Source organism: Pseudomonas sp. IPO3749 (assembly GCF_013386605.1).
Taxonomy (GTDB): Bacteria; Pseudomonadota; Gammaproteobacteria; order Pseudomonadales; family Pseudomonadaceae; genus Aquipseudomonas; species Aquipseudomonas azotoformans_A.
In genome coordinates this window covers 1-57,216 of sequence record NZ_JACARN010000093.1, presented here as the reverse complement: position 1 = coordinate 57,216, position 57,216 = coordinate 1, and the positions used below count along the sequence as shown (strand labels likewise).

At 60.5% G+C, this 57,216-nt stretch carries 51 protein-coding genes (1 of these 51 only partly in view); 28 read left to right on the top strand and 23 right to left on the bottom strand.

Going from position 1 to position 57,216, the window contains the following annotated elements; translation table 11 throughout:
* From HX812_RS28465 to HX812_RS28455, 3 genes are all read left to right on the top strand, one after another.
* On the top strand, positions 1-261 hold the 3' portion of the coding sequence (locus HX812_RS28465) for a DUF2231 domain-containing protein (RefSeq protein ID WP_038849606.1). 153 nt of this gene lie to the left of the window's left edge; 261 of the gene's 414 nt are visible here — the last part of the coding sequence; the start codon falls outside the window, past its left edge; the stop codon is at positions 259-261.
* Positions 258-1,550 carry a sorbosone dehydrogenase family protein gene (locus HX812_RS28460; RefSeq protein ID WP_033896589.1) on the top strand — a complete coding sequence of 431 codons (1,293 nt, stop codon included), beginning with the start codon at positions 258-260 and terminating at the stop codon, positions 1,548-1,550. The genes HX812_RS28465 and HX812_RS28460 overlap by 4 nt, the downstream gene beginning before the upstream one ends.
* Positions 1,551-1,620: 70 nt before the next feature.
* Positions 1,621-2,541 (top strand): helix-turn-helix domain-containing GNAT family N-acetyltransferase, encoded by a 921-nt coding sequence (locus tag HX812_RS28455; RefSeq protein ID WP_038849603.1) that lies wholly within the window; start codon positions 1,621-1,623, stop codon positions 2,539-2,541.
* Between the two features lie 37 nt (positions 2,542-2,578).
* On the opposite strand, the gene HX812_RS28450 is transcribed toward HX812_RS28455, so the two are convergent.
* Both HX812_RS28450 and HX812_RS28445 read right to left on the bottom strand, forming a co-directional pair.
* Positions 2,579-3,982: an MFS transporter gene (locus HX812_RS28450; protein ID WP_033896592.1), complete on the bottom strand. Its 1,404-nt coding sequence runs from the start codon at positions 3,980-3,982 to the stop codon at positions 2,579-2,581.
* 143 nt (positions 3,983-4,125) lie between these two features.
* On the bottom strand, positions 4,126-4,656 hold the full coding sequence (locus HX812_RS28445) for a GNAT family N-acetyltransferase (RefSeq protein ID WP_038849600.1): 531 nt from the start codon (positions 4,654-4,656) through the stop codon (positions 4,126-4,128).
* 153 nt (positions 4,657-4,809) lie between these two features.
* On the opposite strand from HX812_RS28445, the gene proP reads away from it, so the two are divergent.
* The 3 genes from proP (at position 4,810) to HX812_RS28430 (ending at position 9,527) form a co-directional block, all read left to right on the top strand.
* Positions 4,810-6,312, top strand: a complete 1,503-nt coding sequence (proP, locus tag HX812_RS28440; protein ID WP_038849597.1) for a glycine betaine/L-proline transporter ProP — start codon at positions 4,810-4,812, stop codon at positions 6,310-6,312.
* Between the two features lie 52 nt (positions 6,313-6,364).
* Positions 6,365-6,871 carry a GAF domain-containing protein gene (locus HX812_RS28435; RefSeq protein WP_038849594.1) on the top strand — a complete coding sequence of 169 codons (507 nt, stop codon included), beginning with the start codon at positions 6,365-6,367 and terminating at the stop codon, positions 6,869-6,871.
* A gap of 73 nt (positions 6,872-6,944) precedes the next feature.
* Positions 6,945-9,527, top strand: a complete 2,583-nt coding sequence (locus tag HX812_RS28430; protein ID WP_038849592.1) for an EAL domain-containing protein — start codon at positions 6,945-6,947, stop codon at positions 9,525-9,527.
* Here the strand turns inward: HX812_RS28430 and HX812_RS28425 are convergent.
* Entirely contained in the window at positions 9,520-10,341 is an 822-nt protein-coding gene (locus HX812_RS28425) for a helix-turn-helix domain-containing protein (protein ID WP_038849588.1), read from the bottom strand. The genes HX812_RS28430 and HX812_RS28425 overlap by 8 nt on opposite strands.
* Before the next feature lie 98 nt (positions 10,342-10,439).
* Between HX812_RS28425 and HX812_RS28420 the strand changes: the two genes are divergently transcribed.
* From HX812_RS28420 to HX812_RS32505, 4 genes are all read left to right on the top strand, one after another.
* A complete protein-coding gene (locus HX812_RS28420) occupies positions 10,440-11,651 on the top strand; it encodes an MFS transporter (protein ID WP_016979981.1) in 1,212 nt (403 codons plus the stop codon).
* 109 nt (positions 11,652-11,760) lie between these two features.
* Entirely contained in the window at positions 11,761-12,927 is a 1,167-nt protein-coding gene (locus HX812_RS28415; protein WP_038849585.1) for a GGDEF domain-containing protein, read from the top strand.
* A gap of 443 nt (positions 12,928-13,370) precedes the next feature.
* A complete protein-coding gene (locus tag HX812_RS28410) occupies positions 13,371-14,276 on the top strand; it encodes a hypothetical protein (RefSeq protein ID WP_038849582.1) in 906 nt (301 codons plus the stop codon).
* Between the two features lie 90 nt (positions 14,277-14,366).
* Positions 14,367-15,071, top strand: coding sequence for a DUF6602 domain-containing protein (locus tag HX812_RS32505; RefSeq protein ID WP_372849936.1), 705 nt, complete (start codon positions 14,367-14,369; stop codon positions 15,069-15,071).
* A 146-nt stretch (positions 15,072-15,217) separates the two neighbouring features.
* On the opposite strand, the gene iolG is transcribed toward HX812_RS32505, so the two are convergent.
* On the bottom strand, positions 15,218-16,234 hold the full coding sequence (iolG, locus tag HX812_RS28405; RefSeq protein WP_038849579.1) for an inositol 2-dehydrogenase: 1,017 nt from the start codon (positions 16,232-16,234) through the stop codon (positions 15,218-15,220).
* Between the two features lie 34 nt (positions 16,235-16,268).
* The gene (locus tag HX812_RS28400; RefSeq protein WP_038849577.1) at positions 16,269-17,294 is read right to left on the bottom strand and encodes a LacI family DNA-binding transcriptional regulator; all 1,026 of its coding nucleotides are present in this window, start codon (positions 17,292-17,294) and stop codon (positions 16,269-16,271) included.
* A 124-nt stretch (positions 17,295-17,418) separates the two neighbouring features.
* Between HX812_RS28400 and HX812_RS28395 the strand changes: the two genes are divergently transcribed.
* Genes HX812_RS28395 through HX812_RS28385 form a run of 3 tightly spaced genes read left to right on the top strand, consistent with a single transcriptional unit; the run spans position 17,419 to position 20,353 of the window.
* On the top strand, positions 17,419-18,255 hold the full coding sequence (locus HX812_RS28395) for an SDR family oxidoreductase (RefSeq protein WP_038849573.1): 837 nt from the start codon (positions 17,419-17,421) through the stop codon (positions 18,253-18,255).
* Positions 18,255-19,388, top strand: a complete 1,134-nt coding sequence (locus HX812_RS28390) for a phytanoyl-CoA dioxygenase family protein (RefSeq protein WP_038849572.1) — start codon at positions 18,255-18,257, stop codon at positions 19,386-19,388. The genes HX812_RS28395 and HX812_RS28390 overlap by 1 nt, the downstream gene beginning before the upstream one ends.
* Before the next feature lie 41 nt (positions 19,389-19,429).
* Positions 19,430-20,353: a sugar ABC transporter substrate-binding protein gene (locus tag HX812_RS28385; protein ID WP_038849569.1), complete on the top strand. Its 924-nt coding sequence runs from the start codon at positions 19,430-19,432 to the stop codon at positions 20,351-20,353.
* 175 nt (positions 20,354-20,528) lie between these two features.
* On the opposite strand, the gene HX812_RS28380 is transcribed toward HX812_RS28385, so the two are convergent.
* Entirely contained in the window at positions 20,529-20,834 is a 306-nt protein-coding gene (locus HX812_RS28380; protein ID WP_038849566.1) for a DUF2834 domain-containing protein, read from the bottom strand.
* A gap of 84 nt (positions 20,835-20,918) precedes the next feature.
* Between HX812_RS28380 and HX812_RS28375 the strand changes: the two genes are divergently transcribed.
* Complete coding sequence (locus HX812_RS28375; protein ID WP_038849565.1) at positions 20,919-21,707, top strand: helix-turn-helix domain-containing protein; 789 nt, start codon at positions 20,919-20,921, stop codon at positions 21,705-21,707.
* Between the two features lie 54 nt (positions 21,708-21,761).
* Positions 21,762-23,471, top strand: a complete 1,710-nt coding sequence (locus HX812_RS28370) for an amidase (RefSeq protein WP_038849563.1) — start codon at positions 21,762-21,764, stop codon at positions 23,469-23,471.
* 169 nt (positions 23,472-23,640) lie between these two features.
* Here the strand turns inward: HX812_RS28370 and HX812_RS28365 are convergent, their stop codons facing one another.
* The gene (locus HX812_RS28365) at positions 23,641-24,111 is read right to left on the bottom strand and encodes a RidA family protein (protein ID WP_038841835.1); all 471 of its coding nucleotides are present in this window, start codon (positions 24,109-24,111) and stop codon (positions 23,641-23,643) included.
* The gene (locus HX812_RS28360; RefSeq protein WP_038841838.1) at positions 24,108-24,326 is read right to left on the bottom strand and encodes a DUF6434 domain-containing protein; all 219 of its coding nucleotides are present in this window, start codon (positions 24,324-24,326) and stop codon (positions 24,108-24,110) included. Before HX812_RS28360 ends, HX812_RS28365 begins: the two co-directional genes overlap by 4 nt.
* 247 nt (positions 24,327-24,573) lie before the next feature.
* On the opposite strand from HX812_RS28360, the gene HX812_RS28355 reads away from it, so the two are divergent.
* Positions 24,574-25,005 carry a nuclear transport factor 2 family protein gene (locus HX812_RS28355; protein WP_016979456.1) on the top strand — a complete coding sequence of 144 codons (432 nt, stop codon included), beginning with the start codon at positions 24,574-24,576 and terminating at the stop codon, positions 25,003-25,005.
* A gap of 28 nt (positions 25,006-25,033) precedes the next feature.
* Here the strand turns inward: HX812_RS28355 and HX812_RS28350 are convergent, their stop codons facing one another.
* Positions 25,034-26,359: a PLP-dependent aminotransferase family protein gene (locus HX812_RS28350; RefSeq protein ID WP_038841840.1), complete on the bottom strand. Its 1,326-nt coding sequence runs from the start codon at positions 26,357-26,359 to the stop codon at positions 25,034-25,036.
* A 90-nt stretch (positions 26,360-26,449) separates the two neighbouring features.
* Here HX812_RS28350 and HX812_RS28345 point away from each other — a divergent pair, with 90 nt between their 5' ends.
* Complete coding sequence (locus HX812_RS28345) at positions 26,450-27,340, top strand: DMT family transporter (RefSeq protein WP_038841842.1); 891 nt, start codon at positions 26,450-26,452, stop codon at positions 27,338-27,340.
* Here HX812_RS28345 and HX812_RS28340 read toward each other — a convergent pair.
* On the bottom strand, positions 27,337-27,891 hold the full coding sequence (locus HX812_RS28340) for a YceI family protein (protein ID WP_038841845.1): 555 nt from the start codon (positions 27,889-27,891) through the stop codon (positions 27,337-27,339). The two genes, HX812_RS28345 and HX812_RS28340, sit on opposite strands and share 4 nt — an antisense overlap.
* A 134-nt stretch (positions 27,892-28,025) precedes the next feature.
* Between HX812_RS28340 and HX812_RS28335 the strand changes: the two genes are divergently transcribed.
* Together HX812_RS28335 and yghX are read left to right on the top strand one after the other, a co-directional pair.
* Positions 28,026-28,520 (top strand): PaaI family thioesterase, encoded by a 495-nt coding sequence (locus tag HX812_RS28335; RefSeq protein ID WP_038841847.1) that lies wholly within the window; start codon positions 28,026-28,028, stop codon positions 28,518-28,520.
* Positions 28,521-28,563: 43 nt separating this feature from the next.
* Entirely contained in the window at positions 28,564-29,451 is an 888-nt protein-coding gene (yghX, locus tag HX812_RS28330; protein ID WP_038841849.1) for a YghX family hydrolase, read from the top strand.
* Here the strand turns inward: yghX and HX812_RS28325 are convergent.
* Positions 29,448-30,323, bottom strand: a complete 876-nt coding sequence (locus tag HX812_RS28325) for a LysR family transcriptional regulator (protein ID WP_038841851.1) — start codon at positions 30,321-30,323, stop codon at positions 29,448-29,450. The two genes, yghX and HX812_RS28325, sit on opposite strands and share 4 nt — an antisense overlap.
* A 132-nt stretch (positions 30,324-30,455) precedes the next feature.
* Here HX812_RS28325 and ampC point away from each other — a divergent pair, with 132 nt between their 5' ends.
* On the top strand, positions 30,456-31,598 hold the full coding sequence (gene ampC / locus HX812_RS28320; RefSeq protein WP_038841854.1) for a class C beta-lactamase: 1,143 nt from the start codon (positions 30,456-30,458) through the stop codon (positions 31,596-31,598).
* 21 nt (positions 31,599-31,619) lie between these two features.
* Here ampC and dctM read toward each other — a convergent pair whose 3' ends face one another.
* From dctM to HX812_RS28280, 8 genes are all read right to left on the bottom strand, one after another.
* Complete coding sequence (dctM, locus tag HX812_RS28315) at positions 31,620-32,900, bottom strand: C4-dicarboxylate TRAP transporter large permease protein DctM (RefSeq protein ID WP_016979464.1); 1,281 nt, start codon at positions 32,898-32,900, stop codon at positions 31,620-31,622.
* Complete coding sequence (locus HX812_RS28310) at positions 32,900-33,532, bottom strand: TRAP transporter small permease (protein ID WP_033896622.1); 633 nt, start codon at positions 33,530-33,532, stop codon at positions 32,900-32,902. Before HX812_RS28310 ends, dctM begins: the two co-directional genes overlap by 1 nt.
* A gap of 173 nt (positions 33,533-33,705) precedes the next feature.
* Positions 33,706-34,689 (bottom strand): C4-dicarboxylate TRAP substrate-binding protein DctP, encoded by a 984-nt coding sequence (gene dctP, locus HX812_RS28305; protein WP_038841860.1) that lies wholly within the window; start codon positions 34,687-34,689, stop codon positions 33,706-33,708.
* 102 nt (positions 34,690-34,791) lie between these two features.
* The gene (locus HX812_RS28300) at positions 34,792-35,607 is read right to left on the bottom strand and encodes a CoA ester lyase (protein ID WP_038841863.1); all 816 of its coding nucleotides are present in this window, start codon (positions 35,605-35,607) and stop codon (positions 34,792-34,794) included.
* Positions 35,608-35,625: 18 nt separating this feature from the next.
* Positions 35,626-36,819: a CaiB/BaiF CoA-transferase family protein gene (locus HX812_RS28295; protein ID WP_038841866.1), complete on the bottom strand. Its 1,194-nt coding sequence runs from the start codon at positions 36,817-36,819 to the stop codon at positions 35,626-35,628.
* Between the two features lie 9 nt (positions 36,820-36,828).
* Complete coding sequence (locus tag HX812_RS28290) at positions 36,829-38,178, bottom strand: MmgE/PrpD family protein (RefSeq protein ID WP_038841869.1); 1,350 nt, start codon at positions 38,176-38,178, stop codon at positions 36,829-36,831.
* Between the two features lie 10 nt (positions 38,179-38,188).
* Complete coding sequence (locus tag HX812_RS28285; RefSeq protein ID WP_038841872.1) at positions 38,189-39,352, bottom strand: acyl-CoA dehydrogenase family protein; 1,164 nt, start codon at positions 39,350-39,352, stop codon at positions 38,189-38,191.
* A gap of 28 nt (positions 39,353-39,380) precedes the next feature.
* Positions 39,381-40,199, bottom strand: coding sequence for a MaoC family dehydratase N-terminal domain-containing protein (locus tag HX812_RS28280; RefSeq protein WP_038841875.1), 819 nt, complete (start codon positions 40,197-40,199; stop codon positions 39,381-39,383).
* Between the two features lie 131 nt (positions 40,200-40,330).
* On the opposite strand from HX812_RS28280, the gene HX812_RS28275 reads away from it, so the two are divergent.
* The 5 genes from HX812_RS28275 (at position 40,331) to HX812_RS28255 (ending at position 48,652) form a co-directional block, all read left to right on the top strand.
* A complete protein-coding gene (locus tag HX812_RS28275; protein ID WP_038841894.1) occupies positions 40,331-41,221 on the top strand; it encodes a LysR family transcriptional regulator in 891 nt (296 codons plus the stop codon).
* A gap of 33 nt (positions 41,222-41,254) precedes the next feature.
* A complete protein-coding gene (locus HX812_RS28270) occupies positions 41,255-41,743 on the top strand; it encodes a GFA family protein (RefSeq protein WP_038841877.1) in 489 nt (162 codons plus the stop codon).
* Positions 41,744-41,837: 94 nt separating this feature from the next.
* Positions 41,838-43,652: a serine hydrolase gene (locus tag HX812_RS28265; RefSeq protein ID WP_038841880.1), complete on the top strand. Its 1,815-nt coding sequence runs from the start codon at positions 41,838-41,840 to the stop codon at positions 43,650-43,652.
* 17 nt (positions 43,653-43,669) lie between these two features.
* Positions 43,670-44,461 carry a MipA/OmpV family protein gene (locus HX812_RS28260; RefSeq protein ID WP_080642322.1) on the top strand — a complete coding sequence of 264 codons (792 nt, stop codon included), beginning with the start codon at positions 43,670-43,672 and terminating at the stop codon, positions 44,459-44,461.
* Positions 44,462-44,584: 123 nt separating this feature from the next.
* Positions 44,585-48,652 (top strand): hypothetical protein, encoded by a 4,068-nt coding sequence (locus tag HX812_RS28255; protein ID WP_038841884.1) that lies wholly within the window; start codon positions 44,585-44,587, stop codon positions 48,650-48,652.
* Positions 48,653-48,661: 9 nt separating this feature from the next.
* Here the strand turns inward: HX812_RS28255 and HX812_RS28250 are convergent, their stop codons facing one another.
* The gene (locus HX812_RS28250) at positions 48,662-49,939 is read right to left on the bottom strand and encodes an ATP-binding protein (protein WP_038841886.1); all 1,278 of its coding nucleotides are present in this window, start codon (positions 49,937-49,939) and stop codon (positions 48,662-48,664) included.
* Positions 49,940-50,647 carry a winged helix-turn-helix domain-containing protein gene (locus HX812_RS28245; RefSeq protein ID WP_038841887.1) on the bottom strand — a complete coding sequence of 236 codons (708 nt, stop codon included), beginning with the start codon at positions 50,645-50,647 and terminating at the stop codon, positions 49,940-49,942. It lies immediately after the preceding gene.
* 157 nt (positions 50,648-50,804) lie between these two features.
* Between HX812_RS28245 and HX812_RS28240 the strand changes: the two genes are divergently transcribed.
* Positions 50,805-52,004, top strand: a complete 1,200-nt coding sequence (locus tag HX812_RS28240) for an MFS transporter (protein ID WP_038841889.1) — start codon at positions 50,805-50,807, stop codon at positions 52,002-52,004.
* On the opposite strand, the gene HX812_RS28235 is transcribed toward HX812_RS28240, so the two are convergent.
* The gene (locus tag HX812_RS28235; protein WP_038841891.1) at positions 51,960-52,562 is read right to left on the bottom strand and encodes a tRNA-(ms[2]io[6]A)-hydroxylase; all 603 of its coding nucleotides are present in this window, start codon (positions 52,560-52,562) and stop codon (positions 51,960-51,962) included. The genes HX812_RS28240 and HX812_RS28235 overlap by 45 nt on opposite strands.
* Before the next feature lie 151 nt (positions 52,563-52,713).
* Here HX812_RS28235 and HX812_RS28230 point away from each other — a divergent pair, with 151 nt between their 5' ends.
* The gene (locus HX812_RS28230; protein WP_038841892.1) at positions 52,714-53,577 is read left to right on the top strand and encodes a universal stress protein; all 864 of its coding nucleotides are present in this window, start codon (positions 52,714-52,716) and stop codon (positions 53,575-53,577) included.
* A 3-nt stretch (positions 53,578-53,580) separates the two neighbouring features.
* Here HX812_RS28230 and HX812_RS28225 read toward each other — a convergent pair whose 3' ends face one another.
* A complete protein-coding gene (locus HX812_RS28225; protein ID WP_016979484.1) occupies positions 53,581-54,051 on the bottom strand; it encodes a DUF1289 domain-containing protein in 471 nt (156 codons plus the stop codon).
* A gap of 397 nt (positions 54,052-54,448) precedes the next feature.
* Between HX812_RS28225 and acnB the strand changes: the two genes are divergently transcribed.
* Positions 54,449-57,058 (top strand): bifunctional aconitate hydratase 2/2-methylisocitrate dehydratase, encoded by a 2,610-nt coding sequence (acnB, locus tag HX812_RS28220; RefSeq protein WP_033898481.1) that lies wholly within the window; start codon positions 54,449-54,451, stop codon positions 57,056-57,058.
* Positions 57,059-57,216 lie beyond the last annotated feature (158 nt).

The following is a 57,216-nucleotide window of genomic DNA, read 5'->3' as shown; positions in this document are numbered from 1 at the left end:
ATTGCCGGCGCGCTGGTGTTCGCCGGCTTCGCGTTTTTGTTTGCGCTGGTCAACCTGCTCCGTGCCGAGCGCAAGGCCGGGCAACCCACGCGTTATGTCTTACTGCTGTTGGCCACCTGGATACTCGGCCTGGTCAATGCCTTCCAACACGCCAAGGACGCCTATGCGTCGATGCCCGGCGGCCTGATCTTGTCGGCGATTGTCTTGCTGCTGACACTGGCGGCCACTTGGACCGGCCTGCGCGCGAGAGGTGTTAAATGAAAACGTCCAGCACATTGACGCTATTGAGCGCCGCCCTGCTGCTCACCGCTTGCGGCGGTGAAGGCGACAAGACCCAGGCCCGTGGCCCCGACCCCAAACTGCCGGAGCAACAAAGCAGCCTGTTGCCGAGTATGAAGATTGCCGAACCCGCACCCTGGGGCGATCAGAAACCCAAGGTGCCGCAAGGCTACAGCGTCACGGCGATTGCCACTGACCTCGCGATCCCGCGTCAGACCCTGGTGCTGCCCAACGGTGACATCCTCGTCGCCGAAGGCCGTGGCGGCAGCGCGGCCAAGCTCAAACCCAAGGATGTGATCGCCAGCCTGATCAAGGCCGAGGGCAACACCAAGGTCAAGGGCGGCAACCGCCTGACCTTGCTGCGTGACGCCGACGGCGACGGCACCTATGAACTCAAGACGGTGTTCGCCGACAACCTCAACGCGCCGTACGGCCTCGCGTTTGCCAACGGCAAGCTCTACGTGGCCAACCAGGATGCGCTGGTGAGTTTCGACTACGCCGACGGCCAGACCAAGGCCGCTGGCCCGCCCACCAAGGTCACCGACCTGCCGGCGCAGATCAACCACCACTGGACCAAGTCCCTGGCGGTGAGTGCCGACGGCAGCCAGCTTTACGTGGGTATCGGCTCCAACAGCAACGTGACCGAGCGTGGCATGGAAGTGGAGATCGACCGCGCGATGGTCTGGCAGATCGACGCCGCCACCGGCGCGCACAAGCCGTATGCCACAGGCCTGCGTAACCCGACGGCGCTGACCATCCAACCGGACACCGGCCAACTCTGGACCGTGGTCAACGAACGCGACGAACTGGGCCCCGACCTGGTGCCGGACTACCTGACCTCGGTGCGTGAAGGTGCGTTCTACGGCTGGCCGTACAGCTACTGGGGCCAGAATGTCGACCCGCGCGCCCAGCCGCAGAACCCGGCCAAGGTCGCCGCCGCGATCAAGCCGGATTACAGCCTGGGCTCCCATGTGGCAGCGCTCGGCGTGGACTTCTCCATCCCCGAAATGGGCGAGCAGTTCGCTGATGGCGTGTTTGTCGGTGAGCACGGCAGTTGGAACCGCGACAACCCGGTGGGCTACAAGGTGATCTTCGTGCCCTTCAGCAATGGCAAGCCATCCGGTGAGCCGATCGACTTTGCCACCGGCTTTCGGGGTGACGACGGCAAGACCCGTGGGCGCCCGGTCGGTGTGACGGTGGACCCCAAAGGTGCGCTGATCATTGCCGATGACCTGGCCAATACCCTTTGGCGGGTGACGCGTAACCGCTAAGCAAAGTGTTTGACATGGTTGCCTGAAGCAACAATATAATTGCTTCAGGCAACCATTCGAGCATTCCAGCATGTCCACTCCCCTGCTTGTCGAACGCGCCGGCATCGTGCGCGGCTTCAATCGCTTCTATACCCACCAGATCGGCGTGCTGCAGGAACACCTGCTGCAAAGCGACTATTCGCTCACCGAAATCCGCGTGATGTACGAGTTGTCTACCCGTGGCGACCTCACCAGCGCCGACCTGTGCCAGATGCTCAGCCTCGACGCGGGCTACCTGAGCCGATTGACCAGTGGTTTCGAAAAGAAGGGCCTGATCCAGAAAGTCCGCTCCGCCACCGACGCCCGCGCGGTGCAACTGCACCTCACCGACCATGGCCGTGCAGTGCTGGCGCCCCTGGAACAGCAGACCCAAAGCGAAGTCATCGCCCTGCTCGACAGCCTGCCGGAACCCCAACAGCGGCAACTCACCGACGCCATGAAACGCATCCAGGCGCTGCTGCAAGGCACGGCGCCCAGCTACCTGCTGCGCGACCCACAGCCGGGCGACATGGGTGTGGTGGTGCAACAACAAACCGCGTTGTATGCCCGTGAATATGGCTGGAACTGGGAGTTCGAAGCGCTGGTGGCGGAGACGGTCGCCAAGTACTTGAGAGCGTTTGATCCAACCTGCGAGCGTTGCTGGATCGCAGAAAAGGACGGCGACGTGGTGGGCTCGGTGTTCGTGATCCGCCACGGCGACAACACCGCCCAGCTGCGCATGCTCTACGTGGACGCCAGTGCGCGCGGCATGGGCATCGGCCAACGGCTGGTGGATGAGTGCGTACGTTTTGCCCGACAGGTCGGCTACCAACGCATGCAGCTGTGGACAGTGGACATCCTCAGCGATGCGCGCAGGCTTTATCAGAAAGCCGGGTTCGAGTTGATCGAGGAAGAAACGATAGACAGCTTCGGCAAATCCCTGGTCAGCCAGACCTGGGCGCTCACGCTGTGAAGCGGTCCCGCGCCGTTGCGGCGCGGGACGTTGGACCTTACAGGTCAGTGATTTCCTTGTGACGCGGCACCAGCGTCTTCATCACGCTCCAGGCCACCAGGTAGGCCAGCGCGCAGATGGCGAACATGATCATGTAGCCGGTGTGGATGTCGCCCACGGATTTGTAGTAGTCGAACACCCAACCGCCGATCTTGGTCATGACCACGCCACCCAGGCCGCCGGCCATGCCGCCGATACCCACCACCGAGGCCACGGTTTTCTGCGGGAACATGTCCGACACGGTGGTGAAGATGTTGCATGACCACGCCTGGTGCGCCGAGGCGCCCACGCCGATCAGCAATACCGGCACCCAGAAGCTGATGTAGCCCAACGGCTGCGCCAGCAACACCACCAGCGGGAACAGCGCGATCACCAGCATGGCTTTCATGCGGCCATCGTAGGGCGCATCGCCGCGTGCCATGAAGTAGCTGGGGAACCAGCCGCCGCCGATACTGCCGACCATGGTCATGCTGTACAGCACGGCCAGCGGCATGACGATATCGGCGCCTTTCATGCCGTATTGCGCCGACAAGTAAGTGGGCAGCCAGAACAGGAAGAACCACCACACGCCGTCGGTCATGAACTTGCCGAAGGCAAACGCCCAGGTCTGGCGATAAGTGAGCAGCTTGAACCACGAAACTTTCTTCTCCACGGCGCCGGCCGGTGCCGGGGTGAAGGGCTGCACGGTCTGGTCGCTGCGGATATACGCCAGTTCTTCAGGCGACAGGCGTTTTTGCTCATCCGGTTTCTTGTAGAGCGCGATCCACACCGCCACCCACACGAAACCCAACCCGCCAATCACGATAAACGCCGCTTCCCACCCCCACAAACCGGCAATCAACGGCACGCAGATCGGCGCCAGGATCGCACCCACGTTCGCGCCGGAGTTGAAAATACCGGTGGCCAGCGAGCGCTCTTTCTTCGGGAAGTATTCGGCGGTCGCCTTGATCGCAATCGGGAAGTTGCCTGCCTCGCCAATCGCCAGTACCGCACGGGACAGCATGAAACCGGCAATCGACACCGGGATCACCGCCAGGCCAATCGCCCCGCTGATGGCCGCGATGCCCTCGCCCATCGGCACCGAGAACGCATGCATGATGGCGCCCGTGGACCAAATGCCAATCGCCACTACATAGGCCGCCTTGGTGCCGATCTTGTCGACAAAGCGCCCAGCAAACAGCATGGAGATCGCGTAGACAAACTGGAAGACCGCCGCAATGTTCGCGTAGTCGGTGTTGCTCCAGCCAAATTGCGTAGACAGCTGCGGCGCCAGCAAGCTGAGCACCTGGCGATCAAGGTAGTTGACGGTGGTCGCGAAAAACAGCATCGCGCAGATGGTCCAGCGATAGTTGCCTACCGCTTGGCCAACGCGGTGTGCGTTGATGGGCTCGTTCAAGTTCATGGCATCACTTTTTATTTTTGTTAGGTAGGACATATGTAACGTCATATGTCGTCGTACAACTGTCGCTTTTATATCGGGACGCCAGAACGCTGTCAATCTGAAAGATTGCCGTTTATCGAGGTATTGCGCGGGTATGTGAAATGTCAGGCAAAAGCAGTTGTAGGACGACGAACGCGTAGTACCAAGCTGGGTGCCTTACCCGGCACATCGTCGAGCGTACCGAAAGGCTGCATGCCGATTTTTTCCAGCACGCGGATGGATGCCGCGTGATCCGGCCGTACCAATCCGAACACTTCGGGCAAGCCGAGTGTTTCGAAAGCCAGCGTTAATGCATCACGGCCCAACTCGGTGGCGTAGCCCTGCCCCCAAGCTTCCACCGCAAACCGATATCCAAGATTTATGCGCCTGTCGGTCAGGTAGTCCATCGGCGCGATGCCACCAAAGCCGATGATGTGATCCGGCGCTTCGACGCGTGCGATCGCCCACCAGCCGTAGCCTTGGGATGCCCACTGTGCAAGCCAGTGATCGAGCAGGCGTTGCGCAACCTCCAGGCTGGCCATGGGGCCGGCGGGGTTGAACAGATTGGTCTGCGGATCGCCGTAGATCGCGAACAATCGCTGCACGTCACTCGCGTGTGGTCGGCGGTAGGTCAAACGTGAGGCGACGGCGGACATGCGAATTACTCCCCTGTGAATCTGTAAAGTTCAAGCCATCTGCAAAAAAACACAAATAGTGGTGAATTATTTCATGTCCGCTTGTATCTGAACTGACAGAGCGGTGCCATCGCAACGATGGCACCTCCCCTGTTCTGCTTTAGAGTGTCCCGCATGAAATTACGTAAGAAAAGCGTCAAGCCCATCGGATTGAAAGACATCACCATCGTCGACGACACCAAGGTGCGCAAGGCAATCACCGCCGCCGCCCTGGGTAATGCCATGGAGTGGTTCGACTTTGGCGTCTACGGTTTTGTCGCCTATGTGCTGGGCAAGGTGTTCTTCCCCGACGCCTCGCCCAGCGTACAAATGATCGCTGCACTCGGTACGTTCTCGGTGCCGTTCCTGATCCGTCCCCTGGGTGGCCTGTTCTTCGGCGCACTGGGCGATAAATACGGGCGGCAAAAGGTCCTCGCCGCCACCATCGTGATCATGTCCTTGAGCACCTTTGCCATCGGCCTGATCCCCTCCTACGCCTCGATTGGCATCTGGGCGCCGATTTTGTTGTTGCTGTGCAAAATGGCCCAGGGTTTCTCGGTGGGCGGTGAATACACCGGCGCTTCGATCTTCGTCGCCGAATACGCCCCGGACCGCAAACGCGGCTTCCTCGGCAGTTGGCTGGACTTCGGTTCCATCGCCGGCTTCGTGCTGGGCGCGGGCGTGGTGGTGCTGATCTCAAGCATTTTGGGCGAGGCCGACTTTGAGTCATGGGGCTGGCGCCTGCCGTTCTTCCTCGCTCTGCCCTTGGGCATTATCGGCCTGTACCTGCGTCATGCGTTGGAGGAAACCCCAGCCTTCCAGCAGCACATGGACAAAATGGAGCAAGGCGACCGCGAAGGCCTGACCCACGGCCCGAAAGTTTCGTTCAAGGAAGTGGCGACCAAGCACTGGCGCAGCCTGCTGACCTGCATCGGCATCGTCGCGGCGACCAACGTGACCTACTACATGCTGCTCACCTACATGCCGAGCTACCTGTCGCACAACCTGCACTACAAAGAAAACAGCGGCGTGCTGATCATCATCGCGATCATGGTCGGCATGCTGTTCGTGCAGCCGTTCATTGGTTTTATCAGCGATAAGATCGGCCGTAAGCCCTTCATCATCGCCGGTAGTATCGGCCTGCTGTTCCTGTCCATCCCGGCGTTCATGCTGATCACCAGCGGCAAGATCGGCCTGATCTTCGCGGGCTTGCTGATCCTTGCCGTGATCCTCAACTTCTTCATCGGCGTGATGGCTTCGACGTTGCCCGCCATGTTCCCGACGCACCTGCGCTACAGCGCGTTGGCCAGTGCGTTCAACGTGTCGGTGCTGATCGCTGGCGTGACCCCGACCGCCGTGGCCTGGCTGGTAGAAAGCACCAACGACCTGTTTATGCCCGCCTACTACCTGATGGTGTTTGCCGTGGTCGGCCTGATCACCGGCCTGACCATGAAGGAAACCGCCAACAAGCCCCTGCGCGGCGCAGCGCCGGCCGCGTCGGACATGGAAGAAGCCAAGGAGTTGTTGCAGGAACATCACGACAATATCGAGCAGAAGATCGAAGACATCGATGCCGAGATTGCCGAGCTGGAAGCCAAGCGCAAGAACCTGGTCGAGCAGCATCCCCGTATCAACTAAACCCTGACCCTGCGTGGCGGCCGAGGCCGCCACGCCATAGGAGTGTTCACGTATGGTTCCAAGCGTTACCGCAGCCTCGTTACTCAGCGCAGATGAACGCGCCGCCATCGCCGAAATCGAAGCCACCACCAGCATCCTGCAACTGGTCACCCGCCTGACCGGCATGCGCTTCGCCGGGATCGCCAAGTTCACCGACCTGGATTGGGTGGTGTGCTCGGTCTACGACCCGCTGCAAATGGGCATCAACGTCCACGATGTACTCGACCTGGAAACCACGCTGTGCAGCAAGTTCTGCATCAACCCCCAGGCCCTGTTCATCCCCGAGATCAGCAAGAACGGCCGTTTTGCCACGCGCCCGGTGGTCAAGCAGTTCGAGATTGAAAGCTACGCCGGAGCGCCGATCTTCCTGCCCGACGGCCGTTTGTACGGTGCGCTGTGCGCGCTGGACTCGCGCGCCATGCTGTTCGACGACCCCAACCTGCCGGAAACCCTCAGCCTGTTTGCACGGCTGATCGGCTGTATTTTCTATGCAAACTTGACGACGACCGGCGATACATAAGCACTCATTTTCTGACCCGCGCGGCCGATAACACGAGATACCCCTGACTTGCAGTGACGCCCTGCGGGAACCAATGCCGAATACTCTCGCTCCCATCGTCCGCTCGCTCTCCGATCGCACCAGCCTCTCCCTGGCGCGCACCTCGCTTCTGCGCTTCATGGCCTTGCTGGCCGTGGTGTTTGCCGCCGCGGCCTATTCCCTGGTCTACCTGGCTCATGAACTGGACCGCTCCGAGCAGGTTGAAAGTGCGTTCTATACCCGTAAAGCCGTGCAGTCGCTGGAAAAATCCTTGCGCGTGACGGTCAAGGACTACGCCTTCTGGAGCGACGCCTACAAACATTTGCATATGACGGTCGACACCGATTGGGCCTTTGCCCGTGGCAATATCGGCGCCACCTTGTTCGATGACTTTGGCTTTCAAGGCCTGTTCGTGGTCGACGACGCCAACCGCACGGTCTATGCCGTGGTGGACGGCCAGTTGCAGAGCGTCGAACTCACCCAGTGGCTCGGCGGGCCCATCACCGAAATTCTCGAGCAGGCTCGCGCGGGCGCCGAGGATGAAACGCCCACCACGGCCTTTATCAACGTACGTGGCAGCCCTGCACTGGTGGCCGCCGCCGCCATCACCCCCGGTACCGACCCCACGGTGTTGCCCGACGGCCGACCGGCGTCGGTGCTGATCTTCGTCGACATCCTCGACAGCGCCAAACTGGCGGTGATCGGCGATGAGTTCGGCGTGGACAAACTGCACATCGCCACCCCCGATGAAATCGGCAAGACCTTGCTCTTCCCCCTCGGCGACAACGGCGCAGCGGGCAGCCTGCACTGGGAGCCGGCCCGCCCAGGCTTGCGTTTGATGGGGGTCGGCCTGCCCCTGCTGGGCCTGGCGGCATTGCTGGTGTGCTTGATGACCTGGGTCATATCGCGCCGCGCTACCGCCGCGGCGTTGGCCCTGGATGCCAGCCATACGTCGCTGCAGAACAGCCAGACCGCCCTGGCCACCAGCGAAGCGCGCTTTCGCGATGTGGTCGAGGCCAGTTCCGATTGGGTCTGGGAAATCGACTCTGGCTGGCGCTTCACCTACCTGTCGGAACGCTTTGAAGGCGTCACCGGGCTGGTGCGCAATGCCTGGATCGGCGCCGCGATAAACAACTTGCTGGAGACCGAAATCGGCCCGCTGTCCCAGTGGCTGAGCACACCCGGACGTCGCCCGGACATCAGCGTGCAGTGTCGTTACGTCGATGCACTGGGGCTGGAACGCAGCACCCGGCTGTCCGCGCGGCAAATGCCGTGTGGCGGGTTTCGCGGCACCGCCACCGATGTGACGGAAGAGGTCGAGGCCCGTCGACGCATCGAGTTTTTATCCCAACACGACGCCCTGACCGGGCTGCCCAACCGCACACGCCTGCAAGCGTTTCTGGAAGGCAAGTTCAAGGCCATGCCTACCTCGGAGCAGCCGCTGGTGATGCTCAGCCTGGACCTCGACCGATTCAAGCCGGTCAATGACCTGCTCGGGCACGCTGCCGGTGATCGGGTGCTCAACGAAGTGTCGTCCCGATTGGCCGACTGCGTACGCCATGGCGACCTGGTCGCGCGTATCGGCGGTGATGAATTTGTGTTGATCCTGACCGATGCCGGTACGCAGGATGAAGTCGAAGCCCTGTGCAAGCGACTGATCGAATCCATCGAGCGCACCATCAGAATCGACGAACAAGAGGTGTTTGTCAGCGCCAGCATCGGTATCGCCATCGCCCCCAACGATGCCCACGAGGCCGCGGAGCTGCTGCGCTACGCTGACATTGCCCTGTACGAGGCCAAGGCTGCGGGCCGCAATACCTGGCGCTTCTACTCCGGCGACATGAACGCACGGATCATCGAACGTCGACGCCTGGAGAGCGACCTGCGCTATGGGATCAAGCACGGCGAGCTGCGCTTGCATTTCCAGCCGCGCTATCGCATCGCCGACGGGCAGATGGTCGGCGCCGAAGCCCTGGTGCGCTGGCAGCATCCGGTGCGTGGGTTGATCGCGCCAGACACCTTTATCCCGATTGCCGAGGAGTCCGGGCTGATTCTGGCCTTGAGCGACTGGGTACTCGAAACCGCCTGCACGCGTGCCGCCCAATGGCCGGAGCACCTGTTTGTATCGGTGAACCTGTCACCTTCCGAGTTCAAACGCGGCAACCTGGTGGAGCGCACACGCCAGGCGTTGGCGAGCTCCGGTATCGACCCGGCCCGGGTGGAACTGGAAATCACCGAAAGCGTCATGCTCGATGATGCAAGCGGGGCACTTGAGGTCATGCACACGCTCAAGCACTTGGGCCTGCGCATCGCCATGGATGACTTCGGCACCGGCTATTCCTCGCTGAGCTACCTGCGGGCGTTCCCCTTCGATGGCTTGAAGATCGACCGCAGCTTCCTGACCCGCCTGGAAGAAAGCGATGACGACAAGGCGATCATCCAGGCGATTGTCGGCCTGGGCCGTGCATTGGCCCTGACGGTGACCGCCGAAGGCATCGAAACCGCCGAGCACCTTGCATTGCTCAAGAGCGTGGCGTGTGAAGAGGGCCAGGGCTATTTCCTCAGCCGACCGCTGGACGTCGATGGCTTCAACGACCTGCTGGGCCTGCACGCCCCTGCCACGCAGGGCGCTATCTGAAAAAATGACTCGGCGTCTTGCCGAACTGTTTCTTGAACATGCTGGTAAAGGCGCTCGGGCTTTCGTAACCCAGCTCAAGGGCGATGTCGATCACCTTCTCCCCCACCGCAATCCTCTCCAAGGCCAGCAGCAGCCGCGCCTGCTGGCGCCACTGGCCGAAGGTCATGCCGGTTTCCTTGCGGAAAAGACGCTGGATGGTTTTCTGGTCCAGTTTCAGGCGCTCGCTCCAGTGCGCCACTGTGGAGGCGTCGCCGGGTTCTTCCTGCAACGCGAGGCAGATGCGCTGCAAGCGCGGGTCGGAAGGTTGCGGCAAGGACAATGGCAGGGCCGGCAGGATGGCCAGTTCGTCGAGGATCAGGTGCATGATCCGCGCATCCCGTGAATCCTCGGCATACGGCGGTTTCAGGCTCACCGACGCCTTGATCAGTTCACTCAGCAGCGGCGAGATACTCACCGTTTTCGGTTCGCCCGGCATGTTCGGGAAGCGATCCGGGCGTACAAACACGCTGCGCATCTTCAACGTACCCACGCACCGCAGGGAATGCACCTGCCCGGCAGGCATCCAGATCCCGCGATTGGGCGGCACCGTCCATTGGTTGAGCGCCGAGTACACCACCATCACGCCTTCGATGGCGTAGAGCAGTTGGTGCTTTTCGTGGCTGTGGTCGGGGATCACCCAGTTTTCCGGGTAATCCGTGGCGGAACTGATGACCGCCCAGGCACCTTCGTTGATTTCCTGGAGAAATTCGTTGAGTGGTTTGATCATTTCGCCCTTTTTGCGATGGTTGTCGCCCGAATTACGCGAGACAGGCATTCCCGACGAATCTAGCATGAACGCCGAATCATTTTGTAATGGATGGCGACCTTAAGAAGTTGCCGCCTCTGATTAGCTGCCTTGTATGGAATGCCTGCATGTCGACCCTCACCGCGTCACCCGCCGCTGCAACCACCACACCCCAAGCCAGCCCGTTGGTCATGCGCGTCCTCGGCGCCTGCGCCCTGGCGCATTTGATCAATGACCTGATCCAGGCCGTGCTGCCGTCGATCTACCCGATGCTCAAGGCCAACTACGGCCTGTCATTTACCCAGGTAGGCCTGATCACCCTGACCTTCCAGCTGACCGCATCCCTGCTGCAACCGTGGATCGGCTATCACACCGACCGTCATCCCAAGCCGTGGCTGTTGCCGGCCGGCATGGTCTGCACCTTGATCGGCATTCTGATGCTGGCGTTTGTCGGCACCTTCCCGGCGATTCTGCTGGCGGCAGGCCTGGTGGGCGTCGGCTCATCGACCTTCCACCCGGAAACCTCCCGCGTTGCGCGCCTGGCGTCCGGCGGTCGCTACGGCCTGGCGCAATCGACGTTCCAGGTCGGCGGCAACACTGGCAGTGCTTTCGGCCCGTTGCTGGCGGCCGCGATCATCATTCCCTACGGTCAGAGTCACATCGCCTGGTTTGGGCTGTTTGCCGTGTTTGCCATTCTGGTGCTCTACGGTCTGAGCCGCTGGTATCGCCACCACCTCAACCTGTTCAAGCTCAAGCAAGGCGGCAAAGCCACCCATGGTTTGTCCAAAGGCCGCGTGACCTTTGCCTTGGTGGTGCTGGCCGTGCTGGTGTTCTCCAAATACTGGTACATGACCAGCCTGACCAGCTACTTCACCTTCTACCTGATCGAAAAATTCCAGCTGTCGGTCGCAAGCTCGCAGATGTACCTGTTCCTGTTCCTCGGCGCCGTGGCCGTCGGCACCTTCGCGGGTGGCCCGATCGGCGACAAGATCGGGCGCAAGAAAGTCATCTGGTTCTCCATCCTCGGCGCCGCGCCGTTCACCCTGGCCCTGCCCTACGTCGACCTGTTCTGGACGGCAGTGTTGAGCGTGGTGATCGGGTTCATCATCGCGTCGGCCTTCTCGGCCATCGTGGTGTACGCCCAGGAACTGGTGCCGGGTAACGTGGGCATGATCGCCGGGATCTTCTTCGGCCTGATGTTCGGGTTCAGCGGGATTGGCGCAGCGTTGCTCGGTTTGCTCGCCGATACCCACGGTATCGAGTACGTCTATAAGCTGTGTTCGTTCCTGCCATTGGTGGGCATCCTGACGATCTTGCTGCCCTCGACCAAGGGCGCCTGACCTGCCGATCATCGCCTGGCCGTGTGCCATCACGATGAATGCTCTGAAAAACCTGCGTGTGCGCTTACAATCCCGGTTCTAAACGCACACCAGGCAGACCCGGCAAGAAATGACGCTCGACCCTCCTACGATTTTGGCACTCACCGTTGCCCTGGCAGCCGCTGCCGCCCTGTACCTGGCCGTTGAATGGCGCAGCGTGCGCGAACCTTCGCTGCTGTGCTGGAGCGCCGGTTTCGCCACCATCACCGTCGGTTCCACCCTGGCCCTGCTGCGCCTTAATGGTTACCTGACGATTGGCATCTGGTTCGCCAACGGCTTGCTGGTCACCGCGCACTTCCTGTTTTTGCTGGGCGTGGCGCGGTTCACCCAAACGCGGCTGTCGCTGCTGTGGCTGCTGATGCTGGTGGTCTGGCTGGGCATGCTGATGCTGCCGGCCGACCCTTCCTGGTCCAAAGCCATGCTGGCGGTGCAGTCGCTGCTGGTGGCGTTGCCGACCCTGCGCGCCAGCTTTTTGCTGCGGCCCCACGGCAAATCCCTGAGCATCGGCGCGGTGCAGTTGCGTTATGTGCTGCTGATCCATGGCGCGTTCTATGTGGCCAAGGCGCTGTCGGTGCTGATTCCCGGCACCTTGATCGACCTTGCCGCGTTCAAGGGCGAGATCATCCAGATTTCCCTGGTGGAAGGCGCCATGGCGATCATGCTGATCGCACTGTCGATGACCGGCTCCGAACGCTACCGCCGCGAACAACAGATCGCCCGCCTCGCTGCCCGCGACCCACTGACCGCCCTGTACAACCGCCGCGCCCTCGACCTGCGCGCACCGCGCCTGCTGGCCCAGGTCTCGCCGGCGCAACCCGGCGCTTTACTGCTGATCGACATCGACAACTTCAAGTCGGTCAACGACCTCTACGGCCACACCGCCGGCGACCGTTTGCTGATCGCCTTGAGCGAGATGATTCGTAGTGTGGTGCCCCAAGGCGCGCTGGCCGCACGCCTGGGCGGGGATGAATTCGTGATCCTGCTGAACCCGGCGTCCACCGAACAGATCGTCGAACTGGGCAGCAGCCTGCGCGACCAGTTCCATCAACTGGCCTCGCAGACCTTCACCACCCCGGCGCCGGTGACCCTGAGCATCGGCGCCACCCTGTTCGACCAGCCGCCACCCAGCCTCACGGCGTTGATCGAGCAAGGCGATACCACGCTGTATGAAACCAAGCGTGGCGGGCGCGACAGCATTCGCCTGGTCGACCGGACCGGCGCCAGTTCCTACGGCTAAAGGTCGTAACTGACCGCCACGCTGCGCCCGGTCTTCACCGACTCCAATACACAATCCGCCAGGTGCGGTGAATACATACGGTCTCGTAAGCTGGTCGAGATGAGCGAACTGCACTGCACGCACATCATGTCGGCAGCCAAGTAGATAATACTGAGTCGCTGCCCTTTTGCCCCCCCCGTCCTAGCAGCTTTTCAAGCTGCCAAAAGAACGCGCAAGCCACTGTTTGATCTGTTTGGCGGCGTGCAAATTAACGAAATGTTTGTATTACGAAAATACTGGCTATTAATATGCTATTACGCGAGGTATGATTCGTCAGACAGCTATTAACTGGAAAAATTTAAACCAAAATACAGCAGTGTTTTTATAATTTGGGAAATTTTAAGTTTTCATAACACCTAATTAAATCCAAACGCCACTCGATAGGCTTGCAAAGGGAAATGCAAATGGACTCTTACATCGAACCTATATATCTTAACGAAAAAATGGTTTTAAATTGCGCCGCATACTTATTCAAGGGTGTGGCAATGGAATCAGAATCAGAAAAAGGCACGACATCCCAAGGAAAAGCTAACATTAGTTTAGGATTCAAATTCCTAAGTGATCTGATCTCACCAATATCTGGAGCGGGAGAGTTTTCCAAAGGAGCGACATCGATCACCAAGACTGCTCGAAGGTACACAATGGGTGGTCTTCACATGACTTTAATTGACGAACTACATACTAGAAAACTGATAGATAAAAAATTCAACATTAAAACCCCCTCAAACAGCTCAAGCTTTGTAGAACTTGACGTCATTTTAAAGCCTGTAGATTTTTACTCCATCCTAGAGGCCCTGAAAATTTCAGCACCCCTCATATGTCAAGTACTGCAAAACTTTGGAGAGCGAATCAATCATAGAATATTTTCACAAGAAAGTATAAAAGACGACATAAAAAAATATGAAGAACTTATTTCACAAGTACTTTCCGAGCTTGAGAACGACTACCTTAAGTCCGGACAACTTGAAATGCTGATGTATTGCCCAACTTCCAAACGACAAATAGGTGTTTTGGATGTGGATGTAGGAGATGCGGAAGCGCTCTCCGTTAAAGCCAAATTGACTGACGGAAGATTCCGAGTAATCGGCAGAGTCTCAAGACATATCGAACAAGGAGACTCTATTAGCCTCGTACAGAGAACTGTACTTTCCACAATACTCGGCATCATTGAGAAAATAGTCGGCATCACCAATGGAATTCAAGAGTATCGAGCCGGAATGTTAACTGCCAAAACAGTCGCACAGCAAGTATGCCAACTCAACTTGTCGGGCCCTGCAGTTAGAGTGATGGCGATGTCGGTGTGCATATAACTCTGCGCCAGGATATCACCAACAACAAACAAAAATACATTTTTAAGCGCCACCTGCTTATTCTGTATTGGCCCCAAGGAAAAACAGCATATGAAACCGCTTATCGAATACTGTAGTGGAGCTGTAAAATCTCTGAACGCCCAATACGACATGACACGTGTATTGGGCCACTCGGCGACATCAGGTTCCGCTAGAGAACGGCTTATACAAGACTTTCTAGTCGCGCATCTACCCGAAATGACCAATATAGTCAGTGGCATAATTATAGACTCAAAAGGATCACGATCAAAACAACAAGACATTGTACTTATGCTGAAATCTATGCCGCGACTACCATTCACCAGCGACCACGACTTAATTTTTCAAGAAGGCGCGATAGCTGTTTTTGAAATAAAAACGGACATCAGACCATCTACGCTTAATGATATTGCACGCAACATTGAGAGCGTCAGAAAGCTAAGTCCGACGTCATTGGGAGGGGCCCGTATCGGATCCCAAAAGTGGCCCCACGCTAGAATCCTAAGCACAGTATTGACATATGGCGGATCCCCATTAAATAGCATCCAAAAAAAGCTTTCAAGCTTATCAGCTCTGGGGCAGCCGGACATATATCTAGACCTAACGAAAGGCATCCTAATAAAGAATGAAGGCTTATTACTTGATCACACATCCCACGAGCCTTATCTTCGATTCGACAGCCCGGCAATTGGACTAGCCCGACTACTAGTATCATTATCAACAGTGACGGGAAACTTAATACTTAGGGATATTAACTGGGAAGAGTACATTTCATGACTTACTTTTCAGTTTGCACACCGACCTAAAAAAACCTAAACCCGCATTATTTAATTTCATTAAAACGTTATGATTAAGCATCATTATTCGAAAAGTGGTGCCCATAACAAGGGCGCCACCACAATCGAAAACCAGATGGCACTTTATTAGGACGTAGCTAATATATCGTAACTGACCGCCACGCTGCGCCCGGTCTTCACCGACTCCAACGCACAGTCCGCCAAATGCAACGCATACAGCCCATCGCGCACACTGGTGGGCAGTGCATTGCCGCTGTTCAGTGCATCGATGAACTGCGTCAGCTCATTGCGATACGCATCCGCATAGCGTTCCAGGAAAAAGTGCTGCAACGGCTCCAGCGCCTCGGTGTGTTCGGCGCTCCAATGGCGCAAGGTGCTCGGGCGGTGGTTGTCGGTGAGCAGCACGCCGTTGGCGCCGGACACTTCCACGCGCTGGTCGTAGCCGTACACCGCCTGGCGGCAGCAGTTGATGTGGCATTGCTTGCCGGAGGCGGTGCGCAGCAGCACCATTACGCTGTCGTAGTCGTCGATCTCGGCCAGGCTCGGGTCCACCAGGCGGCTGGCGATGGCGCTGACCTCCACCGGTTCTTCGCCGAGCAGGTGGCGGGCGGTGTCGAAGTCGTGGATGGTCATGTCGCGCAGGATGCCGCCGGAATGGGCCAGGTAGTCACGCGGCGCCAGGCCGGGGTCGCGGCTGGTGATGATGACCTGGCGCACCGCGCCGATCTGCCCGGCATCGAGGGCTTGGCGCAGGCGCAGCATGTCGGGGTCGAAGCGGCGGTTGAAGCCGAGCATCACCTTGCCGCCTTGGCGCTCCACGGCTTGGGCGGCGTTGCGGGCCTTGGCGATATCCAGGTCGATGGGTTTTTCGCACAGCACGGCCTTGCCTGCGGCCACCGCCGCCAGGAGCAAGTCGATATGCGTGTCGGTAGGCGTGCCGATCACCACCGCGTCGATGTCGTTGCGGGTCAGCACGGCGGCGCAATCGTAGGCAGCCTCGCAACCCAATTGCGTGCTCAGCGCATCGACGCCTTCGCGCCAGGGGTCGGCCACCAGTACCAGCGTGGCATGGGGGTGGGCGGCGACGTTGGCGGCGTGGATCTTGGCGATGCGCCCCGCACCCAGAACGGCGATTCTCAGCATGGTCGAACTCCTGATGTTGTTTTTGAGGGAGTACTTAATCCGGCAGGTTGAACGGTGTGACGATCTGCACCTGGGAGGGCGCAATCGGCCCGGCCTTCCATAGCCGGTGGTACTGCAAGATGTGCAGGAACAGGTGCCGTGCATCGATCTGCAGGTTGTGATCGATGATCGCTGCGACTTTTTCTTCGCGCAGCAGTTGGCGGTTTTCTTCGTCGAGGTCGTGGCCGATAAAGACCTCCAGCGGCCGATCCTGGGCGGCAAAGGCATCGACAATCGCGCGATTGCCGCCGCCGACGCTGTACACCGCCTTCAATTCGGGATGCTGTTGCAGCGCCTGGGTCACCCGCTCGAAGGTGCGGTCGTAAACCCCATAGCCGCCGCTGACATCCAGCACCCGCAAGTGCGCGGCGCGCCCACGTAGCCAGGCACGAAAGCCCATCTCGCGTTCTTCCTCGCCACGGAACAGCTCGCTGCCGATCACCACCGCCACGTCCTGGGGCAGCGCCGGCAGCCAGCGCGACATCAGGTAGGCGGCGGTCTGGCCGGCGGTGCGGTTGTCCATGCCGACGTAACCGATGCGCTCGCTTTGCGGCAGGTCCGTGACCAGGGTAACCACCGGAATGCCCGCCGCGATCAGTTGCTTGACCGCCAGGTTCACCGCCGGCTCATCTGCCGCCTTGAGCACCACGCCCTGGCTGCCGGTGTCCAGGCAGCGCAGCAACTGGTCGTGCATGGCCTGGGGCTCGATCTCTTCGAACAGGTGAAAACGCGGGGCGATCCGGAACGGCGCCAGGCTGCCCAGTTGCGCGGTAATCGCCGCCTGCACCGCCGCGCTGAAACGCTTGGGCGTGTGCATGATCACGTCAACGTGAAAAGTCCGCCCCACCGCCAGGCCGTTTTTCTCCTGGGACTCCAACTCATCCAGCGCCTGTTCAATACGCCGCCGGGTCTGGGCATGCACGCTGCCGCGCAAATGCAGCACACGGTCGACCGTGGCTTTGCTCACCCCCGCCTGGGTGGCGAGCTGCTTGATGGAGAAGTGTTTGGCGCGTTCGAGCATGAGTTTCGCCTGAGGTGTTTTTGAGGTGTTTTTTGGGCGTTACTGAGGTTTCGCAATGCTAGTCTCAGTTTTGCCCGGCGTCGAGCCAGGCGATGAACAACAACAAAAAATCCTGGAGAACTGCATGCCTAACACCGATCTCGCCACGTCGTTTAGCGGCCAATATTTTGTCGTCACCGGCAGCACCCAGGGCCTCGGCGCCGCAGTGGCGCGCACCCTGGCCGAGCGCGGCGCCGCCGGCTTGATCATCTGCGGACGCCGTCGCGCCCAAGGCGAAGAACAGGTACGGCTGCTGGCACAGCTGGATTGCCAGGCGTTTTTTGTCGAGGCGGACCTTGAGAAGGTCGAGGATTGCCGGGCGATCATCGAAGCGGCGCGCACCCACTTCGGCACCTTGCATGGGCTGGTGAACTGCGCCGGGATGTCGGACCGCGGCACCATTCTGGATACCTCGCCGGAGCTGTTTGATCGGCTGATGGCGGTGAATGTGCGGGCACCGTTCTTCCTGATGCAGGAAGCGCTGAAGCTGATGATCAGCAACGGTGTGGAAGGCGCCGTGGTGAATATCCAGAGCGTCACCGGGCATGGCGGGCAATCCTTTCTCAGCGCCTATGCGGCGTCCAAGGGCGCGTTGGCGATCCTCACCAAGAACGTGGCGTTCAGCGCGCTGCGCAACCGCATCCGCGTGAATGGCCTGAATATCGGCTGGATGGACACGCCCCATGAAGATGATATCCAGCGCCAGTACCACGGCGCCCAGGATGGCTGGCTGGAGAAAGCTGAACGCGCACAACCGTTTGGCCGCCTGCTCAAGCCCGAAGAGGTGGCGCGTAGCGTGGCGTTCCTGCTGTCCCGTGAGTCGGGGATGATGACCGGTTCGGTGATCGACCTGGAACAAGGCGTGGTCGGTTGCACCGACGGCGGCAGCCCGCAGCCCAACCAGGCGCTGGGAGGTGTGTGATGTCGGTGTTCGTGACTGAACAGGCCGTGCGCCTGGCGGATTTCAGCGAACTTTGCGCGCAACAGGTCAATCCCGAGGATTACCCGCTGTGCGCGCAAGTGCTGAACAACGTGCCGATCTATCAGGCCCAGACTCTGCGCAACGCTGAGCGTTTGACAGTGATGGATGAACTGCACCGCCTGTTCCGTGACGGGCCAGGGGTGATGGTGGTGCGCCGGGCTTATGAAGACCTGGAAGTGGTGGACCGCCACAGCCAGGTGTTTGAAGCGATTTTCGCCAACGAGGCCGCGCAAGGGGTGGCCGCCGACCACTTCGCCAAAGCCGGCAGCAATGGGCGCATCTGGAATTCGTTGCAGAAAGCCGCGCTGGAGTCGCCCGCCTCTTTTGTCGAGTACTACGCCAACCCGTTGCTGGGCTTGATCGCCGAGGCATGGCTGGGCCCGAGCTATCAGGTGACCGCCCAGGTCAACGTGGTGCACCCCGGCGGCCAGGCGCAGCAGCCCCACCGTGATTACCATTTGGGGTTCCAGACCAATGACGTGGTGGAGCGCTTTCCCCTGCCCCTGCACCTGTTGTCCCAATACTTGACGCTACAGGGCGCGGTGGCGCACTCGGACATGCCGCTGGAAACCGGCCCGACCCAACTGCTGCCGTTTTCCCAGCAATACGCCCTGGGTTATCTGGCGTGGCGGCGCCCGGAGTTCATCGACTACTTCCAGCAGCATGCCGTGCAGTTGCCGCTGAACAAGGGCGACCTGTTGTTCTTCAACCCGGCGCTGTTCCATGCCGCCGGCACCAACCGCACGCCGGACCGCCAGCGCATGGCCAACCTGCTGCAGATCTCCTCGGCATTCGGCAAACCCATGGAAGCCCTCGACCGCGATCGCATGATGCTCGCGGTGTACCCGGCCTTGCTCGATAACACCGCACTGGATGCCCAGGCCGTACACGCCGTGATTGCCTGCACCGCCGACGGCTATTCCTTCCCCACCAACCTGGACACCGACCCACCTTTGAAGGGCCTGGCCCCGCAAACCGGGCAGCAGTTGATGCAGCAAGCCCTCGACGAACGCTGGCCGCTTTCGGACTTTGCCGCTGCCGTGGCGCAGATGCGAGCCAAACGCCAAGCGTGAACCCTCTGTTTTAACAACAACAAGAAGAACGGAGCACCACCATGAAGAAGCAAGTCCTTGCGGCACTCTTTACCCTGGCAATCAGCCCCTGGGCGCTGGCCGATATCCGTATCGGCGTGAGCATCGCCCAGGTCGACGATGTCTTCCTCGCGCAAATGCGTGACTACATGGCCGCCCACGCCAAGGCACTGCCCGGCGTAACCCTGCAATTCGAAGACGCCCAGGGCGACGTGGTGCGCCAGCTCAACCAGGTGCAGAACTTCACGGCCCAAGGCATGGACGCGATTATCGTCAACCCGGTGGACACGGCGGCCACGCAAAAAATGACCGCCAATGCCCAGCAGGCCAAGACCCCGCTGGTCTACGTCAACCGCCGCCCGGATGCCCAGCAGTTGCCACCGGGTGTGGGCTACGTGGGCTCGGATGAGGTCAAGGCCGGTGAAATCCAGATGCGCTACCTGGCCGAAAAAATGGGCGGCAAGGGAAACCTGGCGATCATGCTCGGGCTGCTGTCCAACAACGCCACGCACAACCGCACGCTGGGGGTGAAGAGCGTGCTCAAGGAGTATCCCGACATCAAGATCGTCGAAGAGCAGACCGCCGAGTGGCAACGCAACAAGGCGATCGACTTGATGAACAACTGGATCGTGTCCGGGCGCAAAATCGACGCGGTGGCGGCGAATGCCGATGAAATGGCGATCGGCGCGGCCATGGCGATCAGCCAGGCAGGCATGCAGCCGGGCAAGGACATCCTGGTGGCCGGCAGCGATGGCGGCCCAGCGGGGTTGGACGCGGTCAAGAAGGGCCAGTTACTGGTGACGGTGTACCAGGACAATAAAGGCCAGGCGGTGGGCTCGATTGACCTGGCGGTGAAGATGGTGAAGAAGGAGCCGTACACGGCTGAGCTGACGATTCCTTATCAGCAGATCACCAAGGAGAACTACCAGGCCTTTCTCAACCCTTGAAACCTCACTCAATTTCTCCTGCGACTCGACCTAATGTGGCGAGGGAGCTTGCTCCCGCTGGGCTGCGAAGCGGCCCCGCTCTTTGTTTAAAAGAACGGGACTGCTACGCAGTCCAACGGGAGCAAGCTCCCTCGCCACAGGTACGGTGTTCGCCCTTGTTTGAATGGCAGGTAAGTCAAGACGGTCGCGACCTATTCACCACCAGATAAAGCAACGGCCCCACCGACACAAAAACCGCCGTCAGCACAAAATACGGCAGCAACGACACCACCGAGCGCCCGCGCCGCTGCGCATCCCGGTACATCCACATACACGCCAGCAGCGCCATCAGGTACAGGTCGATCACCACCTGCGCGGTGTCCGGCCGCGACATCAATTCGCGACCAAAGGCCAACAGCGACTGTTCGGCCGTCAGCATCGTCGCCAGGGTGTACAGCGAGAATCCCAGCAAACCGGCCAGGGCGATAAAGCGACTGTTCATGGGTTCTTCCTTGGCGTGATAGAGGCCCCACGTTAGTGATAAGATTCGGCCCCTCGCAATGACCTCGGAGGTCATGATTCCGCCATGGACAACCTTGTTACTGCCGGCGAACAGCTGCGCCAACTGCGCAAGCACGCCAAGCTGAGCCAACTCGACCTGGCCCTGATCACCGGCATTTCCCAGCGCCACCTCAGTTGCATCGAGACCGGCCGGGCCAAGCCAAGTCCCGGCACGTTACACAACCTGTTGACCACGCTGGAGGCACCGCTGGAGCAGTGCAACCGCGTTTTCCTCGCCGCCGGTTATGCGCCGCGTTACGCCGCCACCCCACTCGCCTCGCCCGCCATGGCAGCGATCCGCGAAGCCGTCAGCCATGTGCTGCACGCCAACAACCCAGCCCCTGCCATCCTGCTGGGCAGCGAGTGGGAAGTGCTGGCGGCGAATGCCAGCACCGGCCTGCTGTTTGAATTGGTGGGTATCCGGGCGGATGCCGCTGAGGGCATGAACTTGCTGACGACGCTGCTGCAGCCAGGCGGCCTGGGCGATCACCTGAGCAATGCCGAGGAGATCCGCACACTGGCCTGGCAGCGCGCCACACGTGAGGCGTTGGGCAATGCTGAACTGGCCGCATTACTGTCGAGTTTGCCGACACCGGCCAACACCGAACTGCCCGCACACATGCCGCCGCTGGTACTGACCCGCGTGCGCTCACGCCAGGGTGAACTGAGCTTTTTGTCCACCTTCACCACGTTTGGCATGCCCCAGGACATCACCCTGACTTCCCTGCGGATCGAACATCTGATTCCTGCGGACGAGGCCACCTGGCAGGTGATGCGCGGCGCCTATGCGGAGTATGCCGCGCTGGTTTTGTGAAATATCTGTCCGTAGACTGCCGCCATACCCCCACTTGAAGGCGGCGAAAAAAACGTGATGCAAGTTACCGAAGTCTCCATTGCCCAATTGCGCGCTGCGCTTGAATCCGGCCAGACCACGGCCGTTGAACTGGTCAACGCCTACCTGGCGCGGATCGACGCCTACGACGGCCCGCAGACCGCCACCGCCTTGAACGCCGTGGTGGTGCGCAACCCCGAGGCCCTGAAAGAAGCCGAGGCGTCCGATGCACGCCGGGCCAAAGGCGAAACCCTGGGGCCATTGGATGGCATTCCTTACACCGCCAAAGACAGCTACCTGGTCAAGGGCCTGACCGCAGCCTCCGGCAGCCCGGCGTTTGCCCAACTGGTCGCCCAGCGTGACGCGTTCACCATCGAGCGCCTGCGCGGCGGCGGCGCCATCTGCCTGGGCAAGACCAACATGCCACCGATGGCCAATGGCGGCATGCAGCGTGGTGTGTATGGCCGCGCCGAAAGCCCGTATAACGCCGACTACCTGACGGCGCCGTTTGCCTCCGGCTCATCCAACGGCGCCGGCACTGCGACAGCGGCCAGTTTTGCTGCGTTTGGCGTGGCCGAAGAGACCTGGTCCAGCGGACGCGGCCCGGCGTCCAACAATGGCCTGTGTGCCTACACGCCGTCCCGTGGCGTGATTTCGGTGCGCGGCAACTGGCCGCTCACACCGACCATGGACGTGGTGGTGCCTTACGCCCGCACCATGGCTGACCTGCTGGAAGTGCTCGATGTGGTAGTGGCCGAAGACCCGGACACCCGTGGCGACCTCTGGCGTTTGCAGCCGTGGGTGCCGATCCCGAGCGTCACTTCGGTGCGCCCGGCGTCCTACGCTGAACTGGCCGTGAGTTCCGAATCCCTCGTCGGCAAACGCTTTGGCGTGCCGCGCATGTACATCAATGCTGACCCCGACGCCGGCACCAGTGAAAAGCCCGGCATCGGCGGCCCCACCGGGCAGAAGATCAACACCCGCGCCAGCGTGATCGACCTGTGGAACGACGCACGCCAGGCCTTGGTTGCGGCCGGTGCCGAAGTGATCGATGTGGACTTCCCGCTGGTGTCCAACTGCGAAGGTGACCGCCCTGGCGCACCCACCGTGTTTACCCGTGGACTGGTCTCCAAGGCGTTCCTCCACGATGAACTGTGGGAGCTGTCGGCCTGGGCCTTCGATGATTTCCTGCGCGCCAACAACGACCCTGCCCTCAACCGCCTGGCGGATGTGGACGGGCCGAAGATCTTCCCCCACGACCCCGGCACCCTGCCCAACCGTGAGGATGACCTGGCCGCCGGCATGGACGAATACGTGCGCATGGCCGAACGCGGTATCACGCCTTGGAACGAGATCAGCACGGTCCCCGATGGCCTGCGCGGTCTGGAGCAAACCCGCCGCATCGACCTGGAAGACTGGATGGACACGCTCGGTCTCGACGCGGTGCTGTTCCCGACCGTGGCTGATGTAGGCCCGGCGGATGCCGATGTGAACGAAGCCTCTGCCGATATCGCCTGGAGCAACGGCGTGTGGGTCGCCAACGGCAACCTCGCGATCCGCCACCTCGGCGTGCCGACCGTCACCGTGCCGATGGGCGTGATGGCCGATATCGGCATGCCGGTGGGCCTGACCTTTGCCGGGCGGGCGTATGACGATTCGGCGTTGCTGCGGTTTGCTTCGGCGTACGAGGCCACCGGCAGCAAGCGCCTGGTTCCGCCACGCACGCCACCGCTGGCAGCCAGCTAAACGCGGTCAAACCTGTGGGAGCGGGCTTGCTCGCGAATACGGTCCTTCAGCCACAACTATGCTGACTGATCCACCGCTTTCGCGAGCAAGCCCGCTCCCACACTTTCGCCTGTATTTCAAATCAGGCGATGTGGAGCACGGCAATCAACTGGATTACCGCATCGATGGCTCAGCCGTGCGCCACTGCAATCATGTCGATCTCCACCGCCGCCGATTTCGGCAACTGCATCACGCCAATCGACGTGCGCGTATGCACCCCGGCAGCACCCAGAATCTCGTGCAACAAATCCGACGCGCCGTTGGCCACTTCACTCTGCTGATCAAAATCCTCGGCACTGCGCACGTAAACGGTGATGCGCGGGATTGCCTTGACCTGGTCCAGCGAACCCAAGGCCTGCTTGAGCAACCCCAAGCAGCGCAAGGCGCTGATACCGGCGGCGATTTGCGCCTGGGCCAGGGTCAGGCTGTCGCCGACCTTGCCCGGCAGCACGATGGCATCGCCGACCCGGGGAATCTGGCCGCTGATGTACAGGTGGTGACCGTCGCGGACCAGTGGCGTGTAGTTGCCACCGACTTTGAATTCGTCCAGCTGGTAGCCGAGGCGTTCTTGGGCGGCCTGGTATTTTTCGTCGGGTGTCATGGGTGTGAATCCTCGTTTCGGCGTTGCCACTCCTCCACCACGTCGCCCAGGGTCTTGGGCACCTCGTTGCGGATCCAGGCCATGAACGGCCGGTCGAATTTGAACCCTGGGCCGCAGTGCTCACGCATGAAGCGGCGTACGTTTTGAGTGTTTTTGTAGTGCGGGGTTACCGGAGTGGCGCGGGTGAGGGTGTCGCTGTGCCAGTCAAAATCCATTTTGTCTCTCGGGCAGTGTCAGTTTTCGGCAGTAGCATAGCGATGTGCTACTGGCACAGGAAGCGAGGCATGATTCGATCAGCGTGTTGAGACATCGTATAAGTTGACCCGTGGTTTATAACGGCTTCAAGTCTAATCTTTTCAAGATATTTCGAAATTTCACTTTCCTTCCCCACCCGAAATATTGCATGGTTGTACGACGACTTAAGCTGTCGTGCCAGCCCCCAACAACAATAAGGAAACACCCATGCAAAACGTCAAAGTGCTGATCGGATTTCTGTGCCTGTTCACCGGTTACGTCGCAGCCGCGCCTGCCCCAGCCGAAAAGGACGTGGCCCAAGCGGTCGACCAACTGACCCAAGCCATGCTGCACCTGGACCTCAAGCAACTTCACGCGCTGACGGCCGACAAGCTCACCTACGGCCACTCCAGCGGCAAGGTGCAGAACAAAGACCAATTCATCGCTGACCTGGAAACCCATACCAGCGCCTTCAAGACCCTGGAAATGCAAAACCAGACCATCACCCTGCAAGGCGACACCGCGCTGGTCCGCAACCACTTCCACGCCCTGGCCGTGAACAGCGGTGTTGAAGTGCCTACCGACATCGACAACTTCCAAGTCTGGCAGAAGCAAAAAGGCAAATGGCTGCTGATCGGACGTCAGGCCTACAAGTACTGATACCTTGCGGTGAGCCGCTGAAACCGGCTCACCACGCCACCACTTTGCGCACCTTGAGCAACGCTTCGCGCAGTGCCGAGATCGGCACCGAACCCAAGGCCAACCGCAACGCATGCGGGACATGCGCCGAGACGGCAAACGGCTCGGCGGTCGACACGGCAATGTTGTCACGCTGCAAGGCCATGGCGATCTGATCGGCCCGGGCGTCTTCCGCCAGGGGTAGCCACAAGAAATACGACGAGGGATGGCTGATCGTGGTCAGCCCTTTGAACACCCGAGCGGCCAGGGCCTGTCGCGCCTGGGCATCCTCGCGCTTTTGCGCCTCAAGCTGCGCCACCGTGCCATCCTCCAGCCATGCCACCGCTATGGCGCTCATCACACCGGGCACATTCCAGGTGGTGGCCATGATGGTGCGCTCCAGCGTCTTGACCCATTCAATCGGCGCCGCGATAAACCCCACGCGCAGACCCGTCGCGACACTTTTCGACAGCCCCCCCACGTACACCGTGCGTTCCGGCGCCAGGCTCGCCACCGGTGGCGGTACGTCTTCAGCCAGAAACGCGTAGGCCGCGTCTTCGATGATCGTCAGATTGTACTGACGAGCGATAGCGACCAGTTGCTCACGCTGGGCCAGACTCATCACCCAACCGAGGGGATTGTGCAAGGTCGGCATGCTGTACACCGCTCGCACCGGCCGCTTGCGACACAGGTTTTGCAAGGCTTCCAGGTCCGGCCCCGTGACCGTCACTGGAATCGCGACAATTTCCAGATGCAGCGTCTCAGCCAGCACCTTGAACCCCGAATAGGTCAACGCGTCCACCGCGATCACGTCCCCAGGCTTGAGTAACGCCATCATCGTCACGGCCAGACCATGCTGGGCGCCGCTGACCAGCAGCACCTGCTCGGCGTCGACACTGAGCCCACGACTGAGCAAATGCCGCGCGAAGGCTGCGCGCTCATGCAGGCGCCCGGCATGAGGCTGGTAGCGCAACAGTGCTTCGAGGTCGCCAGACAGCGCCAATTGGCGCAACGCCGTGCGCAACAGCTCCGCCTGGCCGGGCAACGAGGGATAGTTGAAATTGAGGTCGAGCATGCCCGCCGTCACCGTCATCTGCCCACTGCCCTGCCCTGGCGGCAACGCTATCTCGCGCACGAAGGTGCCACGCCCGGTTTCGCCGCTGACCAGGCCCATGGCTTCAAGCTCGGTGTATACGCGGCTGGCAGTGACCAGCGCCAGGCCGTGCTCGGCGGCCAGTTGCCGGTGCGTCGGCAGCCGCGTGCCGGGCGGCATTTGGCCGCTGCGGATGGCTTCGGCAAAGGAATCGACCAGGGACTTGTAGCGGGCGCGCGGCATTGGGATGTATCCATGACAATTTTTTGATTGTCCTAATGCTCGCCCCTAGGATGGCCAGAACGCAACCCCTCCGGCTACGGATATTCCCTCATGGAACGTACATCCCCCCTCAACACCCTGGACACCAGCACCCAGGGCTGGATCAACGGCTTTATCGGCGTGGTGATTTTCAGCGGTTCATTGCCCGCCACGCGCATGGCCGTGATGGAATTCGACCCGGTGTTTCTCACCATGGTCCGTGCCGCGATCGCCGCCTTTCTTGGCGTGATCCTGCTGTGGCTGTTCAAGGAAAAACGCCCCGCGCGCAATCAGTGGGTGCCGCTGGCGATTGTCGCCTTGGGCGTGGTGATCGGCTTTCCCTTGCTCACCGCCCTGGCGCTGCAATACGTGACCTCGGCCCACTCCATCGTATTCATCGGCCTGCTGCCTCTGGCCACCGCAGTGTTTGGCGTGTTGCGCGGCGGCGAGCGGCCGCGTCCGGTGTTCTGGTTGTTCTCGATTGTGGGCAGTGGGTTGGTGATGGGTTATGCCGTGGCCCAAGGCTTGAGCGCCGCACCGGCCGGCGATCTGCTGATGCTGCTGGCGGTACTGGTGTGCGGCCTGGGTTATGCCGAAGGCGCCAAGCTCTCGCGCAGCCTGGGCGGTTGGCAGGTGATCTGCTGGGCGCTGGTGGTGTCGATACCGGTGGTGGTGCCGTTGAGCCTGATGCTCGCGCCGTCGACCTTCAGCGCCATCAGCCTGCCCGCCTGGTTGAGCCTGGGCTACGTGTCACTGTTCAGCATGTTGATCGGCTTTGTGTTCTGGTATCGCGGGCTGGCCCAGGGTGGCATTGCCGCCGTCGGCCAGTTGCAGTTGCTGCAACCGTTTTTCGGCCTGGCGCTGGCGGCGGGCCTGCTGCATGAGCAGGTCAGCCTGGGCATGGTGCTGGTGACGGTTGCGGTGATCGGCTGCGTGGCCGGCGCGAAGCGGTTCGCCCGTTAACGCTGCGGCGCGACCATCTTGAACTTGATGTTGATGTCGTTGGACACCACGCTGTTGCCGGCCCACTCACCCTCGCCGATCTTGAAGTCGCCACGCTTGAGGATGAACTCACCGTCGAACACGCCAATGCCGCTCTGCTCCTTGAGCACCACGTCCACGTCCACCGGGCGCGTGGTGCCCTTGATGGTCAGGTTGCCGCTGATCGTGTAGCGGTTGTCGCCCAAGGCTTTGACACCGGTGGACTCGTACACACCCACCGGAAACGTCGCGGTATCAAACCAGGACGCGCGTTGCAGTTCGTCATTCGCGTCCGGGCTACCCGCGTCGATGCTGGCCAGCTGGATCTTGAGCAAGGCATGCCCGGTCTCCGGCTTTTGCGTGTCGAAGGTCAAGGTGCCTTCAAACTCGCTGAACGTACCGTACACCCGCTGCCCCAATTGCTTGTAGGTGAAGCTGATCTGGCTGGCGGTTCGATTGACGTCCTTGTACTCCACCGCCTGGGCGCTGGAACCATACGCAAGGATCAGGGCCAGTACGGTGACCGGGGACATAAAACGTTTCATGCAACGCTCCGCAAAGGAAAGGACACAGGTACTGAACTAACACGCCATACCAGGGATTTATTCCATTCGGGCGTTTGTCCTGCTAAACAGAGTAGTCGCCCCACCCATAATAAGGACGTTGCATGCACGCCCCCTCACTCCAGGACATCACCGCGCCGGAAGGCATCTGCTACGGCTGCGGCGGCAGCAACCCCCACGGCCTGCACATCAAGAGCCGCTGGGACATGGACGGTATCCACCTGGTCGCCGAACACCTGCCCGAGGCCCACTACAGCGGCTGGCCCGACCTGGTCTACGGCGGCCTGATCGCCATGCTGGTGGACTGCCACTCCAACTGGACCGCCATGGCCTACCACTACCGCGCCGAAGCGCGCGAACCCGGCAGCCTGCCGCGCATTGACTGCGTCACCGGCAACCTGGGGATCAAATTCATCAAGCCGACGCCCATGGGCATCACCCTCACCCTGCGCGCGCGGGTCGACGGTGACGTGGGACGCAAGATCCGCGTGATTTGCGAGGTGTACGCCGGTGACGTGCTGACCGCCATCGGCGATTCGATCTTTGTGCGTGTCGACACCGGCCAATTGGCCGCCGCCGCCCATGGTCGCGAGGGCTGATCCTGGGCTACATTGACCGCCACCGCTAATCGAGGATGCACCGATGACTCGTCTCACCGCGAAAGACTTTGCCCCCGAACTGCTGGAACTCTATGACGGCTACGCCCACGGCAAGATCAACCGCCGCGAATTTCTCGACCGCGCTGCGCTGTTCACCTTTGGCGGCCTCACCGCTTCGGCCCTGCTCGCGGCCCTGAGCCCCAACTACGCGCTGGCCGAGCAGGTGAAATTCACCGACCCGGACATCGTCGCCGACTACATCACCTACCCATCGCCCAAAGGCAACGGAACGGTGCGCGGCTACCTGGTGCGCCCGGCCAAGGCCACGGGCAAGCTGCCGGCGGTGGTGGCGGTCCACGAAAACCGCGGCCTCAACCCCTACATCGAAGACGTCGCCCGGCGCCTGGCCAAAGCGGGCTTCATCGCCCTGGCCCCGGATGGCCTGACCTCGGTGGGCGGTTACCCCGGCAACGACGAAAAAGGCGTGGCCCTGCAACAGATCGTCGACCCGACCAAGCTGATGAACGACTTCTTCGCCGCCATCGAATGGCTGATGCACCACGACAGCAGCACCGGCAAGGTCGGGATTACCGGCTTCTGTTATGGCGGCGGCGTGACCAACGCGGCGGCGGTGGCCTACCCGGAATTGGGCGCGGCCGTGTCGTTTTATGGACGCCAGCCGGAGGCCAAGGACGTGCCCCGGATCAAGGCGCCGATCATGTTGCACTTCGGTGAACTGGACACGCGGATCAACGAGGGTTGGCCGGCGTATGAGCAGGCGCTCAAGTCCGCCGGAACCACGTATGAAGCGTATATCTACAAGGGCGCCAACCACGGCTTCCATAATGATTCGACGCCACGCTATGACGAGGCGGCGGCGAATCTGGCGTGGGAAAGGACGCTCGGTTGGTTCAATAAATACCTGGTTTAAGCGCTTACGCGTTCACACATCCACCCTTTGAACGCCAGCATCGCTGGCGTTTCAGCCCGCGACTGCAAACGCGTCAACCAATAGCTGCCCGTGCTGATGCCGATATCGAACGGCTGGCGGATCACGTCGCTCTCCAGTTGCCGCGAAAACATCATTGCCGGCGCCAGTGCCACGCCGATGCCTTGCAAAGCGGCCTCCATCATCGCCAACGAAGAATCGAACACGATGCTGCGCGGCACCAGGGTATCGGCTGGCAAACCGGCGGCCTGGAACCACAGGTTCCATTCATCGGCGCGGTAGGAGCGCAGCAAGGTGTGTTTAAGCAAATCTTGCGGTGCGTGCAGTTGCTCGGCCAACTGCGGCACACAGAGTACGGTGAGAGGCGCTTGCAGCAACTCGCAGGCTTCAGTGCCGTGCCAGGCACCCGCGCCGAAGCGGATCGCGTAATCCAGGCCTTCGGCCGCGACGTCGACACGGTTGTTGTGGGTGGACAGGCGCAGGTCGATAAACGGGTAACGACGTTGAAAATCCGCCAGACGCGGCAGCAACCAACCCACCGCGAACGTGCCGACGGCCCCTACGGTGAGGACCTCGCGATAGTGACCGCCTTCAAACTGGCCGAGGGTATGGGCGATACGATCGAAGGACTCGCGCAACACCGGCAACAGGGTTTCACCTTCGCGCGTCAGCATCAGGCCCCGTGGCAGGCGCTTGAATAATGTGACATTAAGTTGCGCCTCCAGGCTTTTGACTTGATGGCTCACCGCCGCCTGGGTCACGCACAATTCGATGGCCGCCCGGGTGAAGCTCAAGTGACGGGCCGAAGCCTCGAACGCACGCAGGGCGTTGAGGGGCAAATGGGAGCGCAGCATGCTTAAACCCTAGATTTTCTAATGGCAGATGCAAGATATCATCGTTTGCCGCGAGGGCGGAACCTGACTAGATTTGCGTCGCCTGCGCAGGCGCCGATCAACAGTGCATCATTTACATGGAAGCGAACCACCATGAACTCCAGCGTACGAAATTTCCTTTTTTCAGCCTTGTTTTTTGGGTCCGGCACCTGCATGGCTGCCACCGACCTGCGCCCGGTCGTGGACGGCAGTATTGAACCCCTGATGCAGCAGCAAGGCATCGCCGGATTGTCGGTAGCCGTGGTGAACAAAGGCAAGGTGCAATACTTTAACTACGGCGTTGCCAACAAGGACAACCAGCAGTCGGTGACTCAGGACACGCTGTTCGAGATCGGTTCAGTGAGCAAAACCTTCACCGCGACGCTGGGCGGTTATGCCCAGGCCAGCGGCAAGCTGAAGCTTTCGGACATGGCCAGCCAACACCTGGCAGCACTCAAGGGCAGCGCCTTCGATCGCATCAGCCTGTTGCAATTGGCGACTTACACGCCAGGCGGCCTGCCGCTGCAGTTCCCGGACGCCGCCGACAGCGCCGACACCATGCTCGGCTATTTCCAACACTGGAAACCCGCGTACGCGCCCGGTGCACAGCGTCTTTATTCCAACCCGAGCATCGGCCTGTTCGGCTACCTCAGCGCACGAAGCCTGGGCCAGCCATTCAATGTAGTCATGGAAAACACCCTGCTGCCCAAGCTGGGCCTGAAGAACACCCATGTCAGCGTGCCTGCCGACAAAGCTGACACCTATGCCCAAGGCTACGACAAGGATCAGAAACCCGTACGCGTCGGCCCCGGTGCGCTGGACAGCGAAGCCTATGGCATCAAGACCAGCACCCAGGACCTGGCGCACTACGTGATGGTGAACATGCATCCGCAGACACTGGAGAAGCCCCTGCAACAAGCCATCGCCACCGTGCAAACCGGTTATTACACCGTAAACGGCACCACCCAGGGCCTGGGCTGGGAGTACTACCCCTACCCGATCAAGCTGCAAGCCTTGATTGATGGCAACTCCACACCGATGGCGATGGAACCGCACACGGTGAAGTGGCTGGCCCCGGCTCAGGTACAGCCCGCGAACGTGTTGTACAACAAGACCGGTTCAACCCGAGGTTTTGGTGCCTATGTGGCGTATGTGCCGAGCAAGGATATAGGCGTGGTGATTCTGGCGAACAAGAACTACCCAAATGCCGAACGGGTGAAAGTGGCCCATGCGATCTTGAGTGCGCTGGACCACTGATCCACAGAACCCGGTAGCCGGTTACATACCGAGCCAGTGCGGCAGTGCAAGGGAGATGAATGGCAAGTAGGTGACCATGATCAGGAACACCAACAGAATCATCAACCACGGCAACGCCGCACGAATGGTCTGCCCCAGGCTCAACCCGGTCACCGCCGAGGTCACGAACAGGTTCAACCCCACCGGCGGATGCACCAGGCCGATCTCCATGTTCACCACCATCACGATGCCCAGGTGAATCGGGTCGATGCCCAGCTTCATGGCAATCGGGAAGAAGATCGGCGCCAGGATCAGCACAATGGCCGACGGCTCCATGAAGCTGCCCGCCACCAGCAGCACCACGTTGACCATGATCAGGAAACCAATCGGCGTCAGCCCTTCGGAGATCACCCACGCGGTGATTTCCTGGGGGATCTGCTCGGTGGTCAGCACATGGGCAAACAGCATGGCGTTGGCGATGATGAACATCAGCATGATCGCCAGGCGCCCGGACTCCAGCAGCACCTTGGGGCAGTCGCGCAGCTTCATGTCCTTGTAGATGAACAAGGCCACAAACGCCGAATACACCGCCGCCACCGCCGCCGCTTCAGTCGGGGTGAACATGCCGCTGTAGATGCCGCCGAGGATGATCACCAACAGCAACAGGCCCCAGAAGGCGCGACGTGCGCAGGTCAGCCACTCGCGGAAGGTCGCCCGTGGTTGCGCCGGTAGCTTCTTGATGCGCGCGACGATATAGATCGCGATCATCAGCATCAGGCCCAGCAGCAATCCCGGAATCACCCCGGCCATGAACAGCTTGCCGACTGAGGTTTCGGTGGCTGCCGAGTACACCACCATCACGATCGACGGCGGAATCAGGATGCCCAAGGTGCCCGCGTTACAGATGATCCCGGCGCCGAACTCCTTCGGGTAACCGGAACGCACCATGCCCGCCACGGCAATCGAGCCCACCGCCGCCACCGTTGCCGGTGACGAACCGGACAGCGCCGCAAACAGCATGCACGCCAGCACCGCCGCAATCGCCAGGCCACCACGGATATGACCGACACAGGCGTTGGCAAAGTCGATCAGCCGTTGCGCCACGCCGCCGGTGGTCATGAACGCGCCGGAGAGCAGGAAGAACGGAATTGCCAGGAAGGTATAGGCGTCAGAGGTCTCGAACAGCTTGATCGCCAGGGAACTCACCGAGTCCTGGCTGAACATCAGGATCGACACGGCGCCGGACAGCCCCAGGGAAATCGCAATGGGCACGCCAAGGAACATGAACACAAACAACAACAGGAATAGACAGAGCACGGCCATCAGTGACGCTCCTCATGGCTGCCGGCCAATTTGCTGGCCTCGCCAGCCTCGTCGGCCAGCCCCAACCCGACCTGACGGTGGGTAAAGATGCGGTAGAAAATTTCCAGGTAACGGATGAAGACCATGGCAAACCCGATAGGCACGATCACCACGATGTCGCCGACATCCACGCCGTACTGGTCAAGGTCTTCGGCGCCGATGTGCGCGCCCATCACGGCGCTCACCCATTTGTAGCTGGCGACCATGAACAACCCGGCATACGCCAGGCAGCACAGGCAGGCGAGCATGCCGAGCACACGTTGCACCGGGCGCTTGGTCAACTTCACCAGTGCATCCACGCCAAGATGGCCGGCAGTGCGCACGCCATAGGAAATACCGAAGAAGATCAGCCAGCCGAACATGGCCTTGGTCAGCGCCACGCTCCAGGTCATGTCCTGGGCCCAGGTCATGGTGTGATCGCCCAGGGCATTGAAGAAGTTGCTGCTCAACGCCCACTTGTCAGCCAGGGCAAAGAACAGCGTGTAGATGTTGTTGAGCATGACGTAGACGAATGTCACCAGGGTCATGGCGGCCAGCAGGAAGGCAATAAAACCTTCCTCCAGGTGCTCCCAGACGCGCCTTAGCGTTTGCATGGCAAAACCTCGCGAAAATGAGATGGGTTATGCAAGGCTCAGGATGGAACCGGCTCTAAATGTGGGAGCGGGCTTGCTCGCGAATGCAGTCTGTCAGTTGATAACCCTGGTGACTGACCCACCGCTTTCGCGAGCAAGCCCGCTCCCACATTGGCGCTCGGTACCACCCGCGCTTACTGGTTGGACGCGTCCGCCGCCTTGATCAGGTCAGCCCCAATCTCACCCTCGAACTTCTGCCACACCGGGCGCATGGCTTCGCGCCACAGCTGGCGTTGCTCCGGCGTCAGTTCGATGATTTCACTGGTCTTGGAATCGACGATCTTCTGCTTGGCCGACTGGTTCAGCGCTTCGGCCTGCTTGTTCACCTCGACGGTGACCTCGACCATGATCTGCTCCAGCGTGCTGCGGACATCCGGTGGCAGGCCATTCCAGAACTTGGCGTTGGTGATCACCATGTAGTCGATCAGGCCATGGTTGGACTCGGTGAAGTACTTCTGCACCTCGTTGACCTTCTGGCTTTCATAGTTCGACCAAGTGTTCTCGGTGCCATTTACGGTGCCGGTCTGCAAGCCTTGATACACCTCGGCAAAACTCATCTTGCGCGGGTTGGCGCGGATCGCCTTGAACTGCTCTTCCAGCACGCTCGACGCTTGCACGCGGAATTTCAGGCCACGGGCGTCCTTGGGCTCATGCAGCGCCTTGTTCGACGAGAGTTGCTTGAGGCCGTTGTGCCAATAGGCCAGGCCGAGGATGTTCTTGTCCTGCATGGAGGTCAGCAATTCCTTGCCCTGGGCGGCCTGGAAACGGTCGACCGCAGCCAGGTCGTTGAACAGGAACGGCAGGTCATAGATCTGCACTTGCTTGGTGTACTGCTCGAACTTGGCCAGGGACGGCGCGAGCATCTGCACGTCGCCCAGCAGCAGTGCTTCCATTTCCTTGCCATCGCCGAACAGCGACGAGTTCGGGTACACCTCGACCTTGACCTTACCGGGCAGGCGTTCTTCTGCGAGTTTCTTGAACAGCAACGCGCCCTGGCCTTTGGGGGTGTTTTCGGCAACCACGTGGGCGAACTTGATGACAATCGGGTCCGCCGCCTGGGCCAGGCCCGCGGCAAACAAGGTGGCGGCGCACAGCAGCGCCCGGGAAAGCTTGAGCATGGGAAATCACCTTCTTATTGTTGTGTTGTAGGGCAAGGTGCCTGATGTCACGCGTGTAGTGAATTTCGATTTTTTGATACCTGCGTTCGGTCTGGGCGAACGCTAGATCTGAGCCGCCAGCAGCCGTTGCGCGCGCAGCAACACCGGCGCATCCACCATCTGCCCATCGATCTGATACGCCCCTGCCCCATGGGCCCCGGCATCCACTACGCGCTGGGCCCAAGCCAGGTCTTCGGCGCTTGGCGCCAGGGCCTGGTGAATCACCGCCACCTGCTTGGGGTGGATACACAGCGCCCCGGCAAACCCCATCTCGTAGGCATGCCGAATCGAGCGACGCAAGCCTTCGGGATCGTCGATGGCCGGGTGCACGCCGTCCAGCGGTGCGACCAGGCCAGCTGCGCGGGAATGCACAATCAACGCCAGGCGCGCCTGGTCCAGGGCGAACTGCGCGGCCGGGGAATGGCTGCTCAGGTTCAAGTCCAGCGCCAGGTCCAACCCGCCGAACGACAGGCGATCTACCTGAGGTGCATGGGCGATCTCGGCCACCGCCAGCAACCCCCGCGCACTCTCGATGATCGGCCAGATGACTTTGCCGGTGGCCGCCACCACGGCGACCTGGGCTGCGCTTTCGACCTTCGGCAACAGCACGCCTGCCACATTCGGATGGGCCTTGCAGAACGCCACATCCTCAAAGTGCTCGGCATGTTCCGGCGCGTTGATCCGCACCCACACCTGGGCGGCGGGGTTGGCGGTCAAAAACGCTCCAAGGTTATCCCGCGCCTGGCGCTTGAGCGGCTCTTCCACCGCATCCTCAAAATCCACGATCACCGCGTCGGCACCGCAGGCCAAGGCTTTGGAAAATCGCTCCGGTCGGCTACCGGGTACAAACAACGCCGAACGAACCAAGGGCTTAGGCATTTGTTGAATTCCTTATTATTAGATAACACCGCGCGTACGCAGGCCGTCGATGGCGTCTGCGGCGTAACCGAGCCCTTCGAGAATGCCTTGGCTGTGCTGCCCCAAACCTGGAACAGCGTCCATGCGCGGGGTAAACGCAGCATTGCGTGCCGGCGGCAACAGCGATGGCAACGCACCGGCCGGGCTGTCGACTTCGCGCCAACTGTCACGGGCCTTGAGCTGCGGGTGATCCCACACGCCTTGCATGTCGTTGACCCGGGCGCTGGCGATCTGCGCGTCTTCCAGGCGCTGGATCACCGCCTCGGCATCCAACTGCGCAAAGCTGTCCACGATGATCTGGCGCAGTACGTCGCGGTTGGCCGAGCGCTTGAAGTTGGCGCAGAAACGCTCGTCAGTCGCCAATGCCGGGGTGAGCAGCACCTTGTCGCAGAACGCCGCCCATTCGCGTTCATTCTGCAGGCCGAGCATTACCGTGCCGCCGTCGCCGGTGGGAAACGGTCCATAGGGATAGATCGTCGAGTGCGCCGCCCCGGCACGCGGCGGCTGCGGTGCGCCGTCGAACGCGTAGTACATCGGGTAGCCCATCCATTCCACCAGGCTTTCCAGCATGCTCACATCGATGCGGCTGCCCTTCCCCGTCTTGCCGCGCAACAGCAGCGCCGAGAGGATGCCGCTGTAGGCGTACATGCCCGCCGAGATGTCCGCGATGGAACAACCGGCCTTGGCCATCTGGTCGTCGCCAGGCCCGCCGGTGACGGAGAGAAAGCCGCCTTCGCTCTGGATCAGCAGGTCATAGGCCTTTTTCTTTTCGTACGGCCCGCCTTCGCCATAGCCGGAAATATCGCAGACGATCAGGCGTGGGAAGCGCGCATGCAGCGCCTCGAACGACAAGCCCATGCGCGCGGCGGCGCCGGGTGCGAGGTTCTGTACCAGTACGTCGGCGTCAGCCAACAAGGTCTCGAGAATAGTGCCCGCCTCGTCCTGCTTGAGGTCCAGGGTCAGGCTTTCTTTGGAGCGGTTGGTCCACACAAAATGCGAAGCCAGGCCACGCACACGTTCATCATAGCCACGGGCAAAGTCGCCTGCGCCGGGGCGTTCGATCTTGATCACGCGGGCGCCCAGGTCGGCCAGTTGACGGGTGCAGAATGGCGCGGCAATCGCGTGTTCCAGGCTGACAACGGTGATACCGTCCAGCGGTCTTGGGTTAGTCATGACAGTTCCTCAAAGCCAGTCGGCCATGGATGCGGCATTGCGCAGGTCCCAGACCTTGTCGATCAGGGCATTGGCCTCGGCCGGTGTGCGGGCGTTGCTGAACTGGCTGAGACGCTGGAATTTGTCGGCCAGCTCCGCACGGCTCAGGGTGTTGCCCGGATCGCCCTTGGGCTCGTCGATGGCGCCGTGCAGCGTGCGGCCATCCAGCGTGGTGACGGTGACGCGACCGAGCCAGCGTTGCGGGTAAGCACCGTCGACGTCGGGGTCGAGGGTCATGCTGACCTTGTCGCGAAAGGCTGAGACCGCTGGATCGGTCAACGCCAGCTCATGGAACTCGGTGAGCCCGGCCTTGCCATGCACGGCAATCAGGCCCAGCACGGTGCCCATGGAGAACTTGGCCTGGTGCACGCTGGTCGGTACTTTCACCCGGCCCAGTACATCGATGGCGCCTTGGTGCACGTGTGTTTCCACGTGGGCGATCTGTTCGGCGTGCAGGCCTTCGCGTTGCATCAAATCCAACAGCGCATCGGCGGCCGGATGGGTGTGGCGGCATGAGGCGTGGAACTTGAACGAGGTTTCCAGCAACGCCCAGCGGCTACCCAGGTCGGCGGACAACTTGGCTGGCTCGGCATCACGGGACATACCGGCCGCCAGACCTTGATCGCCCTCCAGAATATTGCGCGCGCCGGTCAGGCCGTCCGCCGTGAGGTAAGCGGCGAGCAAGCCGTCCGCCGCCGCTTTCGCCGTGTGCAGTTGCTTGGAATCGGCGGCATCGCGCAGGAACTCCCACAACCCGGCCGCCTGGGTGCCCGCGCTGCCGAGCAGGTTGATGAATTGTTCTTCGTTGAAATCCAGCAACTTGCCTACAGCTACCGCCGCCGCCAACGTGCCGACGGTGGCCGTGGTGTGAAAGATACGGTAGTGGGAACGGCCCATGAATTCGCCGATGCGGATACCCGCTTCATAACCGGCTACCGACGCCAGCAGCAAATCGCGGCCGGATTTGCCGAGGTCCTGGGCGGCCGCCAGCGCTGCTGGAAATACCACGGTCGCCGGGTGCAGCACGGAGCTGTTGTGCAGGTCGTCCTGCTCGACCAGATGGGATGAAGCCGCGTTGACCAGCGCGGCGAAATACGCGCTGGTGCTGCCGCCATTGACGATCACCTGCGCCGGACCGCTGCTGGGGCCCATTTTCTGCGCATAATGCTCGAACAATGGAATCGGGTGCGCGCCCTGGCTTGCCAGCGCCGAGGCCAGCCAGTCCAGATACAAATCTTCGGTGCGCGCCAGCACGTCTTCCGGCAGTTGCGCGTAGTTCAGCTCGGCGAGGAACCGACACAAGGCTTGGGTATGGCTCATGGTCAGGCCCTCAGAAGCTGCGTGGCAGTTCGAGCAGATGCTCGGCCACGTAGGACAGGATCAGGTTGGTGGAGATCGGCGCCACCTGGTACAGGCGCGTCTCGCGGAATTTGCGCTCCACGTCGTATTCGCAGGCAAAGCCAAAACCGCCGTGGGTTTGCAGGCAGGCGTTGGCCGCCTCCCAGGACGCCTTGGCCGCCAGGTACTTGGCCATGTTGGCACTGGCGCCGGCATTGGCGCCGCTGTCGTATTCCTCGCAGGCACGCCAACGCATCAAGTCGGCCGCCTCGATCTCGATATGCGCTTCGGCAATCGGGAACTGCACGCCCTGGTTCTGCCCGATGGGCCGGCCAAACACCACGCGATCGCGAGCGTAAGCACTGGCCTTTTCGATAAACCAGCGGCCATCACCGATACACTCGGCGGCGATCAGCGTGCGCTCGGCGTTGAGGCCGTCGAGGATGTACTTGAAGCCCTTGCCCTCTTCACCGATCAGGCTGTCCAGGGGCAACTCCAGGTTGTCGAAGAACAGCTCGTTGGTTTCGTGGTTGACCATATTGGCGATGGGCTGCACGGTCAGGCCGTTGCCGATGGCTTCGCGCAGATCCACCAGGAAGATCGACATACCTTCGGATTTTTTCTTCACTTCGGCCAAAGGCGTGGTGCGCGCCAGCAGGATCATCAGGTCGGAATGCTGGATCCGCGAGATCCACACTTTCTGGCCGTTGATCACGTACTTGTCGCCTCGCTGAATCGCGGTGGTCTTGATCTTGGTGGTGTCGGTGCCGGTGGTGGGCTCGGTCACGCCCATGGATTGCAGGCGCAATTCGCCGCTGGCGAGCTTGGGCAGGTAGAAGCGTTTCTGGGCTTCACTGCCGTGCCGCAACAGGGTGAACATGTTGTACATCTGGCCATGCACGGTGCCGGAGTTGCCGCCGCAGCGGTTCACTTCTTCAAGGATCACAGAGGCTTCCGCCAGGCCCAGGCCGGAGCCGCCGTACTCTTCGGGGATCATCGCCGACAGCCAGCCGGCGTCGGTCAACGCCTTGACGAAGGCTTCGGGGAAGCCTTTTTCCTCATCAATCCTGCGCCAGTACGCGGCATCGAATTCGGCGCACAAAGCGCGCACGCCTTCGCGGATGGCATTGAGTTCTTCATTGTCATTGGGGTTCATTAACGGCTCTCCGCCTGTTGTTCTTGGATTATTCGAAATGCACGCTGGCTTGCTGCGCCAGCCCTTGGGCATTGCCGGCCCACAGCTGCGCCACACCGGTTTCGGTCACGCGGCCGCCCACTTCAAACGGCTGCGGCGCAATCAACGGGCGCACGCCGCGATAGGCAAAACGGCGCAAGGTGGCGCCAGGGTTGGCGCGGCAGAATGCGCGCAGGCTCAGGGTGGCGATCAGCGGCCCATGCACCACCAGGCCTGAATAACCTTCGGTGCCGGTGACATAGGGGTAGTCGTAGTGAATGCGATGCCCGTTGAAGGTCACGGCGCTGTAGCGAAACAACAGGGTTGGCGTGGGATCGACGGCCTCAGACCATTCGCCCTGCTCCAGCGCATCACCGCTGCCGGATTTGGGCGGTGTGAGTTCGCGGTAGACGATGTCCTGTTCCTCACGGATCGCCAGGCGACCGTCCTGGGAATAGTCGTGGCGCACGGTGACAAACAGCAGCGAACCGGTGCGACCGGTTTTCTCTTCGACTTGGGTAATGGTCGACACGCGGGTCGCCGCCTCACCGGCCCGCAGTGCCTGCAGGAACTCGATGCGCCCACCGGCCCACATGCGGTTGCGGTTGTCGGCCGGCGGCAGGAAACCTCCGCGGGCCGGGTGGCCGTCGCTGCCTAGCGCGGTTTCCGGCAGCGGGTCTTGGAAGAAACACCACTGCCACAGCGGCGGGATGTCCGCGCCGTCTTCGGGCACTTCTTCACCGAAGGTGGCGGCAATACGCTTGAGCAGGTTATGGCTGAGGTGGTCGTGGGCGGTTTCGCTTCGGCCGATCCAATCGGTGGCGCTCATCGGGTGCAGGTCCTCGGGCAGTGAGTGTCTGCCCCGGATCATGCAAGCCTATCGCCGTTCTGAGAATTTGCATTTCAATAAACCGGCGTTCGGTTATGCTGAACGCCGCCATCCTGTACCGGGAGCCTTGCATGCACTTCGATCTAGCCGACCTGCGCCTGTTTATCCACATCGCCGAATCCCCCAGCCTGACCCAGGGCGCCAAGCGCGCGTTCCTCTCGCCGGCCGCAGCCAGCGCAAGGATCAAGGCGCTCGAAGGGCAACTCGACACCCGCCTGCTGTACCGCGACAGCCGTGGCGTGGAGATCACCCCGGCCGGTGAGCGTTTGCTGCACCATGCGCGGTTGATCATGCGTCAGGTGGATTACCTCAAGAGCGAATTCACCCAATACGGTGTGGATTCGGCCGGGCATATCCGCATCTTTGCCAACACCACGGCCGTCACCGAGTTCTTGCCGGAGGTGCTGGCGGGCTTCTTGTCACAACGTCCCGGCGTGACCGTCGACCTGCAGGAACGACTCTCCCGCGACATCGTGCGCGGCGTGCTGGATGGCACCAGCGACATGGGCATCATCGCCGGGCCGGTGGAAGCCTCGGGCTTGCAAGTGCTGCATTTCAGCACCGATGAGTTGGTGTTGATGGTGCCGGTCGGCCACCCCTTGGCGGAACAACCCTCGGTCACGCTGGAACAGACCCTCGCCTATCAGCATATCGGCCTGCACGAAGGCAGCACCTTGCTGAGTTTCCTGCGCGAGCACGTCGAGCGGCTGGGCAAACATTTGTCGCTGCGTATCCAGGTGTCGAGCTTCGAGGCGATCTGCCGGATGGTCGAGGCCGGTGTGGGGATTGGCATCATTCCGGAGTCGGCCGCCGTGCGTCACAGCCGCACCATGCAATTGGTCGCGGTGAAGCTGGACGAACCCTGGGCGATTCGCGAGCGCAGTATCCTGGTGCGGGAGCTGGAGGCGTTGCCCGGCACCATTCGTGCGTTGATTGCCACGTTGATGCCCGATAGCGCCTAAGCTGAGCAGTCACCTTGCCAAAGGAGACTCCCCATGCAGCTTGAAGGATCCTGCCATTGCGGCGCCGTCACGTTCAGCCTCGCCAGTGCCCACCCCTACCCTTACCAGCGTTGCTACTGCTCGATCTGCCGCAAGACCCAGGGCGGTGGCGGTTATGCGATCAACCTGGCCGGTGATACCGCCAGCCTGAAGGTACGTGGGCGCAAATTCATTTCGATCTACCACGCCAAGCTCAAGCCCGAAGGCGCCAGCCGTGCCCATGCGAGTACGGCCGAGCGGCACTTCTGCTCGCAATGCGGCAGCGCGCTGTGGGTGTTCAGCCCGGAATGGCCCGAGCTGATCCATCCATTTGCCTCGGCTATCGACACGCCATTGCCGGTGCCACCGGAGCATACGCACTTGATGCTGGGGTCCAAGGCGCCCTGGGTAGAGGTCACGCTACGCAAGGGCGACCTGCAGTTCGATGAGTACCCCGATGAGTCGATCGCTCAATGGCATGAGCGTCACGGCGTGGCCCGTTAACAGTCTTTGACAGTTTATCGACAAAGCTGTCAAAGACCCTCGGGCACCGCGGCCCTAGCATTCGAGCCTCCAAACCACCTATCGGGTGCTCGTCATGCTTCGCACATTGCGCGGTCTTCCGTTGCTCGGATGCTTGTTGGGCAGTATCGGCTGCCAGGGGCAGTCACCTGTCCCGCCGTCAATTCCTAAGGGCGACTACAGCGCGATCATCCGTTACCTGCAAACCCGGATCCCGCGGGACATGGCCCAGGACAACATTCCGGGCCTGTCGATTGCACTGGTCAACGGCCAGGAGTTGATCTGGACTCGCGGGTTCGGCATGGCCGACAAAGCCAAGGGCTTGCCGGTGACGCCAAACACCGCCTTCCGGGCCGGCGCAATCTCCAAGCTGCTCACCGCCAGCGCGGCCCTGCAACTGGTTGAACAACAGCGACTGGCGCTGGACGCACCGATCCAGCAAACCCTGCGCGAGTTCTATGTACGCTCGCGTTTCCACGCCGACCAGCAGGCCGCCGACCACGACATCACCTTGCGTCGCCTGCTCAGCCATCAGTCCGGCTTACCCAGTGAACACCTGCGCGACCTGCGCAACAGCTACGCCATGGGGCAGATGCCGATGCGCCTGTCCGGCGTCTGGCTGAGCACCCCACCCGGCACGCAAGTGGCCTACTCCAACCTGGGTTATGCGCTGGTGGGTGCGGCCATCGAGCGCAGCAGCGGCAAGGAGTTTGAAGCCCAGCTGCAACATAGTCTGCTCAAACCGCTGGAGATGGAACGCGCGAGCTTTGTCGGGACCGCCGCGCAAGTCGGCTATCGCGCCCAGGGCTACGAGGAAGGCGTCGCCAGCACCGATGCGCAACTGCGCGACATCGCCGCCGGCGGTTTGTGGGCCAGCCCCAGGGACCTCAGCCATTACGTGCAGATGCTGTTTGCCGAAGGCCTCTACAAGGGCAATCGGGTGATGGCCAGCCGCTCCATCGATGAAATGTTCACCCAGCAAAACACCGGCAATGCCCTGGACTTCGATTGCCAGATCGGCCTGGCGTGGTTCCTGGCCCCCTGCGGTGACGAGCCGATCGGCCCTGGGGTGCGCACCTACCAGCACAGTGGGGGTGGCGATGATTTCGCCGCACAGTTGACCCTGCTGCCGGACCATCAATTGGCCGTAATCATTATGGCCAACGACAGCAATGCCGAAGACCTGGTCGCCACACTGGCCACGGACGCCTTGCGCCTGATGCTTCAGGCGCAAACCGGCGAACAGGTATGCAGCGATGACTGCCAGGCACCCCGTCATGGGCTCAAGCTGCGCCAGGTGCCGGCCGCCATCGACCGCCAGCGCCTGGCCGGGTTCTACGCCACCGCCTGGGGCGTGTTCCGGATCAAAGATGATGACCAGAGGCTGCGCGGCGAACTCGCCGGCTTCAACTTCGAACTGTTGCGTGACGATCAAGGCTGGCTGCGCGCCCAGAAGAAACTCTTCGGTTTCTGGCTCAAGGACCTCGGCGAACTGGGCCAGGTACAACTCGACGTCATCACCGTGCAAGGCCGGCAGATGCTCACGGCGCGCAGCCATGGCCAGCGCATCCCCATCGGCGAACGCATCGACCCGCCGCCACTGCCCTTGGCCTGGGCCGACACCGTCGGCACCTACCAAGTACTCAACACCCATGAACCCGATGCGCCATTGAGCGGCATCAGCGTGCGCCTCGAAGAAGGCTTCCTGGTGATTCGCGGCCAACTGCACGACGAACCGCTGACCGACTACATCCTGCTGCCGGTGGACAACGCCCATGCCGTACTCGCCGGCAACGGCTATGGCCTGGGTGACACGGTGAGCCGCCAGATCAATGGCCTGAGCGCTTCGGGCTACTCCTTCAAACGTACCCATCCACCCTTGAGTTTCTAACCGACATGAAAACCCTGATGAACCCAAAAAATCTGTGCCTGTCCCTGACCTCACTGTGTTTGCTCGCGAGCGCCAACAGCGTACTGGCTGAGGACTGGACCTACAGCCTCAAGGCCGGCGTGGCCAACCTGCCCCGCTACAGCGGCAGCGACGAACGCATGACCGCCCCGGTATTCGGCGGCGCCATCGTCAGCCCCTGGGGGATTTTCCTCGACACCGACAAGGGCCTGGGCTGGGGCTACGAAGGCAATGCCTTGAGCTTCAGCGCTTATGTCGGCGCCAGTGGATCACGCAAAGACAAAAACGAATCCATGCACCTGGGCTCCAAACGCCTGAAAGGCATGGGCGAAATCAAGTCACGCCCGCAGTTGGGTGTGAGTGCCAGCTACAACCTGGGCGGCATGATTGTCGGCGCCACGCTGGAACATGCCCTCAAGGAAGATGACCACAAGGACAGCGGCAAAGCATTCACCCACCTGGAACTGAGCCTGGGCACCAACCTGTATGAAGGTCGTTTCGGCTCCGTCGACGCCAGCCTCAGCAGCCACTTTGGTGACCGTGACTACTTGCAGACCTGGTACGGCGTGACCACCGACCAAGCCGCCCGTAGCCGCTTCAAAGCCTACAAGGCGGGTGCGGGCAATATCAGCAATGGTATGAACCTGGTATGGAGCCTGCCAATCAGCGAGCACACGCAATTCTCGACCTTGCTGGATGTGCAGTACCTGGCGGATGAAGCGGGGAAAAGTCCGATTGTGGAGCGCCGGTTGCAAACATCGGTGATGGGCGTGCTGGAATACAGCTTCTGACTGTACGGATCACCAAGAGGTATTTATTTACACATCGGTCATGAACCGCTCCCAGAGGTTGGACACAAAAAGTAGTCAGGTTCCTTCCCTGCTGCCTTGTTGCCAACCCTTGAGAATGTCCAAATGACCGTGCCAGCATTGTCTCGCCCTCTACAAGCGTCGTCCATCAGCTCAAATGAGCACGAGCGCACTGAATCTCCTGCATCGACCCAACTGCAAACCGAGCCATCAGCGCTTGAAAAACTGATTGCTGAGACACCCAGGTTCAAGGCCGATGCAGCACTCAAAAATCTCTACGCCAATGCCTTGTCTAGCGCAGCGAACACGCCACCCCTTTTTACCCGTGCTATCACGGGCATTGAGCCGATCCCCAGCGACTGCACATTTGGACAATGGCGCCAGCACCTCGACACCTTGGTGGCAAGTGACGACTTCAAACAATGGGCTGACGACAATCGTATTGATTTGACCAAGCCCGTGCGAATCTTCCCTTCCCGGAATTCCCAGCCAGGCTTTATCAGTGCCACCCTGAAACCCACCCCCTCGGCGCCCGCCAACATCAGCGCGTCGAACAACCCCAATTCACTGCCACGTGCATTCGGTGCCGGTTTGGGTGATGGTCTGTCGCTGCCAGCCTCCTGGTCGCTGATCATGCAAGCTGCCAACACCCTGGGCAGCGGCAGGACGTCAGTCAGCGTGACCCCGGCAGGTCAATCGTCACCCGATGTGCACGCCGCACGTTCTGCACACATTGAAGAGGTGGCGGCCTTTTACGGAGAAACCATTCCCGATACCCAGAGTGCACTGCAACAAAGGGCAACCGAATTAAAACAGGCTGGCGCGTTCCCGCACCTCGATACACCTGCAATGCCCGACACATTTGAAATGCGTGGGGAGGTGGCGCTCGAGAATCAACGATATGAAAGGGGCGACATTCAAAACATAACGCTTTTATCCAAGAGTCTTGACGCTGCCTTGCTATCGCTCGGCGCAGACGCTGCAACCTCCTACACGGACCCGACCTTTTTGGGGGTACGCCCCACTCCGGAACAAACCGTTCGCCAGGAGAAGGCCTCGATTGCGGCAACGCTGGAAAATACAGAGCTAAAGATCGCCCCTGCCTCTTGGTACTTTCAGGACCAGCAACTGACACCTGAATCAAAGGTAACGCTCAAGCAGTTCATCGTCGACAACGGCTGGTTTGTACCTCAGACAAAAGACGATATAAGTAACCTGATTCAATCCCTGAGGCGAGGGCCATTACCCGCACTCCCCAACGGCAACCTCACTGGCGCCATGGGCTGGCAGGCACCGCTTGATCAACAAGAAAAAAGACAGCTCTACAGCAACGTCCGCTATAACAACCTCAACCTGCCAGGGCTTGACGCTCAGACACTGTTGGAGATTCGAGGCGGGGCATTTACCTACCTGACTAAACACCTCCACTGGACCCGTTCTGAGCTCGCTGATCCGCGCAACGTCATTGCGGATATTCTCGACTCGCCCAAAGCCGTGGCCCTGGAAAATGCCCTGCAGAAAAAGATGGGCGCAATTGAAAGCCCCAGCAGCCGAGACTGGGTCATGGGTGCGATGGTGGCCGGGCTGGATTCCGATAACACCTTGATGCCCCCCAAACGCAATCAGACAGCCCAGTTCAATCTGGCTGATGAACGCTTCTACGGCAAACCGTTGAATGACATCAAGCAAGGCCTGATTGACCATCTGACAGAAAGTCACCGCTGCACACAAGAGATGGCACCTGTCGGGGCCCACCTCTTGCTGTCGAGCGCAGCACCCGAACTGTTGGTCAAAGACGTTCCCGCTGAACTGACCTATGGCTCTCCGGCCTGGTTCCTCCTGAAGACAACGGTGGCGCTGATCGAAGCCAAGAGCCCCGGAAGCAGTTCTTCGTTGAGTTTCCCCGAGGTGCTCAAGTACGCGGCGATCGACCCAGTTTCGGAAGAAGACGCTGCACTGCTGAGTGAAGCCAAGCGCGAAACGTTAATCGACTGGGCATTGGTACACGGTATTTTACCGGCCTCAACAGAGGCAACTTACTCGCCAGAGCAGCTCAACAAGGCACAGGAAACGTTTGCCAGCGTCATGGAATCACTGAGAAAGGTCTCCAACGACTTGACCGCCCCGCTTCCAATGCAGAAAGACATGGCACTGGCGGTACTCAAGGAGCATTTCACAAATGTATCGTTTGAGCGCGCGATTTTATCGAACCCGAGTATCCGACAAAAAAACGCCTTGGACAGCGGCCCCATGCACGTCACCTTGGGGCCCTATTCGTTGCTGGATGTTTACATTAACAACCCTGAAGAAAGCGGATGGAGGTCGCGTGAAAACAACCCAGAAATGGGAAGTGCGCCGGACTACCTCGGCCAGTTGCCGGACATCAATAACCTGCACCGAATCGCAATAGCCAATTACAAGCAAGGCAGAGAAGAGGGTCTTGTCAATAGGACCAAACACCTGATTGCACAACTTCCCCTTGAGGATCGCAAACAGCTGGAATACGGAGAGCTCGTCCCTTACGTCGAAGGAACGGTTATTAAACACACCAGTTATTTACCAGGCGCCACGCTCAATCATGATCGCAAGACACCCGAACAGGCCCAGGACAGGCGTTCACTCATCATCAAGTCGACACACGGCGCCAACGTAAAATTTTACGAAATCAGCCCACAGCAAAACTATATTAAACATCGCGAAGACTTAGGCGCCGACTTCAAGCCGGGTCCACAAGGCCAGTGGATCAAAGAGGATCCAGGTTTTTTGGGCGGCGAGAGGTATTCAAACACTGCAATTGAGACGTTCAGCCTGGAGGAAAAAGACAAAAGCAAATTAACAGCTACGCCGCCCCCCCACCTCACTAACCCAGCTTCGTATACCAGCGACCGCAGCCAATTTCTCGGTGAATTATTGTCCAGACACACCCTTGGCCCTGCGAACCTCGAAGAACTGGTTGCCGCTACGCGCCACATCACTCAATTCGACAAGGAAGACGATGAGTTCGAGAAAAATCAGGAACTGTTGCTGGGCTCCATTCCCTTCGTCTCGCTTGCCAGAAATGCAATCAAGGGAGACTGGCTGGCAGTGGCTTCGGAACTCATATTTGACGGCATCATGTATGCGACAACGGCTGGATTTGGCAAGGCTGCGAGATCGGTAAAACCACTGGGAAGCGTTGCAAACAGTGTAGGGAAACCTGTGGGGAAAAAACTGTTTGAACAGGTGGCGGCCTCAACCTCCGAGAGCGTGTTAAACCGCTTGAATACGCTTGGACCGGGGCGAACCGGCTCGTACAATTTTCCGAAGACGGCCCGCCGTCCAGATATTGCAGAGGGCACTTACAAGAAAGGCCTGACCGAGATATCGACTCCGGCAGGAGTCGATGCAAAAACGGGAAAATACTTTGCAGTGGACCCGGTAAACCAACGGCTATACGGAAAGCCACTCGATAACTTCAAACCTCAGGTTTCTAATTGGGTCGACGATACATTGCCGGGACTACCCAGCACGTCCAACGCAACCAAACGCACCGCACTGGACATTGGGTTAGGGCGTGACAACGTCATTCAAATGGGTGGGCCCATGCGGGACTTAAAGTTGATTGACGAGGAAATTCATACATTTGCCGATACTTACAAAGGCACCAACCGACTCAACATTGTTGCACATGGCATCGAACGGAGCTGGACTGACAAACTGAAAGGAAACGGTACAAAAGTGTACATCGACGGCACGCTATATGACGCGCCTGACCTGGTTAACTTATTAAAAGGCAAAGGTGTGGATCCCTCCAGCTTCGATAACGTACGCCTTCTGGTTTGCCACTCAGGAGAAGGCAGGAGCAATGCATTCGCACGCCTTTTCCAAAAAGAAATCAAAAAGCCAGTCAAGGCGTTTGAGGGAACCGTATCAATAGCGCACGGATCAACAGAAATGACCCATAGGCGTAACATCGTGCGAAACGAAATCCAAAAAACCTACCCGCAAGCAACTCAGTCAAATGTCAATCAAGCCGCCGACATATTGGTACAGGACAAATTTATAGGAAAGATCACCCAGCACGTAGAGAAACTGCACGGTAAGAAAATTCTTATAAATATCGCTCCCCCCGACTCGCCGGCACGCTACCAACCCACAACCATCAGCTACCGACCGCGTCACTTCAATCGATAATCCGAGGGCCTATTCGGCATACGCCCACGTCATCCGAAACGAAGCCCCACCCCACTCCGAGTCCAGCACCTGCACCTGGCCGCCATGCCACTGCGATACCCGTTGCACCAGCGCAAGGCCTAGGCCGAAGCCGCCGGTGCGGCGGTCCCGACTGGCGTCCAGGCGCATGAAAGGTTGGAAGATTTTGGAGCGACCTTCTTCCGGTACGCCAGGGCCGTCGTCACACACACGCACTTCGTAGCCACTGCCAAACTTGACCAGCGACACCTCCACACGACGCTCCGCGTAACGGATGGCGTTGCGCAACAGGTTGATCACCGCACGCGCCATGAAGCGCGGCTCGATCTGGATAAAGTCCACCTCGCACGTACGCAACGACAGTTGGATGCCCGCCGCTTCAGCCTCCAGGGCCACGCTGCCGATCACACTGTCGAGCCAGCTGTGGGCCTCGATGCTTTCGCGGGTGACCTGGGTCGCGCCACGCTCCAGGCTGGCGTAGGTCAGCAATTCGGAGACCATTTCCTCCAGCTCGCCCAGGTCGGCATACATGTCGGCAATCAATTCGCCACGCTGGCGTGGATCGGTCTGTTGCTTGAGCTGGTCGAGTTCGAACGACAGGCGCGCAATCGGCGTGCGCAGCTCGTGGGACACGGCGTTGGTGAGCTCGCGCTGGTTGGCGATCAGGCTTTCGATACGCTCGGCCATCTGGTTGAAGTGCCCGGCCAGCGAACGCACGGTGGAACGGCGTGGCAGCAGAATACGTGAACTGAGATCGTTATCCCCGAAACGTTGGGCGGCCAGGCGGATGTGCTCCAGGTCGCGCCAATGCGGGCGCACCCAGAAATACAGCACGATCGCCAGGCTCAAGCCCAGCAGGCTGTAGGCCCACAAGTACAGCCATTTCGGCTCGTCGGGCAGCTTGATATTGAGCAACTGAGGGCCGCCGTCGATATTGGCGATGAACTCCATGAAGTCGCCCCGCACCACCAATTGGCCGGCCGCCAGCAACTGTTGCTCACGTGGGTCCAGCGCCAACTCATCGCGCTGCACCAGTTTGAGGTGCAGACCGTAATGCGGTTGCAGCTCGCTCAGGCGCGCCTGACGGGCGTCGCCGAGCAAGGGCCGCAATTGCTCGACCAAACCATACGCCGGGCCGCGCAGGGCTTCGCGGTTATAGGTTTCATTGGCTTCGGGCAGCAGCTCATCAAAGGTGTAGTTGACCAGCCAGATCGCCCCCGCCAGCCCCAGCGCCAGGATGATGTACAGGCGAATATAGAGCCGCAGCATCTAGGCCTCCCACGCGAACGGATTGAACAGATAGCCCTTGCCCCAGATGGTCTTGATGCACACCGGTTCGCGCGGGTTATCGTTGAGTTTGCCGCGCAGTTTGCTGATGTACACATCGACACTGCGGTTGAGGCCGTCGAACGCAATGCCACGCATGCGGTTGAGGATGTCATCGCGGGACAGGATCGTCCCCGAATGACTGGCCAACAACCACAACAGTTCGAACTCCATGGTGGTGAGGTCGATCTTGTCGTCCCCCAGGCTGACCACCCGGCAACTGCGATCGATGGCCAGCCGCCCGAAAGCCAGCGATCCGCGCACGGTCGGCTCCGGCGCCTGGCGTCGTTGCAACGCACGCAAACGTGCCAGCAACACAGGGGGCTTGATCGGTTTGATCACGTAATCGTCGGCACCGGACTCCAGGCCAAGGATGTGGTCCAGGTCATCTTCCTTGGCCGTGAGGATCACGATCGGCGTGTCGGACACCGTGCGAATCCCGCGACACACATGCAGCCCGCTCTGGCCGGGCAGCATCAGGTCGAGTACGACGATCTTCGGCTTGAACGCCAGGAACGCGGCCAGGGCCTCGTCGCCCCGGTGCTCCACGCGCACCTCAAAGCCATGCTGCGCGAGAAAGTGCGCAATCAGCCCTGCCAGTTTTTCGTCGTCCTCAACGAGCAAGACCTTGCCCAGTCCCAGGTTTTCCATAAGTTCTCAGTTTGCAGACACGGATTGAAGAGCGGGCATTATAGGTGGCAAGCTGGGCAACTAAAGCAGCTGGCCAGCATTGGCCGACGAAGCTTCATGCTTTTAAGAGTTTTTAACAAATACCCTGCAATCTTTAACGCCATCCACAGGGAGTTGTATGCGCAAGGATTACCTGGCGTTCTTTGTTTCGCTGTTCCTGTCGCGGCTGGCGGACCAGATTCTACTGTTTATCGTGCCCTTGATCGTGTTCCAGACCACCCAGAGCGTGGCCTGGGCCGGGCTGGCGTTCTTTATCGAGTCGCTGCCGCGCTATCTCGCGTTCCCGGTGTGTGGCGCAGTGTGCGACAAGTTCGCACCGGTGCGCATCCTGCATATCAGCCAGGTTTACCGGGCATTGGCCTGTGTGACGGCCGTGGTTTTGTACGGGGTATTCGACGGCATCGTCTGGATCGTACTGCTCTCGGCGCTGTGCGGCGTGCTGACTACCCAGGGCATCATGGCGCGGGAAGTGCTCATGCCCCATGTCTTCCCCCACTACAGCTACGCCAAGACGCTGTCCTATTCGCAGATCGCCGACCAGAGCGGGCTGGTGCTCGGGCCGCTGGTGGCGGCGCTGATGCTGGAAGTGTGGGCCTGGCACTGGGTCGTCCTCGGGGTGGCCGGGCTGTTCTTGTTGGCCGACCTGGCGATGCGGCTGTGGCAACGCTCCAGCACCGTCAACCTGGAAACCTTCGAGCAGCACCGGGATATCTGGCTGCGGCCGTTGAAGATTGCCTTCGGGCATATCCGCCGCCTGCCGGAACTGAAGCGGATCATCACCCTGGCCGTGGGTTTGAACCTGATCATTGGCGTGACGCTGGCCACGTCTGCGGCGATGGTGACCGGCCAATTTGCACAGGATAAGGACACCTATGCCCTGCTGCAGGCGGCCGGCGCCCTGGTGACCATCGGGATTCTGTTTTACCTGGCGCGGGCCGGGCTGCCGCTGAAGGTGCTGGGCGGCTTGTCGTATTCGATGATTGCAGTCGGTGCGGTGATCATGGCGGTCAGCCCCGGCGTGTGGCTGTACGCCGTGGGCTTCCTGCTGGTCACCGGCTTCGACAAGATGTTCAACGTCTACCTGCGCAGCACCCGTCAGCGGGTGATTCCCGTGCAGGACTTCGGCAAGACCGTAGGTGTGATCACCTTACTCAACAACCTGCCGCAACCCTTGGCGGGCCTGGCAATTGCGCTGTTGGCGGCACCGCTGGGCACGCAGGCGGTGATCCTGTTGCTGGCCGGGATCACCGCGCTGATCGGCGTGGCCGTGGCCTCAGGCTGGCACGCCACTGTGAAAGCGGAACTCGAGGTCGGGTGATTCGATCAGCTCCTGCTCGGCCGCCCTCACCCGCTCAATCACCTGGGCAACATCCTTGGCGTCGCCGTACTGGTAGGCCAGCTTCAGGTAACCCTGGAAGTGCCGCGCTTCGCTTTTCAGCAAACCGAAGTAAAACTTGCCGAGTTCTTCGTCCAAATGTGGCACCAGCGCTTCGAAACGCTCGCAACTGCGTGCTTCGATAAACGCGCCCACCACCAGCGTGTCCACCAGCTTGACCGGTTCATGGGTGCGCACTACTTTGCGCAAACCCGAGGCGTAGCGACCAGCATTCAGTTGGCGCAACTCGACCTTGCGTTTTTTCATCAAGCGCATGACTTGTTCGTGGTGCACCAGTTCTTCACGGGCCAGGCGCGACATCATGTTGATCAGGTCCACATGGCTGTAGTACTTGGCGATCAGGCTGAGGGCGGTGCTGGCGGCTTTGAATTCGCAGTTCTTGTGGTCGATCAGCAGGGTGTCCTGATCGGCCAGCGCGGCCTGGACCCAGGCGTCAGGGGTGCGGCAACCGAGGAATTCGTGGATTTCGGGCAGGTTCATCGGGCTCACGGGCAAAAGGATCACAAAAGGCCGGCGATTATACCGACCCCGCCGCAGACCACCAGCCACCGGCCTTGATGTGCATCAACATGACGTGCGCCACCCAGCAACTATAGTTGTTCCAGGCCCACTCTTTTTGGAGATCCCGATCATGCAAGCCATCCGCAGCATCCTGGTGGTCATCGAACCCGAGCATTCGGAAAGCCTGGCCCTCAAGCGTGCCAAGCTGATCGCCGGGGTCACCGGCGCGCACCTGCATCTGCTGGTCTGCGACAAGAAGCATGAGCACTCGGCGCTGCTGGCTCTGCTCAAGGCCGGTTTGCAAGAGGACGGCTACAGCGTCAGCACCGAGCAGGCGTGGAATGCCAGCCTGCATGAAACCATTATCGACGTGCAGCAGGCCGAAGGCTGTGGGCTGGTGATCAAGCAGCATTTCCCGGACAGCCCATTGAAAAAGGCGCTGTTGACGCCTGCGGACTGGAAGTTGCTGCGTTATTGCCCGACGGCGGTGTTGCTGGTCAAGACCGCTACACCGTGGGCTGGCGGCGTGATCCTGGCGGCGATCGATGTGGGCAATACCGACGGTGAGCACCGCTCATTGCACAATTCGATCATTGACCATGGCTTTGATATCGCCCACCTGGCCAAGGCGCAGTTGCATGTGATCAGCGCCCATCCGTCGCCGATGCTGTCGGCGGCGGACCCGACGTTTCAGCTCAAGGAAACCATCGAGGCGCGTTATCGCGAGCAATGCAGGGCGTTTCAGGCGGAGTTCGACGTGGACGACAAGCATCTACATATCGAGGAAGGACCGGCGGACGTGCTGATACCGCATCTCGCCCACAAGCTGCAGGCGGCGGTCACGATCATCGGCACCGTGGGGCGCACGGGTATTTCCGGGGCACTGATCGGCAACACCGCAGAGGTCGTGCTGGATACGCTGGAAAGCGATGTGCTGGTGCTCAAGCCAGAAGAAGTGATGGACCGCCTAGTGGAACAGGCCACCAAAGCCTGACTGCTAGGCGCCAAACGCATCCTTGAGAAACCCCGGCGCGATATAGCGCTGGTAGTGGGCTTCGGACAGGATAAAGAACTCCCGATCAATGGCGTCGCGCAGGTCCGGCAACGGCCAGTCGCGAAACTCGGGCAACAGCACCATGCCGTAGGCCTCCAGGTTATTGATCACCCGCGCCCCGCGGGCGATCAACTGGTAGGCCCAGCAGTATTCGGACTGGTGCGGCACGAAGCGGATCTTGCGCTGTTCCAGTTGGCCGCGCAGGGTCTTGGGGTCAAAAACTTCCAGTTTGCCGGCCATCACCTGCACCAGCAGCTGCTCCAAGCGCAGCCAGACCGCACGTTTTTCCTCTTCGCCGTAGCCGTTCCACTGGATCACTTCGTGGTGGAAGCGCTTGCAGCCACGGCACACGAGATCGCCGTAGACCGTGGAGCACAGGCCGACGCAGGGGGTCTTGATGGTTTGGTTGGACATGGGCAACGGCACGCAAATCAGCGAAACAATGCGCCATGTTAGCCCTTTGTCTAAGCTTGATCACCCAGCAAACTTGGTTAGGCAACTTACCTTTAGATTTTTTTTGCCGTAGAATCATCCGGCCTTGTAAGGCGCCAATAATCCGCTGGAAGCTGTTTTCAAAGCGTCACGAGCACAGTCGTTCCTTCAGAACGGTGTTGGCGATGGTTAATGACTCGGTAGGTCAGAGCCCTCGCCAACCCTCATCAGCTCCGTTCTGCAGGCGTAAAACTTTGAAAGCAGCTTCTGTGAGGAATGCCGGCAGCGCTGGCTTTGCGGCCCAAAAAGCCCCCGAGCGCATGCGTGCCGTTCATTTCTGGATGAGCGTCCCGTGGGACCACTGATGAGGGTAATAACTGTGCTTGAAGCCTACCGCAAACATATCGAAGAGCGTGCAGCCCTGGGTATCGTTCCCCAGCCGCTTAACGCCGAACAAACCGCAGGCCTGGTCGAGCTGCTGAAAAATCCTCCGGCTGGCGAAGAAGAATTCCTCGTTGACCTGATCACCAATCGCATTCCACCAGGCGTTGACGAAGCTGCCTACGTCAAGGCCGGTTTCCTGTCTGCCCTGGCCAAGGGCGAAGCCACTTCCCCCCTGATCAGCAAGCAACGCGCTGTTGAACTGCTTGGCACCATGCAAGGCGGTTACAACATCGTGACCCTGGTTGAGCTGCTGGACGACGCCACTCTGGCTCCGGTCGCCGCCGCCCAACTCAAGCACACCCTGCTGATGTTCGACGCGTTCCACGACGTGGCTGAAAAAGCCAAGAACGGCAACGAACACGCCAAAGCCGTGATCCAGTCCTGGGCCGACGGCGAGTGGTTCAGCAACCGCCCTACCCTGGCCGACAAGATCAGCCTGCGCGTGTTCAAGGTCACCGGCGAAACCAACACCGACGACCTGTCCCCTGCGCCTGATGCCTGGTCCCGTCCTGACATCCCGCTGCACGCCCTGGCCATGCTGAAAATGGCCCGTGAAGGCATCGTACCGGACGAGCAAGGCAAGACCGGCCCGATGAAGCAGATCGAAGAAATGCGCGGCCAAGGCTTCCCGATCGCCTACGTGGGCGACGTGGTCGGTACCGGTTCGTCGCGTAAATCGGCAACCAACTCCGTGCTGTGGTTCTTCGGCGACGACGTTCCGTACGTGCCGAACAAGCGCGCTGGCGGCTTCTGCTTCGGCAGCAAGATCGCTCCAATCTTCTACAACACCATGGAAGATGCAGGCGCACTGCCAATCGAATTCGACGTTACCAACATGAACATGGGCGACGTGATCGACCTGTACCCGCATGCTGGCAAAGTCTGCAAACACGGCACCGACGAAGTCATCACCACCTTCGAAATGAAGACCCCGGTCCTGTTGGACGAAGTCCGCGCCGGCGGCCGTATCCCGTTGATCATCGGTCGCGGCCTGACCGACAAGGCCCGTGCCGAACTGGGCCTGGGCCCAACCGACCTGTTCAAGCTGCCAGAAGCGCCTGTCGACACCGGCAAAGGCTTCACCCTGGCACAGAAGATGGTCGGCAAGGCCTGCGGTCTGCCAGAAGGCAAAGGCGTTCGTCCTGGCACCTACTGCGAACCGAAGATGACTACCGTGGGCTCCCAGGACACCACCGGCCCTATGACCCGTGACGAACTGAAAGACCTGGCGTGCCTGGGTTTCTCGACCGATCTGGTCATGCAGTCGTTCTGCCACACCGCGGCCTATCCAAAGCCGATCGACGTGACCACCCACCACACCCTGCCTGACTTCATCATGACCCGTGGCGGTGTATCGCTGCGTCCAGGCGACGGCATCATCCACAGCTGGCTGAACCGCATGCTGCTGCCGGACACCGTCGGTACCGGTGGTGACTCCCACACCCGTTTCCCGATGGGCATCTCGTTCCCGGCCGGTTCTGGCCTGGTCGCGTTCGCCGCAGCCACTGGTGTTATGCCACTGGACATGCCGGAATCGATCCTGGTGCGCTTCAAAGGCAAGATGAAACCTGGCATCACCCTGCGTGACCTGGTTCATGCCATTCCTTACTACGCGATCCAGTCGGGTCTGCTGACCGTAGAGAAGAAAGGCAAGAAGAACGCCTTCTCCGGCCGCATCCTGGAGATCGAAGGCCTGAACGACCTGACGCTGGAACAAGCTTTCGAGCTGTCCGACGCCTCGGCTGAACGTTCGGCTGCCGGTTGCACCATCAAGCTGTCGAAAGAGTCGATCACCGAGTACCTGAACTCCAACATCACCCTGCTGCGCTGGATGATCGGTGAAGGCTACGGCGACCCGCGTACCCTGGAACGTCGTGCTCAAGCGATGGAAGCCTGGGTCAAGAACCCAGAGCTGATGGAGGCCGATGCCGACGCGGAATACGCGGAAATCATCGAGATCGACCTGGCCGAGATCAACGAGCCGATCCTCTGCGCACCGAACGACCCGGACGATGCCCGTCTGCTGTCGAGCGTTGCCGGCGAGAAGATCGACGAAGTGTTCATCGGTTCGTGCATGACCAACATTGGTCACTTCCGCGCGGCCGGTAAGCTGCTGGAGCAGGTCAAGGGTCAGCTGCCAACTCGTCTGTGGCTGTCGCCGCCGACCAAGATGGACGCTCACCAACTGACCGAAGAAGGCTACTACGGCATCTACGGCAAGGCTGGCGCACGCATGGAAATGCCGGGCTGCTCGCTGTGCATGGGTAACCAGGCACGTGTAGAGCCGAACTCGACCGTTGTGTCGACGTCGACCCGTAACTTCCCGAACCGTCTGGGTGACGGCGCTAACGTCTACCTGGCTTCGGCCGAGCTGGCGGCAGTGGCTTCTACCCTGGGTCGCCTGCCGACCGTCGAAGAGTACATGGGCTACGCGGCGAAACTGGACACCATGGCCAGTGACGTTTACCGCTACCTGAACTTCGACCAGATTGCTGAGTTCCGCAAGATCGCAGCTAGCGCCAACATTCCGGTGATTCAGGCCTAAAGTGTTGATGTGAAGAGGCGCCGCGTATCGTGAGGTACGCGGCGTTTTTTTATGTCTGGGATTTGGGTGGGACTGGGTACATATCCGTTATTTGGGTAACGGCTGATATGGGTTCCGCCCTTACGGCGGGTCACTTTGGAAAAGCCCCAAAGTAACCA

Excerpts from the sequence above, each read along its gene's own strand:
- HX812_RS28460 (WP_033896589.1), top strand. The coding sequence starts at position 258 with ATGAAAACGTCCAGCACATTGACGCTATTGAGCGCCGCCCTGCTGCTC.
- HX812_RS28455 (WP_038849603.1), top strand. The coding sequence starts at position 1,621 with ATGTCCACTCCCCTGCTTGTCGAACGCGCCGGCATCGTGCGCGGCTTC.
- HX812_RS28450 (WP_033896592.1), bottom strand. The coding sequence starts at position 3,982 with ATGAACTTGAACGAGCCCATCAACGCACACCGCGTTGGCCAAGCGGTA.
- HX812_RS28445 (WP_038849600.1), bottom strand. The coding sequence starts at position 4,656 with ATGTCCGCCGTCGCCTCACGTTTGACCTACCGCCGACCACACGCGAGT.
- proP (WP_038849597.1), top strand. The coding sequence starts at position 4,810 with ATGAAATTACGTAAGAAAAGCGTCAAGCCCATCGGATTGAAAGACATC.
- HX812_RS28435 (WP_038849594.1), top strand. The coding sequence starts at position 6,365 with ATGGTTCCAAGCGTTACCGCAGCCTCGTTACTCAGCGCAGATGAACGC.
- HX812_RS28430 (WP_038849592.1), top strand. The coding sequence starts at position 6,945 with ATGCCGAATACTCTCGCTCCCATCGTCCGCTCGCTCTCCGATCGCACC.
- HX812_RS28425 (WP_038849588.1), bottom strand. The coding sequence starts at position 10,341 with ATGCCTGTCTCGCGTAATTCGGGCGACAACCATCGCAAAAAGGGCGAA.
- HX812_RS28420 (WP_016979981.1), top strand. The coding sequence starts at position 10,440 with ATGTCGACCCTCACCGCGTCACCCGCCGCTGCAACCACCACACCCCAA.
- HX812_RS28415 (WP_038849585.1), top strand. The coding sequence starts at position 11,761 with ATGACGCTCGACCCTCCTACGATTTTGGCACTCACCGTTGCCCTGGCA.
- HX812_RS28410 (WP_038849582.1), top strand. The coding sequence starts at position 13,371 with ATGGACTCTTACATCGAACCTATATATCTTAACGAAAAAATGGTTTTA.
- HX812_RS32505 (WP_372849936.1), top strand. The coding sequence starts at position 14,367 with ATGAAACCGCTTATCGAATACTGTAGTGGAGCTGTAAAATCTCTGAAC.
- iolG (WP_038849579.1), bottom strand. The coding sequence starts at position 16,234 with ATGCTGAGAATCGCCGTTCTGGGTGCGGGGCGCATCGCCAAGATCCAC.
- HX812_RS28400 (WP_038849577.1), bottom strand. The coding sequence starts at position 17,294 with ATGCTCGAACGCGCCAAACACTTCTCCATCAAGCAGCTCGCCACCCAG.
- HX812_RS28395 (WP_038849573.1), top strand. The coding sequence starts at position 17,419 with ATGCCTAACACCGATCTCGCCACGTCGTTTAGCGGCCAATATTTTGTC.
- HX812_RS28390 (WP_038849572.1), top strand. The coding sequence starts at position 18,255 with ATGTCGGTGTTCGTGACTGAACAGGCCGTGCGCCTGGCGGATTTCAGC.
- HX812_RS28385 (WP_038849569.1), top strand. The coding sequence starts at position 19,430 with ATGAAGAAGCAAGTCCTTGCGGCACTCTTTACCCTGGCAATCAGCCCC.
- HX812_RS28380 (WP_038849566.1), bottom strand. The coding sequence starts at position 20,834 with ATGAACAGTCGCTTTATCGCCCTGGCCGGTTTGCTGGGATTCTCGCTG.
- HX812_RS28375 (WP_038849565.1), top strand. The coding sequence starts at position 20,919 with ATGGACAACCTTGTTACTGCCGGCGAACAGCTGCGCCAACTGCGCAAG.
- HX812_RS28365 (WP_038841835.1), bottom strand. The coding sequence starts at position 24,111 with ATGACACCCGACGAAAAATACCAGGCCGCCCAAGAACGCCTCGGCTAC.
- HX812_RS28360 (WP_038841838.1), bottom strand. The coding sequence starts at position 24,326 with ATGGATTTTGACTGGCACAGCGACACCCTCACCCGCGCCACTCCGGTA.
- HX812_RS28355 (WP_016979456.1), top strand. The coding sequence starts at position 24,574 with ATGCAAAACGTCAAAGTGCTGATCGGATTTCTGTGCCTGTTCACCGGT.
- HX812_RS28350 (WP_038841840.1), bottom strand. The coding sequence starts at position 26,359 with ATGCCGCGCGCCCGCTACAAGTCCCTGGTCGATTCCTTTGCCGAAGCC.
- HX812_RS28345 (WP_038841842.1), top strand. The coding sequence starts at position 26,450 with ATGGAACGTACATCCCCCCTCAACACCCTGGACACCAGCACCCAGGGC.
- HX812_RS28340 (WP_038841845.1), bottom strand. The coding sequence starts at position 27,891 with ATGTCCCCGGTCACCGTACTGGCCCTGATCCTTGCGTATGGTTCCAGC.
- HX812_RS28335 (WP_038841847.1), top strand. The coding sequence starts at position 28,026 with ATGCACGCCCCCTCACTCCAGGACATCACCGCGCCGGAAGGCATCTGC.
- yghX (WP_038841849.1), top strand. The coding sequence starts at position 28,564 with ATGACTCGTCTCACCGCGAAAGACTTTGCCCCCGAACTGCTGGAACTC.
- HX812_RS28325 (WP_038841851.1), bottom strand. The coding sequence starts at position 30,323 with ATGCTGCGCTCCCATTTGCCCCTCAACGCCCTGCGTGCGTTCGAGGCT.
- ampC (WP_038841854.1), top strand. The coding sequence starts at position 30,456 with ATGAACTCCAGCGTACGAAATTTCCTTTTTTCAGCCTTGTTTTTTGGG.
- dctM (WP_016979464.1), bottom strand. The coding sequence starts at position 32,900 with ATGGCCGTGCTCTGTCTATTCCTGTTGTTGTTTGTGTTCATGTTCCTT.
- HX812_RS28310 (WP_033896622.1), bottom strand. The coding sequence starts at position 33,532 with ATGCAAACGCTAAGGCGCGTCTGGGAGCACCTGGAGGAAGGTTTTATT.
- dctP (WP_038841860.1), bottom strand. The coding sequence starts at position 34,689 with ATGCTCAAGCTTTCCCGGGCGCTGCTGTGCGCCGCCACCTTGTTTGCC.
- HX812_RS28300 (WP_038841863.1), bottom strand. The coding sequence starts at position 35,607 with ATGCCTAAGCCCTTGGTTCGTTCGGCGTTGTTTGTACCCGGTAGCCGA.
- HX812_RS28295 (WP_038841866.1), bottom strand. The coding sequence starts at position 36,819 with ATGACTAACCCAAGACCGCTGGACGGTATCACCGTTGTCAGCCTGGAA.
- HX812_RS28290 (WP_038841869.1), bottom strand. The coding sequence starts at position 38,178 with ATGAGCCATACCCAAGCCTTGTGTCGGTTCCTCGCCGAGCTGAACTAC.
- HX812_RS28285 (WP_038841872.1), bottom strand. The coding sequence starts at position 39,352 with ATGAACCCCAATGACAATGAAGAACTCAATGCCATCCGCGAAGGCGTG.
- HX812_RS28280 (WP_038841875.1), bottom strand. The coding sequence starts at position 40,199 with ATGAGCGCCACCGATTGGATCGGCCGAAGCGAAACCGCCCACGACCAC.
- HX812_RS28275 (WP_038841894.1), top strand. The coding sequence starts at position 40,331 with ATGCACTTCGATCTAGCCGACCTGCGCCTGTTTATCCACATCGCCGAA.
- HX812_RS28270 (WP_038841877.1), top strand. The coding sequence starts at position 41,255 with ATGCAGCTTGAAGGATCCTGCCATTGCGGCGCCGTCACGTTCAGCCTC.
- HX812_RS28265 (WP_038841880.1), top strand. The coding sequence starts at position 41,838 with ATGCTTCGCACATTGCGCGGTCTTCCGTTGCTCGGATGCTTGTTGGGC.
- HX812_RS28260 (WP_080642322.1), top strand. The coding sequence starts at position 43,670 with ATGAACCCAAAAAATCTGTGCCTGTCCCTGACCTCACTGTGTTTGCTC.
- HX812_RS28255 (WP_038841884.1), top strand. The coding sequence starts at position 44,585 with ATGACCGTGCCAGCATTGTCTCGCCCTCTACAAGCGTCGTCCATCAGC.
- HX812_RS28250 (WP_038841886.1), bottom strand. The coding sequence starts at position 49,939 with ATGCTGCGGCTCTATATTCGCCTGTACATCATCCTGGCGCTGGGGCTG.
- HX812_RS28245 (WP_038841887.1), bottom strand. The coding sequence starts at position 50,647 with ATGGAAAACCTGGGACTGGGCAAGGTCTTGCTCGTTGAGGACGACGAA.
- HX812_RS28240 (WP_038841889.1), top strand. The coding sequence starts at position 50,805 with ATGCGCAAGGATTACCTGGCGTTCTTTGTTTCGCTGTTCCTGTCGCGG.
- HX812_RS28235 (WP_038841891.1), bottom strand. The coding sequence starts at position 52,562 with ATGAACCTGCCCGAAATCCACGAATTCCTCGGTTGCCGCACCCCTGAC.
- HX812_RS28230 (WP_038841892.1), top strand. The coding sequence starts at position 52,714 with ATGCAAGCCATCCGCAGCATCCTGGTGGTCATCGAACCCGAGCATTCG.
- HX812_RS28225 (WP_016979484.1), bottom strand. The coding sequence starts at position 54,051 with ATGTCCAACCAAACCATCAAGACCCCCTGCGTCGGCCTGTGCTCCACG.